This is a genomic window from Enterobacter sp. V89_11 (assembly GCF_029967775.1).
Taxonomy (GTDB): Bacteria; Pseudomonadota; Gammaproteobacteria; order Enterobacterales; family Enterobacteriaceae; genus Enterobacter; species Enterobacter ludwigii.
This window is the reverse complement of record NZ_JASCAN010000008.1, coordinates 1-57,671: the sequence shown is the minus strand read 5'-3', so window position 1 is coordinate 57,671 and position 57,671 is coordinate 1. Positions and strand designations below refer to the sequence as shown.

52 protein-coding genes and 1 other RNA gene (1 of these 53 running past the window's edge) are annotated in these 57,671 nt (G+C 55.3%); 23 read left to right on the top strand and 30 right to left on the bottom strand.

What is annotated here, in order from left to right; genetic code table 11:
* A protein-coding gene (locus tag QLG09_RS08230) for a DUF805 domain-containing protein (RefSeq protein WP_014171733.1) crosses the window boundary here: on the top strand, window positions 1-163 show its end. It extends 203 nt beyond the left edge of the window; the window shows 163 of its 366 coding nt (coding positions 204-366); the start codon falls outside the window, past its left edge; its stop codon occupies window positions 161-163.
* Between the two features lie 40 nt (window positions 164-203).
* Here QLG09_RS08230 and QLG09_RS08225 read toward each other — a convergent pair whose 3' ends face one another.
* On the bottom strand, window positions 204-1,106 hold the full coding sequence (locus tag QLG09_RS08225) for a LysR family transcriptional regulator (protein WP_014171734.1): 903 nt from the start codon (window positions 1,104-1,106) through the stop codon (window positions 204-206).
* 103 nt (window positions 1,107-1,209) lie between these two features.
* Between QLG09_RS08225 and QLG09_RS08220 the strand changes: the two genes are divergently transcribed.
* Complete coding sequence (locus tag QLG09_RS08220) at window positions 1,210-1,911, top strand: pirin family protein (RefSeq protein WP_014171735.1); 702 nt, start codon at window positions 1,210-1,212, stop codon at window positions 1,909-1,911.
* A 42-nt stretch (window positions 1,912-1,953) separates the two neighbouring features.
* Here QLG09_RS08220 and QLG09_RS08215 read toward each other — a convergent pair whose 3' ends face one another.
* The 12 genes from QLG09_RS08215 to garL form a co-directional block, all read right to left on the bottom strand.
* Window positions 1,954-3,255: a serine dehydratase subunit alpha family protein gene (locus tag QLG09_RS08215; protein ID WP_282488823.1), complete on the bottom strand. Its 1,302-nt coding sequence runs from the start codon at window positions 3,253-3,255 to the stop codon at window positions 1,954-1,956.
* A gap of 20 nt (window positions 3,256-3,275) precedes the next feature.
* Window positions 3,276-4,607: an amino acid permease gene (locus QLG09_RS08210; protein WP_025202948.1), complete on the bottom strand. Its 1,332-nt coding sequence runs from the start codon at window positions 4,605-4,607 to the stop codon at window positions 3,276-3,278.
* A gap of 262 nt (window positions 4,608-4,869) precedes the next feature.
* Window positions 4,870-5,280: a hypothetical protein gene (locus QLG09_RS08205; protein WP_014171738.1), complete on the bottom strand. Its 411-nt coding sequence runs from the start codon at window positions 5,278-5,280 to the stop codon at window positions 4,870-4,872.
* Between the two features lie 151 nt (window positions 5,281-5,431).
* Window positions 5,432-7,726 (bottom strand): formate C-acetyltransferase, encoded by a 2,295-nt coding sequence (gene pflB / locus QLG09_RS08200; RefSeq protein WP_014171739.1) that lies wholly within the window; start codon window positions 7,724-7,726, stop codon window positions 5,432-5,434.
* Window positions 7,727-7,741: 15 nt separating this feature from the next.
* Window positions 7,742-8,950 carry a propionate kinase gene (gene tdcD, locus QLG09_RS08195; RefSeq protein WP_282488821.1) on the bottom strand — a complete coding sequence of 403 codons (1,209 nt, stop codon included), beginning with the start codon at window positions 8,948-8,950 and terminating at the stop codon, window positions 7,742-7,744.
* 30 nt (window positions 8,951-8,980) lie between these two features.
* Complete coding sequence (gene tdcC, locus QLG09_RS08190; RefSeq protein WP_014171741.1) at window positions 8,981-10,312, bottom strand: threonine/serine transporter TdcC; 1,332 nt, start codon at window positions 10,310-10,312, stop codon at window positions 8,981-8,983.
* Window positions 10,313-10,322: 10 nt separating this feature from the next.
* Window positions 10,323-11,312 carry a bifunctional threonine ammonia-lyase/L-serine ammonia-lyase TdcB gene (gene tdcB, locus QLG09_RS08185; protein ID WP_032679736.1) on the bottom strand — a complete coding sequence of 330 codons (990 nt, stop codon included), beginning with the start codon at window positions 11,310-11,312 and terminating at the stop codon, window positions 10,323-10,325.
* Window positions 11,313-11,428: 116 nt separating this feature from the next.
* Window positions 11,429-12,349 (bottom strand): transcriptional regulator TdcA, encoded by a 921-nt coding sequence (gene tdcA, locus QLG09_RS08180; RefSeq protein ID WP_047355838.1) that lies wholly within the window; start codon window positions 12,347-12,349, stop codon window positions 11,429-11,431.
* A 1,016-nt stretch (window positions 12,350-13,365) separates the two neighbouring features.
* An RNA gene (rnpB, locus tag QLG09_RS08175) (RNase P RNA component class A) lies at window positions 13,366-13,744 on the bottom strand.
* A 32-nt stretch (window positions 13,745-13,776) separates the two neighbouring features.
* Window positions 13,777-14,922: a glycerate 2-kinase gene (gene garK, locus QLG09_RS08170; RefSeq protein ID WP_104440393.1), complete on the bottom strand. Its 1,146-nt coding sequence runs from the start codon at window positions 14,920-14,922 to the stop codon at window positions 13,777-13,779.
* Window positions 14,923-14,982: 60 nt separating this feature from the next.
* Window positions 14,983-15,873, bottom strand: coding sequence for a 2-hydroxy-3-oxopropionate reductase (gene garR, locus QLG09_RS08165; RefSeq protein WP_020883565.1), 891 nt, complete (start codon window positions 15,871-15,873; stop codon window positions 14,983-14,985).
* A 21-nt stretch (window positions 15,874-15,894) separates the two neighbouring features.
* The gene (gene garL, locus QLG09_RS08160) at window positions 15,895-16,665 is read right to left on the bottom strand and encodes a 2-dehydro-3-deoxyglucarate aldolase (protein ID WP_040018767.1); all 771 of its coding nucleotides are present in this window, start codon (window positions 16,663-16,665) and stop codon (window positions 15,895-15,897) included.
* A 408-nt stretch (window positions 16,666-17,073) separates the two neighbouring features.
* On the opposite strand from garL, the gene garD reads away from it, so the two are divergent.
* Window positions 17,074-18,645, top strand: a complete 1,572-nt coding sequence (gene garD / locus QLG09_RS08155; protein WP_014171748.1) for a galactarate dehydratase — start codon at window positions 17,074-17,076, stop codon at window positions 18,643-18,645.
* 34 nt (window positions 18,646-18,679) lie between these two features.
* Here the strand turns inward: garD and QLG09_RS08150 are convergent, their stop codons facing one another.
* Entirely contained in the window at window positions 18,680-19,489 is an 810-nt protein-coding gene (locus tag QLG09_RS08150) for a DeoR family transcriptional regulator (RefSeq protein WP_020883561.1), read from the bottom strand.
* Between the two features lie 251 nt (window positions 19,490-19,740).
* Between QLG09_RS08150 and kbaZ the strand changes: the two genes are divergently transcribed.
* The 11 genes from kbaZ to QLG09_RS08095 all read left to right on the top strand — a co-directional run bounded on the left by kbaZ (window position 19,741) and on the right by QLG09_RS08095 (window position 31,828).
* Window positions 19,741-21,036, top strand: coding sequence for a tagatose-bisphosphate aldolase subunit KbaZ (kbaZ, locus tag QLG09_RS08145; RefSeq protein WP_282488820.1), 1,296 nt, complete (start codon window positions 19,741-19,743; stop codon window positions 21,034-21,036).
* Between the two features lie 19 nt (window positions 21,037-21,055).
* Window positions 21,056-21,529, top strand: a complete 474-nt coding sequence (gene agaV, locus QLG09_RS08140; RefSeq protein WP_014171751.1) for a PTS N-acetylgalactosamine transporter subunit IIB — start codon at window positions 21,056-21,058, stop codon at window positions 21,527-21,529.
* A 10-nt stretch (window positions 21,530-21,539) separates the two neighbouring features.
* Entirely contained in the window at window positions 21,540-22,319 is a 780-nt protein-coding gene (gene agaW / locus QLG09_RS08135; protein WP_020883559.1) for a PTS N-acetylgalactosamine transporter subunit IIC, read from the top strand.
* Complete coding sequence (gene agaE / locus QLG09_RS08130; RefSeq protein WP_025202940.1) at window positions 22,309-23,187, top strand: PTS N-acetylgalactosamine transporter subunit IID; 879 nt, start codon at window positions 22,309-22,311, stop codon at window positions 23,185-23,187. The genes agaW and agaE overlap by 11 nt, the downstream gene beginning before the upstream one ends.
* Before the next feature lie 15 nt (window positions 23,188-23,202).
* Window positions 23,203-23,637 carry a PTS galactosamine/N-acetylgalactosamine transporter subunit IIA gene (agaF, locus tag QLG09_RS08125; protein WP_020883557.1) on the top strand — a complete coding sequence of 145 codons (435 nt, stop codon included), beginning with the start codon at window positions 23,203-23,205 and terminating at the stop codon, window positions 23,635-23,637.
* Entirely contained in the window at window positions 23,634-24,767 is a 1,134-nt protein-coding gene (nagA, locus tag QLG09_RS08120) for an N-acetylglucosamine-6-phosphate deacetylase (RefSeq protein WP_282488819.1), read from the top strand. The genes agaF and nagA overlap by 4 nt, the downstream gene beginning before the upstream one ends.
* 246 nt (window positions 24,768-25,013) lie before the next feature.
* Entirely contained in the window at window positions 25,014-26,162 is a 1,149-nt protein-coding gene (locus tag QLG09_RS08115) for an SIS domain-containing protein (RefSeq protein ID WP_282488818.1), read from the top strand.
* A 12-nt stretch (window positions 26,163-26,174) separates the two neighbouring features.
* Window positions 26,175-27,047 (top strand): tagatose-bisphosphate aldolase subunit KbaY, encoded by an 873-nt coding sequence (kbaY, locus tag QLG09_RS08110; protein WP_282488817.1) that lies wholly within the window; start codon window positions 26,175-26,177, stop codon window positions 27,045-27,047.
* Window positions 27,048-27,165: 118 nt separating this feature from the next.
* Window positions 27,166-28,737, top strand: coding sequence for a maltose/glucose-specific PTS transporter subunit IIBC (gene malX / locus QLG09_RS08105; protein ID WP_282488816.1), 1,572 nt, complete (start codon window positions 27,166-27,168; stop codon window positions 28,735-28,737).
* Between the two features lie 12 nt (window positions 28,738-28,749).
* Window positions 28,750-29,922 carry a PatB family C-S lyase gene (locus QLG09_RS08100; RefSeq protein ID WP_150343661.1) on the top strand — a complete coding sequence of 391 codons (1,173 nt, stop codon included), beginning with the start codon at window positions 28,750-28,752 and terminating at the stop codon, window positions 29,920-29,922.
* A 16-nt stretch (window positions 29,923-29,938) separates the two neighbouring features.
* Window positions 29,939-31,828 (top strand): enterotoxin, encoded by a 1,890-nt coding sequence (locus QLG09_RS08095; protein WP_282488815.1) that lies wholly within the window; start codon window positions 29,939-29,941, stop codon window positions 31,826-31,828.
* Window positions 31,829-31,864: 36 nt separating this feature from the next.
* Here the strand turns inward: QLG09_RS08095 and rsmI are convergent, their stop codons facing one another.
* Window positions 31,865-32,725, bottom strand: coding sequence for a 16S rRNA (cytidine(1402)-2'-O)-methyltransferase (gene rsmI, locus QLG09_RS08090; RefSeq protein ID WP_282488814.1), 861 nt, complete (start codon window positions 32,723-32,725; stop codon window positions 31,865-31,867).
* 62 nt (window positions 32,726-32,787) lie between these two features.
* Here rsmI and QLG09_RS08085 point away from each other — a divergent pair, with 62 nt between their 5' ends.
* The 4 genes from QLG09_RS08085 to dolP are packed head-to-tail and all read left to right on the top strand — an operon-like array spanning window position 32,788 to window position 36,575.
* Window positions 32,788-35,025, top strand: a complete 2,238-nt coding sequence (locus QLG09_RS08085; protein WP_282488813.1) for a penicillin-binding protein activator — start codon at window positions 32,788-32,790, stop codon at window positions 35,023-35,025.
* Entirely contained in the window at window positions 34,983-35,378 is a 396-nt protein-coding gene (locus QLG09_RS08080; RefSeq protein ID WP_040018755.1) for a YraN family protein, read from the top strand. Before QLG09_RS08085 ends, QLG09_RS08080 begins: the two co-directional genes overlap by 43 nt.
* A 21-nt stretch (window positions 35,379-35,399) precedes the next feature.
* The gene (gene diaA, locus QLG09_RS08075) at window positions 35,400-35,990 is read left to right on the top strand and encodes a DnaA initiator-associating protein DiaA (protein WP_003861754.1); all 591 of its coding nucleotides are present in this window, start codon (window positions 35,400-35,402) and stop codon (window positions 35,988-35,990) included.
* A gap of 9 nt (window positions 35,991-35,999) precedes the next feature.
* Window positions 36,000-36,575 (top strand): division/outer membrane stress-associated lipid-binding lipoprotein, encoded by a 576-nt coding sequence (dolP, locus tag QLG09_RS08070; RefSeq protein ID WP_014171764.1) that lies wholly within the window; start codon window positions 36,000-36,002, stop codon window positions 36,573-36,575.
* A gap of 51 nt (window positions 36,576-36,626) precedes the next feature.
* Here dolP and QLG09_RS08065 read toward each other — a convergent pair whose 3' ends face one another.
* Window positions 36,627-37,664 (bottom strand): permease, encoded by a 1,038-nt coding sequence (locus QLG09_RS08065; RefSeq protein WP_041162874.1) that lies wholly within the window; start codon window positions 37,662-37,664, stop codon window positions 36,627-36,629.
* A gap of 40 nt (window positions 37,665-37,704) precedes the next feature.
* On the bottom strand, window positions 37,705-38,349 hold the full coding sequence (locus tag QLG09_RS08060) for an NAD(P)H-binding protein (protein ID WP_282488812.1): 645 nt from the start codon (window positions 38,347-38,349) through the stop codon (window positions 37,705-37,707).
* 130 nt (window positions 38,350-38,479) lie between these two features.
* Between QLG09_RS08060 and QLG09_RS08055 the strand changes: the two genes are divergently transcribed.
* Window positions 38,480-38,998 (top strand): type 1 glutamine amidotransferase domain-containing protein, encoded by a 519-nt coding sequence (locus QLG09_RS08055; protein ID WP_014171767.1) that lies wholly within the window; start codon window positions 38,480-38,482, stop codon window positions 38,996-38,998.
* On the opposite strand, the gene QLG09_RS08050 is transcribed toward QLG09_RS08055, so the two are convergent.
* Window positions 38,978-39,412: a YhbP family protein gene (locus QLG09_RS08050; RefSeq protein ID WP_020883546.1), complete on the bottom strand. Its 435-nt coding sequence runs from the start codon at window positions 39,410-39,412 to the stop codon at window positions 38,978-38,980. The two genes, QLG09_RS08055 and QLG09_RS08050, sit on opposite strands and share 21 nt — an antisense overlap.
* Before the next feature lie 14 nt (window positions 39,413-39,426).
* Between QLG09_RS08050 and QLG09_RS08045 the strand changes: the two genes are divergently transcribed.
* The gene (locus QLG09_RS08045; RefSeq protein WP_014171769.1) at window positions 39,427-39,756 is read left to right on the top strand and encodes a GIY-YIG nuclease family protein; all 330 of its coding nucleotides are present in this window, start codon (window positions 39,427-39,429) and stop codon (window positions 39,754-39,756) included.
* Here the strand turns inward: QLG09_RS08045 and QLG09_RS08040 are convergent.
* The gene (locus tag QLG09_RS08040) at window positions 39,743-40,246 is read right to left on the bottom strand and encodes an N-acetyltransferase (RefSeq protein WP_282488811.1); all 504 of its coding nucleotides are present in this window, start codon (window positions 40,244-40,246) and stop codon (window positions 39,743-39,745) included. The genes QLG09_RS08045 and QLG09_RS08040 overlap by 14 nt on opposite strands.
* Window positions 40,240-40,764, bottom strand: coding sequence for an SCP2 domain-containing protein (locus QLG09_RS08035; RefSeq protein WP_014171771.1), 525 nt, complete (start codon window positions 40,762-40,764; stop codon window positions 40,240-40,242). Before QLG09_RS08035 ends, QLG09_RS08040 begins: the two co-directional genes overlap by 7 nt.
* Before the next feature lie 211 nt (window positions 40,765-40,975).
* Between QLG09_RS08035 and QLG09_RS08030 the strand changes: the two genes are divergently transcribed.
* From QLG09_RS08030 to QLG09_RS08020, 3 genes are all read left to right on the top strand, one after another.
* Window positions 40,976-41,971, top strand: coding sequence for a peptidase U32 family protein (locus QLG09_RS08030; RefSeq protein ID WP_020883543.1), 996 nt, complete (start codon window positions 40,976-40,978; stop codon window positions 41,969-41,971).
* A 7-nt stretch (window positions 41,972-41,978) separates the two neighbouring features.
* The gene (locus tag QLG09_RS08025; RefSeq protein ID WP_020883542.1) at window positions 41,979-42,857 is read left to right on the top strand and encodes a U32 family peptidase; all 879 of its coding nucleotides are present in this window, start codon (window positions 41,979-41,981) and stop codon (window positions 42,855-42,857) included.
* A gap of 89 nt (window positions 42,858-42,946) precedes the next feature.
* Entirely contained in the window at window positions 42,947-43,954 is a 1,008-nt protein-coding gene (locus QLG09_RS08020) for an LLM class flavin-dependent oxidoreductase (RefSeq protein ID WP_059306060.1), read from the top strand.
* Window positions 43,955-43,999: 45 nt separating this feature from the next.
* On the opposite strand, the gene mtr is transcribed toward QLG09_RS08020, so the two are convergent.
* The 10 genes from mtr to rimP all read right to left on the bottom strand — a co-directional run bounded on the left by mtr (window position 44,000) and on the right by rimP (window position 57,409).
* Window positions 44,000-45,244, bottom strand: coding sequence for a tryptophan permease (gene mtr / locus QLG09_RS08015; protein ID WP_025202927.1), 1,245 nt, complete (start codon window positions 45,242-45,244; stop codon window positions 44,000-44,002).
* 142 nt (window positions 45,245-45,386) lie between these two features.
* On the bottom strand, window positions 45,387-47,291 hold the full coding sequence (locus tag QLG09_RS08010; protein WP_020883539.1) for a DEAD/DEAH family ATP-dependent RNA helicase: 1,905 nt from the start codon (window positions 47,289-47,291) through the stop codon (window positions 45,387-45,389).
* A 180-nt stretch (window positions 47,292-47,471) separates the two neighbouring features.
* Window positions 47,472-48,356 carry a lipoprotein NlpI gene (gene nlpI, locus QLG09_RS08005; protein WP_013098912.1) on the bottom strand — a complete coding sequence of 295 codons (885 nt, stop codon included), beginning with the start codon at window positions 48,354-48,356 and terminating at the stop codon, window positions 47,472-47,474.
* Between the two features lie 108 nt (window positions 48,357-48,464).
* Window positions 48,465-50,603 carry a polyribonucleotide nucleotidyltransferase gene (gene pnp, locus QLG09_RS08000; protein WP_014171780.1) on the bottom strand — a complete coding sequence of 713 codons (2,139 nt, stop codon included), beginning with the start codon at window positions 50,601-50,603 and terminating at the stop codon, window positions 48,465-48,467.
* Between the two features lie 242 nt (window positions 50,604-50,845).
* Complete coding sequence (gene rpsO, locus QLG09_RS07995) at window positions 50,846-51,115, bottom strand: 30S ribosomal protein S15 (protein ID WP_013098914.1); 270 nt, start codon at window positions 51,113-51,115, stop codon at window positions 50,846-50,848.
* A 155-nt stretch (window positions 51,116-51,270) separates the two neighbouring features.
* Complete coding sequence (truB, locus tag QLG09_RS07990; RefSeq protein ID WP_149375981.1) at window positions 51,271-52,221, bottom strand: tRNA pseudouridine(55) synthase TruB; 951 nt, start codon at window positions 52,219-52,221, stop codon at window positions 51,271-51,273.
* Window positions 52,221-52,625, bottom strand: a complete 405-nt coding sequence (rbfA, locus tag QLG09_RS07985) for a 30S ribosome-binding factor RbfA (RefSeq protein WP_014171783.1) — start codon at window positions 52,623-52,625, stop codon at window positions 52,221-52,223. Before rbfA ends, truB begins: the two co-directional genes overlap by 1 nt.
* An 88-nt stretch (window positions 52,626-52,713) precedes the next feature.
* Window positions 52,714-55,401: a translation initiation factor IF-2 gene (gene infB / locus QLG09_RS07980; RefSeq protein ID WP_014171784.1), complete on the bottom strand. Its 2,688-nt coding sequence runs from the start codon at window positions 55,399-55,401 to the stop codon at window positions 52,714-52,716.
* A gap of 24 nt (window positions 55,402-55,425) precedes the next feature.
* Window positions 55,426-56,928, bottom strand: coding sequence for a transcription termination factor NusA (nusA, locus tag QLG09_RS07975; RefSeq protein WP_014171785.1), 1,503 nt, complete (start codon window positions 56,926-56,928; stop codon window positions 55,426-55,428).
* A 28-nt stretch (window positions 56,929-56,956) separates the two neighbouring features.
* Window positions 56,957-57,409, bottom strand: a complete 453-nt coding sequence (gene rimP, locus QLG09_RS07970) for a ribosome maturation factor RimP (protein WP_014833432.1) — start codon at window positions 57,407-57,409, stop codon at window positions 56,957-56,959.
* Window positions 57,410-57,671: the final 262 nt, after the last annotated feature.

Genomic DNA, 57,671 nt, shown 5'->3' with positions numbered 1-57,671 from the left:
GGCCGTGCTGTTCCGACGGCTACACGATACCGATCGTTCAGCCTGGTGGTTACTGCTGCTGCTGATCCCGATTGTGGGCTGGCTGGTCATTCTGGTCTTCAACTGTCAGGCCGGCACGCCGGGCGAAAACCGCTTCGGGCCCGATCCAAAACTCAACGCATAAAACAAAGCCCGGTGGCGTTTCGCGTACCGGGCTCGATTTTTTATTTGTTGTGATGGGCAAAGAGCTTGGGTATTTCGCGCAGGCACCACGATTTGGCCTCACCCATGCTGTCGCGCCGCCACGCCATAATGATGTCCACTTCGCTGGTGTACTCCGGGCTGACCACGCGTAGCCGCCCTTCTGCAATATCTTTTTCGACAAACGGATACGGCATCGTTGCCACGCCCAGGCCCGCCAGCAACGCCTGGCGTTTGTCTTCAAGCGACGTGACGGTCAGACGCGGTTGTTTATCCAGCAACTGCACCGTTAACACCGGACGCTCGCGTGCGGTATCTGCGACCGCGACCCCGCGGTATTTCACCCGCGTCACTTCCGAGAGCGGCTCCGGCTCCTGGTGAATCGGGTGATCGGGTGCGGCGACATAGACGTTCATCACGCTGTAGAGCTTGCGGGAGTTGATTTCAGATGAGGAACGGAAGTGCATGTCCGGGGCAATGACGATATCCGCCCTACCCGTCTCCAGTCGCTCCCAGGCCCCGGCCAGCACCTCGGTGATGATCGATAACTGGGTGTTTGCTTTGTCGGCCAGCCGGTTCACCAGCGGGAACAGCGCCTCGGTGGGCACCAGCGCTTCCGTCACCAGCGTCAGATGAGTTTCCCAGCCGCGCGCCAGCGCTTCGGCGTCCGTCGTCAGCTTGTCCGCCGCTTCCAGCAGGACGCGACCACGCTCAAGCAGCATCCGTCCGACGTTAGTGAATTTTGTTCGATGACCGGAGCGGTCAAAGAGCACCACGTCCAGCTCTTCCTCCAGCTTCTGCATGGTATAGCTGAGCGCAGACGGAACGCGCCCCAGTTCATCTGCCGCCGCGGCAAAACTGCCACGCCGGTCAATTGCGTCCATGACGCGAAGCGCCTCAAGCGTCAATGCTCTCTCTTTAGCCATCTCGTTCTCATTCAGGAAATTTGAACATACCGGGCAGAATATCTGGCTAACAATGAAGCGTCCATACCTTTACCATTGTTTAGTGTAAAGAGAGGTCAAGTTTATGATTACGACAAGAACAGCTAAACAGTGCGGACAAGCCGATTTCGGTTGGCTGCAGGCCCGCTACACCTTTTCCTTTGGACACTACTTTGACCCTAAACTGCTCGGTTACGCTTCATTGCGCGTATTGAATCAGGAAGTGCTCGCCCCAGGCGCGTCCTTCCAGCCGCGTACGTACCCGAAAGTCGATATCCTGAACCTGATCCTGGAAGGCGAAGCAGAATACCGCGACAGCGAGGGCAATCATGTCCAGGCGAAGGCCGGCGAAGCATTATTAATCTCCACGCAGCCGGGCATCAGTTACAGCGAGCATAACCTCAGCAAAGATAAAACGCTGACCCGTATGCAGTTGTGGCTGGATGCCTGCCCTGAGCGGGAAAACCCGCTGGTACAGAAGTTAGATTTGACGGGCGACAGGCAGCAGCTGATAGCCTCCCCGGACGGCAGTCAAGGCAGCCTGCAGTTGCGCCAGCAGGTGTGGCTGCACCATATCGAACTGAAGAAAGGGGAACAGGCGAGCTTCCAGCTTCATGGTCCGCGCGCCTATCTGCAATCGATTCACGGTACGGTGCATGCGGTGACGCATACGGAAGAGAAAGAAGCGCTCACCTGCGGTGACGGGGCGTTTATTCGCGACGAAGCGAATATCACGCTGGTTGCTGATTCGCCGCTGCGCGCGCTGTTAATTGATTTACCGGTTTAACACCCGATGATCCTCTCTCCCCGGCGGGGAGAGAGGAAACCGTTACACTTTACGTGCCATAATCTCAATAATCTGCCGGTCCGTCGCCTGCATGGCGCGGCACGCCAGCGAACACAGGTTCGCGATCGACTGCTCCACATCGTGCGCCACAATCCCTTCATTGCCCGTTACAGCCGAATCATCCAGCGCCATCATCACCGCTTTCCAGGCACTGCCGACGCTGGTTGAGACCTTCATGGCACAGCTGTTGGACGCGCCATCGCAGATCATCCCGCTGACATCGCCAATCATGCTGCTGATTGCCATTGAGAGCGTCTGATAGCTTCCGCCCATCAGCCAGGCCATGCCTGCCGTCGCCCCCATCGCCGCCGTGGTAGCCGCACACAGCGCCGACAGGCGCGGAAGCTGGGCGTGGATATAAATAGCCGAAAGGTGTGAAAGCATCAGCGCCCGGGCAAGGCGTTCATCATCCGCCTGGACATGTTCCGCCACCACCACAACCGGCATGGTGGCCGTGATCCCCTGGTTGCCCGATCCGGAATTGCTCATTGCTGGCAGCGTCGCCCCGCCCATTCGGGCGTCCGAGGCCGCGCTGGTGCGAATGACAATATCCGAGCCCAGGTCCTGCGCTATCCATCCGCGAGCGCGCTGCTTATTGAGCGTCGCGCCAATGTGCAGCCCCCATTTTCCGCTTAAACCTTCACGGGAGAGCGCATCATTTAATTGTCCGGCAGCCAGGATAAAGCGGATCGCGTCAAACGGCACCTGCTCCACAAACTCAAGGATCTGCGATAGCGTGGCGTTTGAAAGTACCGCCAGCGGGTCGTCATTCCTCTCGTCGGGTTGAGAATCAAGCGTAAAGCGGGTTTCGCCCTGACAGACAATCTCCACCACCCGCGTATGCCCACCGGCGATGGTCACCATCGCCGAGGCCTGTCCGGCGTGAACGCAGGCGCGGGAGTAGAGGATGTCATCGCACGGCTCCTGCAGCTTGACCTGTACCTGGCCGGCGTCCAGCAGCGCTTTGGCACGCACCAGCGCATCGGCAGTGGCATCTTTCAGTACCTCCAGTCCGGCGTGCGCGTTGCCGCCAATAGCCCCCAGCGCCGCCGCAATCGGCAACCCGACCATCCCGGTGCCAGGTACCGTCACGCCAAGGCCATTTTTCATCAGATTCGGTGAAACCCACGCCTCAATCTGTGTGACGTCACCCGGCAGAAGCTCCGCGGCCATCGCACAAGCCAGCGCCAGAGAGATCGGCTCGGTACACCCCAGTGCAGGTTTAACTTCCTCCTGCACCGCCCGAATAAATTGATTCCATAAAGATTGAGTTTGCTCTGACATCGTTACGACCTTGTTTGCCCTTAAGAAAACGCGAGGAAAGGAGAAACACACAGCAGCAGACCGGTGATGATAATGATCACCAGCGACACGCCTTTATATTTGTGCAGCGCCGGCACTTTGTAGACCAGCCACGCCGGAATCAAACACCCCACCATGCCGAAGATGGGGCTGCAAATAGAGGTGAAGCTCAGTACCGGCGCGTTTAACACAATCGCGCTCCATGCCAGCAGAATGGCAAACAGCATGATGCCGCGCTGTACGGTGTTTTCGTTGATTTTCTCTGCCGGCATTTTGCGGCGCAGAATGTTCATCACAATGCCCTGCGTCGCTTCACGAAAGCCCAGGTACACGCCGAAGAACGCGGTCATGACGGCAAAAATATTCAGGATAACGCTGACAATTTTGACCCAGCCGGCACCGTCGCCACTGATAAACTGCGCGGCAATTGCCAGTGCGGAAATATTCTGTTCGTAGGCTTTGACCGCCTCATCATGCCCCATTGCCAGGGTGAACGAGACCGCGTAGAAAAAGACCGTCACGAAGAGGATCGCGAAGGCGATGTTCATCGCCCGCAGCGCTTTATGGCGCGCCACTTCAACCGATTTTTCACGTGAACGATAGGAGATCACCATCGGGCTTAATGTCTGAATAAACAGAATCGACGTTAAGGTAAACGGCAACGTGATAATCGCGTTTTTAATGAGTAGCCCCACGGGTGGCAGCATGCCCACGTTGGCTAAATGCCAGAGGCCAATCATCGACAACCCGAGCGCCGCCACCACAAATAACTTGGTCAGCACCATCAGGCTAGAGACTTTAAACAGCAGTTTCTCGCCACGGGAGGAGATCGCCACCAGGATGCAGATCAGGAACAGACCGTAGAACGGATTTTCAGAGAGCAGCCCCTCCGTCACGCCGAAGGTGTGTAAATAGGAGGCGCTGTCGTTGGTGATGGCGGTGGAGTAGACGAACATCCAGATAACCAGCATCACGAAATAGAGCGCACCTAATAAAATGCCCCAGTTCTTACCGAGGTAGCCGCTGATGACGCTTGGATAATCTTTGCACTCCGGCGATTCTGCCAGCGTGTTAATAAACAGCCGCTGAAACAGGTACATGGCCGGATAGCCAATCACTGACGAAAGCAGAAACACCCACAGTCCCATCAGCCCCACCTGTACCGGGAGAAAAACAATCCCCGCGCCGATGGCCATTCCGATACTCATGATGACCCAACCCGTATCGGTGCTGTCGAATTTAATGGCCTCCTGCCACTCGCTTTCACTCATCCCTGCCCGCTTTGCCGCGGGTGAATCGTTCACAATCACACTGCTGTTTGTTGCCGTATCCATAAGGCACTCGCTTATTTTGTAGGGTAACCAGTTGTTTTTATGGGATTCTGACCACCAGCGATAATGAGCCAGACTGCTGCAGGTGTGTGTTATTGGAATGGACAAATCATACGTGGAGAGCGGGAGAAAAAAGTCACAATATTTATAAGGCTTTTCGCAAGCGAGAGAAAAAAACACTCTTAGATGAGGAATAATGGAGGTGATTTTCTAAAAGTGACGCCGATCAAGAAATAAAAAACCCGCGACATGCGCGGGTGTGTCATCAGTTAGCCAGCGCGTTCGCCATATCGGTTTTCACCTGTTTACGCTGCTCCGCTGTCAGAACCTGGCTGACATCAAAGTAGTATTTGACGCGGTAATAGCGGGTCTGCTCTTCAATTTTACTGAACGCGGCAAGCTGGTTTTTCACCGTGCTTTCATCCCATTTCCCGGTCTGGAACATCTCGATCAGCGCACCGTCTTTCACGCCGGTCATCGGGATCTTGCTGACATTTTGTTCCAGCGTCTGGTGCAGCGCGTCGATCTTCTTAATCTGATCGTTGCTCAGCTTGAGGTGTTGCACCAGCGGATCCTGCGCCGGAGAGGGGGCAGCTTCAACGTCAGCGGCCTGTGCGGCAAAACTGCACGCTACCAGCGAGGCAGCAACCAGGGTGATACGGGTCATTTTCATCATCTTACTGTCCTTACATACTGTTTCAGGGAAAAAGCAGGCGCATTGTTTTTCAGAAGCGGATGAAGATGTGTGAGTAATTATATAAACATTTTTGTATGTTCCGCGGACAAAAAAGCCCCCTTATCCAAAGGGGGCCTGTTTCAGACGACGATCACAGTGCCTGGGTAAACGTCCTTGAGATCACGTCCTGCTGCTGCTCGCGCGTCAGCGCATTAAAGCGCACCGCATACCCTGAGACACGAATGGTCAGGTTGGGATAGTTCTCCGGGTGCTCAATCGCCTCCATCAGCATCTCCCGGTTCATGACGTTAACGTTGAGGTGCTGTCCCCCCTCAATGGCCGCTTCGTGGTGGAAATACCCGTCCAGCAGCCCTACAAGGTTGGTTTTGCGCACCCTCTCATCCTTGCCCAGCGCCTGAGGCACAATGGAGAAGGTGTAAGAGATCCCGTCTTTCGCATAGGTGAACGGCAGCTTAGCGACGGAGGTTAACGAGGCCACCGCCCCTTTCCTGTCTCGTCCGTGCATCGGGTTCGCGCCCGGTGCGAATGGCGTACCGCCGCGGCGTCCGTCCGGCGTATTGCCGGTTTTCTGGCCGTAGACCACATTCGACGTAATGGTCAGGATCGACTGGGTCGGCACCGCGTTGCGGTAGGTCGGCAGCGCCTGAATTTTCTTCATAAAGCGTTCCACCAGGTCACAGGCAATGCTGTCCACGCGGTCATCATTGTTACCGTACTGCGGGTAGTCCCCTTCAATCACAAAATCGACCGCCAGGCCGGTATGGTCGCGTACGGGTTTTACCGTGGCATATTTGATGGCGGACAGCGAGTCCGCCGCCACCGACAGCCCGGCGATACCGCAGGCCATGGTGCGGTAAACGTCCCGGTCGTGCAGCGCCATCAGCGAGGCTTCGTAGCTGTACTTATCGTGCATGTAATGAATGAGATTCAGCGCGCTAATGTACTGCACCGCCAGCCAGTCCATAAAGTGATCCAGACTCGCCATCACGGTGTCGTAATCCAGCACCTCATCCAGCAGCGGCGCGGTTTTCGGCCCGACCTGGATCTTCAGCTTCTCATCCACCCCGCCGTTGATCGCATACAGCAGCGTTTTCGCCAGGTTAGCGCGGGCGCCAAAGAACTGCATTTGCTTGCCGATCACCATCGGGCTGACGCAGCAGGCAATGGCGTAGTCGTCGCTGTTGAAATCCACGCGCATCAGGTCGTCGTTCTCATACTGCAGCGACGAGGTGTCGATCGACATCTGTGCAGCGTACTTCTTGAATGCGACGGGCAGTTGTTCGGACCACAGGATCGTCAGGTTTGGCTCCGGTGCAGGTCCCATCGTGTGCAGGGTATGCAGGTAACGGAAGCTGTTTTTGGTGACCAGCGTGCGGCCATCCAGCCCCATTCCGCCAATCACTTCGGTGGCCCAGACAGGATCGCCGGAGAAGAGCGTGTCGAACTCCGGAGTACGCAGGAAGCGCACCATGCGGATCTTCATGATGAAATGATCGATCAGTTCCTGCGCCTGGATCTCACTCAGGCGACCCGCCTGCATATCGCGTTCGATATAAATATCCAGGAACGAGGCCGTGCGTCCCAGCGACATCGCCCCGCCGTTCTGGGATTTCACCGCGGCCAGATAGGCAAAGTAAACCCACTGTACCGCTTCCTGCGCATTCATCGCCGGGCGAGAAATATCGAAGCCATAGTTCGCTGCCATCTGCTGGATCTGCAGCAGTGCGCGTTTGTGTTCCGCCAGCTCTTCACGCAGGCGGATCGTCGCCTCCAGATCTTCACCCCGTTCGAGTTTGCCCTGCAGATCCGCGAACTGGCGCTCACGCTCGTGCACCAGATAGCGGATGCCGTACAGCGCCACGCGGCGGTAATCGCCGATGATGCGCCCGCGTCCGTAGCCGTCCGGTAGCCCGGTCAGCACGCCTGATTTACGACAGCGCATCATCTCGGGGGAGTAAACGTCAAAGACACCCTGATTATGGGTTTTGCGCAGTTCGGTAAAAAGATATTCGAACTGCGGATCCATCTCGCGGCCATAGGCTTCGAATGAACTGCGGATCATATTGATCCCGCCGTACGGATGCAGCGCACGTTTGAGCGGCTTATCGGTTTGCAGGCCGACGATCGTCTCCAGCTGCTGGTCAATATAGCCCGGTCCGTGGGCCGTGATGGTAGTGGCAATGTTGGTGTCAAAATCCACCGGCGCATGGGTGGCATTCTCCTGCCGAATGCCCACCATTACCTTCTCCCAGAGCGCCGTCGTTGCTGGCGTCGCCTGCGCGAGGAAAGTTTCGTCGCCTTCATAAGGGGTATAGTTATGCTGAATAAAATCGCGCACGTTGACGGTGTCTTTCCATTCTTCACCGCGAAACCCGGCCCATGCGTCGCTGTAAGGGGCAACGCGCGTATCGATTGCTACTTTCATGAATTTCTCGCTCTGTCAGGCATAAGCCGCAGCCGGAGTGACCTTCCCAAGACGGAGGGCATCCAGCGCGATCATTTTTTCTTCGTTGGTTGGGATCACCGCGCAGGCCACGCGGGACGAATCGGTGGTGATCACGCGCTCACCTGCGCTACCCGGCAGGGCGTTTTTGGCTTCATCGAGGGTGATGCCAAAGACGGCCAGATGTTCCGCCACCAGCGTGCGGATCAGTCTGGAGTTCTCACCAATCCCGCCGGTGAACACCACACCGTCCAGGCGGTGTAACGACGCCGCGTGCCCGGCAATATGCCGTGCGATACGGTGAACAAAGGTCTGGATCGCCAGCTGTGCCCGCTGATGTCCCTCATGCCAGGCCTTTTCGAGGGCTCGCAGATCGGAGGATATTCCCGAGATCCCCAGCAGGCCGGACTCTTTATTGACGACGCGTTCCAGATCCTCAAATGACTGTCCGGTCTGTTGGGCTATCCAGGCCATGGCGCCGAAATCAACGTCGCCACAGCGGGTCCCCATGATCAGCCCTTCCAGCGGCGTCATGCCCATGGAGGTATCCACGCTCTTACCATTGCGTACCGCGCAGATGGATGCCCCGTTGCCGAGATGGGCAATCACCAGCCCGCTGTCCTCAGGCGAAATCCCGAGCAAGGCATGCGCCTGCCCGGCAACGTAGCGGTGGGACGTCCCGTGGAAGCCATAGCGCCGCACGCCAAGCTCTTCAAAATAGCGGTACGGCAGCCCGTACAGATAGGCCTGCGGGGCCAGCGTCTGGTGGAAGCTGGTGTCAAACACCGCCACCTGCTGTATGCCCGGAAACAGGCGTTCGGCTGCCTCGACGCCGCTTAAGTTGGCGTAGTTATGCAGCGGCGCCAGCGAGGAAACCTGACGGATCTGCTCAATAACCTGTTCCGTGATAAGGGTCGACTCGCTGAAGAGGTCGCCGCCGTGCGCAATACGATGGCCAATCAGGGCCACGCTGCTCATCAGATCACGCTTCTCCAGCTCCAGGGCGATGGCTGCCAGCGCCCCTTCGTAGTCATGGTGAGCCAGTCTGGCTGGCTCACCCCCGTTCACGGAAATAAAGGCTTTTTCAGTGTTAATCCCGTCTGCAATGCCCGTCATCAGGGCATCACAGCTGCTGGCATCGAGTACTGAAAACTTAACAGAGGACGATCCGCAGTTAATAACCAATACAACCGGAAACTCAATCATGGTGTTACTCCGCTCTTCCTGAGCCAGGGTTTAGAACAGTTTGTAGACGATGTTCAGGATGGTCAGCAGGCCCACAACCGTGACGAAGATGTTCTCGGGTCTGCCCTTATATTTCGCCATTGCCGGCGCTTTCCGAATGGCATACATCGGCAACAGGCACAGCAGAGAGGCGATGATTGGCGCCCCCATGGCTTCGATAAGGTCGAGAATGTTCGGGTTGGCATAGGCAACGACCCAGGTCGACCCCATGATGAATACCATGCTGATGGTGTTCAGTTTGCCTACGGAGACTTTCTTCTTATCGCCCTTATAACCGAACTTCAGGATCAGGCCGTTCAGCCCTTCCAGCGTGCCCAGATAGTGGCCGAAGAAGGATTTGAAGATAGCGACCAGCGCAATGATGGAGGCACCGTATTCCAGCACCGTAGCAAACGTTGATTTAGTGCCTGACATGGTCGCAAAGTGGTTCGCCAGGTAAGAGAGCACGGGAATATTCTGCGCTTTGGCATCGGCCATGTTCTGCGGCGAGAGCGTGAACAGGCAGCTAAAGGCGAAGAACATCACCACCGCAACCATCAGCAAGCTGGCGCGACCGATGATTTTGGAACATTTCTGCTCGGTAAACGCTTTACCGAACTCGGGTTCGTACTCTTCACGTTTCGAGACCACAAACGAGGAGACGATGGGCGAGAAGTTGAAGGAGAAGACCATGATGGAGATCCCCAGCCAGACCGTCACCAGAATGCCGTCATGCCCGGTAAACGCGATATCACTCAGATTGACCTGGTCAATCACCGACGAGTTCCAGTAAGGGATCAGCGACAGGGAAATCAGCACCAGGCTGGCGATAAACGGGAACACCAGGAAGCTCATCACCTTCACCATCAGGTCTTTACCAAACCAGATAACAAAGGCCATCAGCAGCAGCAGGAACAGCGCCACCACGCCGCGGTTAAGCGCGGGCAGCTGGAGCTGGTTTTCCCAGAAGGTCATAAAGGTGTTCGTAATGGTGACGCCGTAAATCCACAGCAGCGGGCAAATGGCGAAGAAGTAGAGGAACGTAATCACCACCCCACCGGTCTTACCAAAATGCTCTTCCACCGTTTCGGTGATGTTGCCAGACACGTTACTGCCGGACAGACACAGGCGCGCCAGCGCCCGGTGGCAATAAAACGCAATCGGGAAAGCGAGAACCAGCATCAGCAGGATAGGAATCAAGCCGCCGAAGCCTGCGCGAATCGGGAAGAACAGCACACCTGCGCCAATGGCGGTTCCAAACAGGCCAAGCGTCCAGGTGGTATCAGACTTACGCCAGGAGGACGTTTTTGTCTGGCCAACGATAATGCTTTCTGTGTTGCTCATAGGTCATCCTTTATGCGTCAACGAAGCCGGTAATTTGGGATACGCGGGAGAGATCGATATTGCCGCCGGAAATAATGCAGACGGTTTTACGACCCTGAATATAGTGATCAAGCTTGCCGCTTAATAACGCCGCACAGGCCAGTGCGCCAGCACCTTCTGTAACCACTTTATTTCGCTGAATGAGGGCAATCATGCTGTTACGAATATCGTCTTCGCTGACCAGCACAATGTCATCGACTAATTCGCGAACAATCTCGAAGGTTAATTTACCCGGACGAGACACATCACATCCGTCGGCTAGTGTACCGGTAACGCGGTGGTTAATGATTTCTCCTGCCTGATACGATGCGGCCATTCCATGTACGTTTTCAGACTGCACGCCGATAATATTAATGGTCGGGTTGATGGATTTAATGGCCGTTGCAATTCCGGCAATTAAACCGCCACCGCCGATGGGTACAATCACGTTATCCACATCATACAAATCTTCGAGAATTTCCAGACCAATGGTGCCCTGGCCGGCAATCACTTTCGGATCGTCATACGGCGGGATAAAAATGCGCCCTTCCAGCTCCACGATTTCGCTGACTTTGGCGATGGTGTCGTTGAAGTTTTCGCCGTGCAGCACCACTTCAGCCGAGTAGTCACGGGTGGCGGCGACTTTAGATTTCGGCGCGCCCATCGGCATGACCACTTTGCCGTCGATACCGAGCATTGCGCAGGAGAGCGACACGCCCTGCGCATGGTTGCCTGCAGAACAGGCGACCACGCCTTTACGTTTTTCAGCCTCGGTCAGCGAACTTAATTTATTAAACGCACCGCGGATCTTGAAGGAGCCAGTACGCTGCATATTTTCAAACTTCAGGAATATCTCACCTTTACAGCGTTCGCTGAGATAATTTGAGCGCGGCATGCCGGTTTTATATATTTTGCCTGCCAGTCGTTTTCTGGCGTCCTGAATATCTTCAATGGTCACCGGGAGATCGTAGGTAATATGCATAATATCCTCGTTATAATAATTCATTTTCTTCAGGCAAAGTCAGGGTATCAGAGCACGGATAAAATAAGCTCTGGGTGTTTTTAAAAAGGTTAACGCGTTATCAGAGGGTTATTTAATCATCGTCGTCTTTCACTGGTCAGTGACGCGTATTGTTTTGCCAGTTCGACTAATACTGACGCCGATTTCTTAATTCTGTAATTTTTTGACCACACGGCGGCATAACGCGCTATGGGTAATTCATCTTCCACCGGCAGTACAATAAACTGGTTGGAACCGAATGGCGCAATCATGTCGCGGGGAATAACCGTCAGGTAATCGGCATTCAGGACAAGGTTATAAATGGTCACGACGGAATCGGTCTGGACGATGTTTTCAATGCTGATGTGATTGTCTTGCAGGGTGGTCAGAAGTTCTTTGTAGTAGCCCATATCGGTTTGCGGCATCACCCACTGTTCATCCGTGAGTGATGCCAGTGTAGTCGAGCCGGTGCACGTTCGTGATTTGTTGGCTACCAGGACAAACTCAGACTCAAACAGCGGCTCGACATGAAGATCCTGCAGCAGCATTTCATCACTTAAGGTGCCGATGGCAAAATCCAGCCGGCCGTCGCGAATGGCCGGCAGGAAAGAGGACAGCTGAGCTTCGTACATCGAGACGCGCGCTTTCGGGAACACTTCCTTGAATTTTTTGATCATTTCGGACAGGAAGGTGAAGCCAATGAGCGACGGGTAACCAAAGGAGACATCCATGACGGTACTGAAACTGAGGCTGTTAATCTCGCTCACCATGTTTTTCATCTCACGGGTGATCGACTCAGAATACGAGAGTAATACCTGGCCTGCCGCAGTCAGTTTAACGCCGGTGTTTTTGCGCACCATGACTTCAACGCCAAAGTAAGATTCGATATCGCTGATAATTTTGCTGACGGCAGGTTGCGTCAGGCCCAGTTGTCTTGCAGCAGAACCAATGGAGCCACTTTTAATGACTTCCTGAAATACCACGAGGTGCTGTGTTTTCGGTAGAATAATAGTGTTCATAATATTCTGCGCTTATTTCCCTATGACGGGGTGGATTCTACTCAATATGGCTGACGGGGGTATGTGCTGTTACTCACAATTTGCTTTTTCACACCCTTAATCAGCATAACGATAATCCTTTAAAACACCTTATTATCAATAAGTTACATTAAAATAAATACGCCATAACGCTGATATTGATCAACAAAAAGAGCAGTAATAAATTTATTTTATGGCGATAACACAGGTAAATTTTTTGGCGTTAAAAAAATCGATAAAGACTATCTTTCAGGCAATTAAAGATTAATAAATAACCGTAATTCGTTTAAAACATTCTTTCAATTTATCAAATTTGTCTGGGGTGATTTTGCTGACTTTCGGGAAACAGTGGAATGCATCACACATTCATGAGCCAAATGTTTTTGAATTCAATATACATATATCAAATAAGAAAACATTCACGATCAGAAAAGCAACATTCATAACAAATTAACAATATTGCAGAATCAGTATTATTTAGCGCGAAATTTTGCGATTACGATCGCCAGCAGATGCGAAAAAGAGGCTGAAGGGGTGAAAGCAGTGAAATGTGCTTAATGTCGCAAATATGAGAATTGATGTCGTGTGAGCGATGCATCGGGTGGCACTTGCTTGCAATTTCTAAGGCCGATAAAAGAAAAACCCCGCCGAAGCGGGATTTTATAAAAAGTTGAAGCTGGCCGATAAGCCGCGTTCTTTTATAGAAAGCGGAGTGGACAGTCATTCATCTCGTTTTGCGCAGATAGCAAAAACCCTGCCGAAGCGGGGTTTTGTAAGAAGTTGAAGCTGACCGATAAGCCGCGTTCTTTCTTAGAAAGCGGAGTGGACAGTCATTCATCTCGTTTTGCGCAGATAGCAAAAACCCCGCCGAAGCGGGGTTTTGTAAGAAGTTGAAACTGGCCGATAAGCCGCGTTCTTTCATAGAAAGCGGAGTGGACAGTCATTCATCTCGTTTAGCGCAGATAGCAAAAACCCCGCCGAAGCGGGGTTTTGTAAGAAGTTGAAGCTGACCGATAAGCCGGGTTCTGTCGTGGACAGTCATTCATCTAGGCCAGCAATCGCTCACTGGCTCAAGCAGCCTACCCGGGTTCAGTACGGGCCGTACCATGTGAACCCCTATTTGGCCTTGCTCCGGGTGGAGTTTACCGTGCCACGGACTGTTGCCAGCCGCGCGGTGCGCTCTTACCGCACCCTTTCACCCTTACCTGATCCCGCTTGCGCGGGCCATCGGCGGTTTGCTCTCTGTTGCACTGGTCGTGGGTTTCCCCCCCAGGCGTTACCTGGCACCCTGCCCTATGGAGCCCGGACTTTCCTCCCCTCCGCCCGTCTCCCCCCGAAAGGGGACGACGACGAAGCGGCGACTGTCTGGTCAGCTTCGGCGCGCAGTATAGAGGGTTTGTGCCCCGCTGTCACCCTTGGGCGTGCATCCCTATCTGCAAAGTGGCGGCGATATTACGCGAGGCGCGGTAAATATTGTCAAACGCCCCACGGTAAGCCTCTTCCAGCGACTCGACGCGGCTCAGCACGCTGAATACCGCGTCGATGCCATACTGATGCACAACCCCCACATCCCGGGTCAGACTGCCGGCAATGCCGATCACCGGCTTATGGTATTTTTTGGCGATACGGGCGATACCGACGGGCACTTTGCCCTGAATGCTCTGGCTGTCAATGCGCCCTTCGCCCGTCAGTACCAGCGTGCAGTCGTGAATATGTTCTTCGAGGTTAAGTGCCTGGCTGACAATCTCAATACCGCTCTTCAGTTGCGCGCCGAGGAAGGCCATCAGGGCCGCCCCCATGCCCCCCGCGGCACCCGCACCGGGAACCTGCTTCACGTCAATTCGCAGAGATTTTTTTATCACATCGGCATAGTGGCTGAGGTTAGCGTCGAGAGTGAGGATCATCTCCTCTGTCGCCCCTTTTTGCGGGCCAAAGATACGGGAAGCGCCTCTCTCGCCAACCAGCGGATTCGTGACGTCGCACGCGACGTGGATTGTGCAATCTTTTAGCCTGGCGTCGAGGCCGGAGAGATCGACGCTGTTGAGCGCCATCAGGCTGCCGCCGCCATAACCAATTTTAGTGCCGTTGGCGTCGCAGAGCATGGCCCCCAGCGCCTGCATCATTCCGGCGCCGCCGTCGTTGGTGGCACTGCCGCCAATGCCGATAATGATATGTCGGGCACCTTTATCCAGCGCGCTGAGAATAAGCTCCCCGGTACCCCGGGACGTGGTGACGAGCGGGTTACGTTGGGTGGCCGGGACCAGTGCCAGGCCGCTGGCGGCGGCCATCTCAATAAATGCCGTGCTGCCATCGCCGGACATGCCCCAGCGGGCGTTAACCTGTTCACCCAACGGGCCCGTGACCCTGGCATGCTGTTCTGTGCCCTGGGTGGCGGCGATCATCGCGTCAACCGTACCTTCCCCGCCGTCAGCAACCGGCACCGAAACATAAAGTGCGTCGGGGAAAATTTCCCGAAATCCTTTTTCAATCGCCTGAGCAACCCCGGAGGCAGAAAGGCTTTCTTTCCAGGAATCTGGCGCGATTACGATTTTCATAGTTGTCGCCTGTTACCGCACTCGGCAAAAATAGCGGACGCGTTCCCGCGTCCGTTTTTATTAGCGAGAGACTTCCACCTTCGCCAGTTTTTCGTAGTAGCACGCAATCGCGCTGTGGTCGGCAGTGCCCAGACCATCCGCTCGCAGGGCCTGCATCATCTCCATGACGGCGGCGGTCAGCGGCAACTGCGCGCCCACGCCGTGGGAGGTATCCAGGGCATTCGCCAGATCTTTAATGTGCAGGTCGATTCTAAAACCGGGCTTGAAGTTACGATCCATCACCATGGGCGCTTTGGCATCCAGCACGGTGCTGCCCGCCAGGCCGCCACGGATCGCCTGATACACCAGATCAGGGTTAACACCCGCTTTGGTGGCCAGCGTCAGCGCTTCCGACATTGCGGCAATGTTCAGCGCCACAATCACCTGGTTTGCCAGCTTGGTGACGTTACCCGCCCCGATATCGCCGGTATGCACCACGGATCCCGCCATGGCTTTCATCAGGTCGTAGTATTTGTCGAAAACAGCTTTGTCGCCGCCAACCATCACCGACAGGGTGCCGTCGATGGCTTTGGGCTCTCCGCCGCTGACCGGGGCATCCAGCATATCGACGCCCTTCGCGTTTAGCGCCTCACTGATTTCACGGCTTGCCAGCGGCGCGATAGAACTCATGTCAATCACCACCAGGCCGGGTTTGGCACCGTCAATGATGCCGTTCTCCCCCAGGGCCACCTCTTTCACATGCGGGGAGTTTGGCAGCATGGTGATAATGACATCGCACTGCTCAGCAATCGCTTTGGCGTTTGCTGCGGTTTCTGCGCCTGCGGCAATCACCTCGGCCACGGCTTGCGGATTATGGTCTGCAACCACCAGGGAGTAACCTGCTTTGATGAGGTTTTTACTCATGGGTTTACCCATGATCCCAAGGCCAATAAAACCCACTTTCAGCGTCATAATTCGTTTCCTCAATGATGGTTATTTTTTAAAGGCGTCCGCTAACTTCTGCGTGGCCGAGCGGAATACGCCGAGGTCGCTACCGACGGCAACGAAGGTCGCTCCCCACTCCAGATAGCGGCGGGCATCAGCCTCAACCGGCGCCAGAATGCCGCACGGTTTGCCGTGCGCGTTGGCACGGGCAAAGATGTGCTGAATAGCGCGCTGCACCTCCGGATGACCCGCATTGCCCAGATGGCCGAATGCCGCAGCAAGATCGCTTGGGCCAACGAAGATGCCATCCACACCGTCGGTGGCAGCGATAGCGTCGACGTTATCGACCCCCTGCTGGCTCTCAATCTGTACCAGGATGGTGATGTTGCTGTTGGACTGTGTGAAGTAGTCCGGGACGGTGCCAAACATGTTGGCACGATGGGAAACGGAGACCCCGCGGATCCCTTCCGGCGGATAACGCGTTGACGCCACGGCCTGCACCGCCTGCTCTTCCGTTTCCACAAACGGGATCAGGAAGTTGTAAAACCCAATATCCAGCAGACGTTTGATGATTACCGGCTCGTTGGTCGGGACGCGAACCACCGGCGCGCTATGGCTCCCTTTGAGCGCCATTAACTGCGGAATAAAGGTGCTGATATCGTTCGGCGCATGTTCGCCGTCCAGCACCAGCCAGTCGAAACCGGCCAGGCCCAGTACTTCGGTGCTGATGGGGCTTGCCAGCGCGGACCAGCAGCCAATCTGGATCTGGTGCGCCGCGAGGGCCGCTTTAAACTTATTCGGGAAGATATCATTATTCATCACGTTTACCTTTTTAATTCCGCAGTCTTATTCAGGTTCATATTTATATTTTCAGACGCAGCGTCAGCGTTATATTTATTTCCTGACTTAATTTAGGCGATTATAAAATCGTCATTCAGTATAATCCTCACGTCATGGCAGCACATTGTTTTAATGCTCAAGCATTGCGTCGTGTTTTGATAATATTTTGAGCATATGCACAACGCGATGGGCGCTGATGCACAGAATCAGGCATTGCTGGCCGGGTGGCATCTGCGCCGGTTTTAAGGAGCGATCGGGATCACATTTTGATATCTCGTCTCCTGACATTCTTTATTGACTCAAGCCGCGTCTTTATTTCTGCGATAAGAAAATAAACATCCCCTGGCTGCATTTACTATCAGACATTTTGCTGGAGAATATTGAACAATGGCCGACATTGAAATTCGACAAGCGTCGCCGACGGCGTTCTATATCAAAGTTCACGACACGGATAATGTGGCGATAATTGTTAACGACAACGGTCTAAAAGCGGGCACCCGTTTCCCGGATGGGCTGGAGCTGACTGAACATATTCCGCAGGGGCATAAAGTCGCCCTGGTGGATATCCCGGCCCACGGTGAAATCGTGCGGTATGGCGAAGTTATCGGGTATGCGGTTCGCGCTATTCCTCAGGGGAGCTGGATCGAGGAGTCGCTGGTTGAGCTACCCGAAGCGCCGCCGCTGAACACGCTCCCCCTGGCAACCCGGGTTCCTGAGCCACTGCCCCCACTGGAAGGGTACACATTCGAAGGGTACAGGAATGCGGACGGCAGCGTAGGCACCAAGAATCTACTCGGTATCACCACCAGCGTGCACTGTGTGGCAGGCGTGGTGGATTACGTGGTGAAAATCATTGAGCGCGACCTGCTGCCGAAATACCCGAATGTCGACGGCGTGGTAGGTCTGAACCATCTGTACGGCTGCGGCGTGGCCATCAATGCTCCGGCGGCCGTGGTACCGATTCGTACCATCCATAACATCGCCCTGAACCCGAATTTCGGTGGTGAAGTGATGGTCATTGGTCTCGGTTGCGAAAAGCTGCAGCCAGAGCGTCTGTTGCAGGGCACCGAAGATGTGAATGCCATTCCGGTCGACGAGGCCAGCATTGTTCGTTTACAGGATGCGCATCACGTCGGATTCCGTTCAATGGTTGACGATATCCTTCAGGTGGCGGAGCGCCATCTGGAAAAACTGAACCAGCGCCAGCGTGAGACCTGCCCGGCGTCAGAGCTGGTGATAGGCACTCAGTGCGGCGGCAGCGATGCGTTTTCAGGCGTCACGGCGAACCCGGCGGTGGGCTATGCCTCGGATCTGTTTGTCCGCTGTGGCGCCACGGTGATGTTCTCCGAAGTGACCGAAGTGCGTGATGCCATCCATTTGCTCACCCCACGCGCCATCAATGAAGAGGTGGGCAAACGCCTGCTTGAGGAGATGGCCTGGTACGATAACTATCTCGACATGGGACAAACCGATCGCAGCGCCAACCCCTCTCCGGGCAATAAAAAGGGCGGTCTGGCGAACGTGGTGGAAAAAGCCCTCGGCTCGATTGCCAAATCCGGCCAGAGCGCCATTGTTGAAGTGCTCTCCCCGGGCCAGCGCCCCACCAGACGCGGCCTGATTTACGCCGCGACCCCTGCCAGCGACTTCGTCTGTGGCACACAGCAGGTGGCATCCGGCATTACAGTACAGGTCTTTACCACCGGGCGCGGCACGCCGTACGGGCTGATGGCGGTACCGGTGATTAAAATGGCCACCCGTACCGAGCTGGCAAACCGCTGGTATGATCTAATGGACATCAACGCGGGCACCATTGCCACTGGCGAAGAGAGTATTGAGGATGTCGGCTGGAAGCTGTTCCACTTCATTCTGGACGTGGCAAGCGGCCGTAAGAAGACGTTCTCCGATCAATGGGGATTACATAACCAGCTGGCGGTGTTTAACCCGGCACCGGTGACGTGACCGTTCTCCCCCTCTCCCGAAGAGAGGGGGCAACTTATCCCTTCACCAACACCACATCTATTCCGCTCTTACGCAGCCCTTCCAGGCTCTCAGGCGGAATCCCTTCATCGACGATAATCATATCGATTCTCTGGGTATCGATGATTTTATGCAGGCTCGAACGGTTAAATTTGCTGGAGTCAGTGACCACGATAATACGCTCTGCCACCTCGCACATCCGCCGGTTCAGTCGGGCTTCATCTTCATTGTGGGTACTGACGCCGCGATCGAGGTCGATGGCGTCGACCCCCAGAAAAAGCAGATCAAAGTGGTAATTCTGTAAGGACTGCTCAGCCTGATCGCCGTAAAAGGATTGCGACTGGCGGCGCAAGTGCCCACCGGTCATCAGCAGCTCTACCCCTTCCGCTTCCAGTAATGCATTCGCCACGTTCATTCCGTTGGTCATGGCAATCACATCCGTGTGCTGACGCAGCATACGGGCGATTTCAAACGTCGTGGTTCCGGAATCCAGAATAATGCGATGACCCGGCTTCACCAGCGCGGCTGCCGCCTGCGCGATACTGCGCTTAACTGCAGTATTGAGCGAACTTTTGTCCTCCACGGAGGGTTCAGTGCCAGGCGCATTGCCTTCACAAATCAGCGCTCCGCCATAAGCACGAACGGCAATGCCCTGCTTCTCAAGAAACGCCAGGTCGTTACGGATCGTCACCGTGGAAACGCCATATAAATGAGAAAGATCGTTAACCTGCACGCTTCCCTGTGCCCGCAACCGCTGAATGATCTGCTCTCGCCTTTCACTGGTGCCGGTGACGCGCTTCTCCGCGGATGAATCGGTGCTGCTCATGCGAGCTCCTTAATAAATGGTCTTTCGTTTCATTTCGTTTTGTCTATTAACGCCTTTCTTTTATGGGAATGCAAGCCCTGCCTGCTTCCAGTCAGCGCACTCTCTCGTCGCTGAAACCTTTCATTATGTTTCTTTTGTGAAACAGATCGGAAAACTATTATCTTTCGTTTTATTTTTTTACCACCATGATGCAGGATTAAATGAAACAAAACGAAAGATGAAAACCATCACCATCCGAAATGGAGAGGAAAGTGAAACATCTGACAGAAATGGTGGAACAACATAAACGGGGGAATGCGAACGGGATTTATGCCGTTTGTTCCGCACATCCACTGGTACTTGAAGCCGCAATTCGTTACGCCCAACTGCATCACACGCCGCTGCTGATTGAAGCCACCTCTAATCAGGTGGATCAATTTGGCGGTTACACCGGTATGACGCCCGCCGATTTTCACGGGTTCGTCTGTAAGCTCGCGGAATCCCTTGGTTTCCCGACATCGCAACTGATCCTCGGCGGCGATCATTTAGGGCCAAACCGCTGGCAAAACCTGCCTGCCCGGCAGGCGATGGCGAATGCCGAAGATCTGATCAGAAGCTATGTCGCTGCCGGGTTTAAAAAGATCCACCTCGACTGCAGCATGTCCTGTGAAGACGATCCGGTTCCGTTAACCGACGCCATCGTTGCCGAACGCGCGGCACGCCTGGCGAAAATTGCGGAGAAAACCAGCCTGGCGCACGCTGATGTCGCTGACCTGGTCTATGTCATCGGTACGGAAGTGCCGGTTCCGGGCGGCGCGCATGAAACGCTCACCGAGCTTTCCGTCACGACCCCAGAAGCCGCGCGTGCCACCCTTGAAGCTCACCGCCACGCGTTCGAGAAAGAAGGGTTAAGCGACATCTGGCCACGCATTATTGGCCTGGTGGTTCAGCCTGGCGTTGAGTTTGACCACGCACATGTGTGTGACTATCAACCCCAAAACGCCGTCGCCCTGAGCCATATGGTTGAAGCTTACGACACGCTGATATTTGAAGCGCACTCTACCGACTACCAGACACCGCAGGCGCTGCGCCAGCTGGTGAAAGATCACTTCGCCATCCTCAAAGTTGGCCCGGCACTGACCTTTGCCCTGCGTGAAGCGTTGTTCTCGCTGGCCGCCATTGAAGAAGAGTTGCTGCCTGCAAAAGCCTGTTCGGGCCTGCGTCATGTCCTGGAAAACGTGATGCTCGATCGCCCCGAATACTGGCAAAGCCATTATCACGGTGATGGCAATGCGCGACGCCTGGCACGCGGGTATAGCTACTCCGATCGGGTGCGCTATTACTGGCCGGACAGCCAGATCGACGAAGCCTTTGCGCGACTGGTACGCAACCTGGCAGACGAACCGATCCCGCTGCCGCTGATCAGCCAGTACCTGCCGTTGCAGTACAGCAAAGTTCGCGAGGGTGCTCTCAAGTCGACACCACGGGACCTCATCCTCGACCACATTCAGGACATACTCCAGCAGTACCATGCCGCCTGCGAAGGCGTAACGACTCAAAACGCATAATTAAAAAGAGGAAAGCGCTATGCCAAACATTGTCTTATGCCGCATCGATGAACGCCTGATCCACGGTCAGGTAGGTGTGCAATGGGTTGGGTTTGCGGGGGCCAACCTGGTGCTGGTCGCTAATGATGAAGTCGCTGAGGATCCGGTTCAACAAAACCTGATGGAAATGGTGCTCGCAGAAGGGATCGCCGTGCGTTTCTGGTCGCTGCAAAAAGTGATCGACAACATTCATCGCGCTGCCGAGCGCCAGAAAATTCTGCTGGTCTGCAAATCACCCGCGGATTTTCTGACGCTGGTCGAAGGCGGCGTGCCCATCACCCGTATCAACGTAGGAAACCTGCATTACGCCAGTGGCAAAAAACAAATTGCCAAAACGGTCTCTGTCGATGCGAACGATATCGCCGCATTTAACGGCCTGAAAGCCGCCGGAGTGGAATGCTTCGTTCAGGGTGTTCCGACTGAGACTGCTTTGGATCTCTTTAAACTGCTCTGAGGGATTCACAATGGAAATTAGTCTCTTGCAGGCATTCGCGCTGGGCATTCTCGCCTTTATCGCGGGCCTGGATATGTTTAACGGGTTAACACACATGCACCGCCCGGTGGTGCTCGGGCCGCTGGTTGGCCTCATTCTGGGCGATCTGCACACCGGTATTTTAACGGGCGGTACGCTGGAGCTGGTCTGGATGGGGCTGGCTCCGCTGGCCGGCGCGCAACCGCCAAACGTCATTATTGGCACGATTGTCGGCACTACTTTCGCGATCAGCACCGGTGTGAAGCCGGATGTCGCCGTTGGGGTCGCAGTCCCGTTTGCGGTTGCGGTACAGATGGGGATCACTTTCCTGTTCTCCGTCATGTCCGGGGTGATGTCCCGCTGTGACCGCATGGCAGCCAATGCGGACACGAACGGCATCGAAAGGGTCAACTATCTGGCACTGCTGGCGCTCGGTATCTTCTATTTTCTGTGTGCCTTCCTGCCGATCTACTTTGGCGCTGAACACGCGAAAACCGCCATTGATGTGCTGCCGGAACGTCTGATTGACGGCCTCGGCGTCGCCGGCGGCATCATGCCCGCAATTGGCTTCGCCGTATTGCTGAAAATCATGATGAAAAACGTCTATATCCCTTACTTTATCATCGGCTTTGTTGCCGCAGCCTGGTTGAAACTGCCGGTGCTGGCGATTGCCGCGGCCGCGCTGGCAATGGCGCTGATTGACCTGATGCGTAAATCGCCTGAACCGGCGACACCTGCAGCCCAGAAAGAGGAATTCGAAGATGGCATCTAATCAAACTACGCTGCCTGGCGTTTCTGACCACGAAGAGACGCTGCTCACGGGCGTGAATGAAAACGTCTATGAAGATCAACATATTGGTGCCGAGCTGACGAAAAAGGATATTAACCGTGTCGCCTGGCGTTCGATGCTGCTGCAGGCCTCGTTTAACTATGAACGTATGCAGGCTTCCGGCTGGCTGTATGGCCTCCTGCCCGCGCTGAAAAAGATCCATACCAACAAGCGGGATCTGGCCCGCGCCATGAAAGGCCATATGGGCTTCTTCAATACGCATCCATTTCTGGTGACATTTGTCATTGGCATCATCCTGGCGATGGAACGCTCCAAGCAGGATGTCAACAGTATCCAGAGCACCAAGATTGCCGTGGGGGCACCGCTTGGCGGCATTGGCGATGCCATGTTCTGGCTTACGCTATTGCCAATTTGCGGCGGGATCGGCGCAAGCCTTGCCCTGCAAGGCTCCATACTGGGTGCGGTGGTCTTTATTGTGCTGTTTAACGTAGTGCATCTTGGCCTGCGTTTTGGCCTGGCACATTACGCCTACCGGATGGGTGTGGCAGCCATCCCGCTGATTAAAGCCAATACCAAAAAGGTCGGCCATGCGGCTTCCATCGTGGGGATGACGGTCATTGGCGCGCTGGTGGCAACCTACGTACGTCTCAACACCACGCTTGAAATCAAGGCCGGGGATGCGGTGGTCAAGCTGCAAGCCGACGTTATCGACAAACTGATGCCCGCTTTCCTGCCGCTGGTCTATACCCTGACCATGTTCTGGCTGGTTCGTCGCGGCTGGACCCCACTGCGCCTGATCGGTATCACCGTGGTGCTGGGGGTTGTCGGTAAGTTCTGTCACTTCCTGTAAAGCAAAGAGGTCGCAATGTTAGGCATTATTTTGACGGGTCACGGCGGGTTTGCCAGCGGGCTTGAACAGGCGATGAAACAAATCCTCGGCGAGCAGCCGCAGTTTATCGCCATCGATTTTCCTGAAAGCTCCACCACCGCGCGGCTGACTGCGCAGCTTGAACAGGCAGTCAGTGAACTGGACGGGCAGCACGATATTGTGTTTCTCACCGATCTACTCGGGGGGACGCCGTTTCGGGTGGCATCAACGCTCGCCATGAAAAGACCCGGCAGCGAAGTGATTACCGGTACAAACCTGCAGCTGTTGCTTGAGATGGTACTGGAGCGCGACGGGTTAAGCAGCGAAGCCTTTCGCCTGCAGGCCCTGGAATGCGGGCATCGCGGCCTGACCAGCCTGGTGGATGAGCTGGGGCGCTGTCGTGAGGAAGCCCCCGCTGAGGAAGGGATATGAGTCAGGTGCTGCGCGCGCGTCGTCTGCTGACCGAGCAGGGCTGGCTGGACGATCACCAGCTACGCATGGAGAGCGGAATTATCACCGCCATCGAGCCGATCCCAGCTGGCGTGCATGCCCGGGATGCCGACCAGCTTTGCCCGGCGTATATCGATACCCACGTTCACGGTGGCGCGGGTGTGGACGTGATGGATGATGCCCCAGAGGTGCTGGACACGCTGGCGATGCATAAAGCGCGTGAAGGCACAGGGGCTTTTTTACCGACGACCGTCACCGCACCGCTGGAGACTGTCCACCGGGCGCTCGCACGCATCGCCCGGCGCTGTATGTCCGGGGGTCCTGGCGCGCAGATACTGGGCAGCTATCTTGAAGGTCCCTACTTTACGCCACAGAACAAAGGAGCACATCCGCCAGCGCTGTTTCGTGAGCTGGATGTCAGCGAACTGGACTCGCTGATTGAAGTATCGCAACACACCCTCAGGGTTGTCGCTCTGGCACCGGAGAAACCCGGTGCGTTGCAGGCCATTCGCCACCTTAAGCAGCGTGGGATACGGGTCATGCTCGGCCACAGCGCCGCGACGTACGATCAAACGCTTGCCGCTTTCGAGGCGGGCGCTGATGGGCTTGTGCACTGTTATAACGGCATGACCGGGCTCCATCATCGTGAACCCGGTATGGTCGGTGCAGGCTTGACGGACACGCGGGCATGGCTGGAACTGATTGCCGACGGGCATCACGTTCACCCGGGTGCTTTGCGGCTGTGCGCCTGCTGTGCCAAAGAGCGGATCGTTCTGATTACCGATGCCATGCAGGCCGCAGGGATGCCCGACGGACGTTACAGGCTATGTGGCGACGAGGTCAACATGCACGGTGGGGTGGTACGCACCGCTTCCGGTGGGCTTGCAGGCAGCACGCTGTCTCTCGATGCCGCCGTGCGCAATATGGTGGCGCAGGCGGGAATAACGCCAGCGGATGCGATCCATATGGCCTCGCTGCACCCTGCCCGCTTGCTGGGTATTGATCACCAGCTCGGTTCATTAAAACCGGGCAAGCGTGCCAATATGATTGCGCTGGATGAAGGTTTCCACCTTCAGCAGATCTGGATCCAGGGTTTGGCTCTCCCCCTTTAGACCTTTCATTGTCCCGTTATTGGGCCTTGCGGCAAGCGATCGCAAGGTCTTTCTTTTCCTTTCCTTAATCATTGCCTTTTCTTTGCCGATCACACTTTTCGTTTTATTTCTTTTCTTTCATTGAACTTTCGATTTCTTTTCTATAGATTTTATTTAACTGCTTAAGTGAACAAGTGAAACGAAACGAAAGATAGCGACACGTTTGCCAGCGTCTAATGTGGAATTCACACGACTAAGGACTGAGTTATGTCAGAAACCAACACTACCGCCACCACCGGCACATGGACCGAAGAAGAGATCCGCCAGCAACCTGCCAGCTGGATCCGCTCACTCAACAATATCGATAACCTGCGCGCGTCGATCGATAACTTCCTGACGCCGCTGCTGCGCAAGCACGAGCTGCGGATCGTGTTGACAGGGGCAGGCACCTCGGCCTTTATCGGCGACATCATTTCGCCCTGGCTCGCCAGCCACACCGGGAAAAACATTACCGCCGTACCGACGACCGATCTGGTCACGAATCCGATGGACTACCTGAGCGCCGCACACCCGCTGCTGCTGGTGTCGTTTGCCCGTTCCGGCAATAGTCCGGAAAGCGTAGCCGCCGTTGAACTGGCAAACCAGTGTGTGCCGGAGTGCTACCACCTGTCGATCACCTGTAATGAGGCGGGAAGCCTTTATCAGACCGCGGTAAACAGCGATAACGCGTATGCGCTGCTGATGCCTGCCGAAACACACGATCGCGGGTTCGCGATGACCAGCAGCATTACCACCATGATGGCAAGCTGCCTGGCAGTCTTCGCCCCGGAGACGATCAACAGCCATACCTTCCGCGATGTGGCCGATCGCTGCCAGACGATCCTCACGTCACTGGGCGATTTCAGCCAGAGCGTCTTTGGCAACGATCCGTGGAAAAGGATCGTCTATCTGGGAAGCGGGGGTCTGCAGGGGGCCGCTCGTGAATCGGCGCTGAAGGTGCTGGAGCTGACGGCAGGCAAGCTGGCGGCGTTCTACGATTCCCCAACCGGTTTCCGTCATGGCCCCAAATCGCTGGTGGATCGCGAAACGCTGGTGGTGGTGTTTGTCTCCAGCCATCCGTATACGCGGCTGTACGATCTGGATCTGCTTGCTGAGCTGCGCCGCGATCGTCAGGCCATGCGCGTGGTGGCCATTGCCGCCGAAACCGATCCGGTCGTTGAGGCTGGCCCGCATATCCTGCTGCCCCCTGCCCGCACGTTTATCGATATGGAGCAGGCCTTCTGCCTCCTGATGTACGCCCAGGTCTTTGCCCTGTCTCAGTCACTTCGTGTGGGCAATACCCCGGATACACCGTCCGCCAGCGGCACGGTTAACCGTGTCGTGCAGGGCGTCGTTATTCATCCGTGGCAGGCTTAAGAGGATCCGCTCATGAGTATTATTTCGACAAAATATCTTCTGCTGGACGCCCAGGCGAAAGGCTACGCCGTACCGGCGTTTAACATCCATAACGCGGAGACGATCCAGGCGATCCTCGAAGTGTGTAGTGAAATGCGATCGCCGGTGATCCTCGCGGGCACGCCGGGCACCTTTAAGCACATTGCCCTGGAAGAGATCTACGCCCTGTGCAACGCGTACTCCACCACTTACGACATGCCGCTGGCGCTGCATCTCGATCATCACGAATCACTCGACGACATTCGTCGCAAAGTTAACGCGGGCGTGCGCAGCGCGATGATCGACGGCAGCCACTATCCGTTTGAGCACAACGTAAAGCTGGTGAAAGCAGTGGTCGACTTCTGCCACCTCAACGATTGCAGCGTTGAAGCCGAACTGGGCCGCCTGGGCGGCGTGGAAGATGACATGAGCGTGGACGCTGAAAGCGCGTTTCTGACCGACCCGCAGGAAGCGAAACGCTTCGTTGCATTGACCGGCGTCGACAGCCTGGCCGTGGCCATCGGAACCGCTCACGGTCTTTATACCAAACGTCCAAAAATCGACTTCCGGCGGCTGGCTGAAATCCGCGACGTGGTGAGCGTACCGCTGGTGCTGCACGGGGCGAGTGATGTGCCGGATGACGATGTTCGCCGCACCATAGAGCTGGGCGTTTGCAAAGTGAACGTGGCAACCGAGCTAAAAATTGCGTTCTCTGGCGCCGTTAAGGCCTGGTTTGCTGAGAACCCGCAGGGCAACGATCCGCGTTTCTACATGCGGGTTGGCATGGATGCCATGAAAGACGTGGTCAGAAGCAAAATCACCGTGTGCGGCTCGGCGAACCGATTGCTGCTCACGGCGGAAGCCTGATCTCATCGCATAGAACATCAATAACTCAAAAATAACTATAAGCCTCGCAAATATGAAGGCGCGTCCTTAAGCCAGACAGCGCCTTCCATTACGATAAATAATTCCGAGGAGTCCCTACATGACACAGGAAAAGTCGTTTAAATCGAAAGCGTGGGAGTTTTTTCAGAGCCTGGGAAAGACCTTTATGTTCCCGGTCTCCCTTCTGGCCTTTATGGGGTTATTGCTGGGTATCGGTAGTTCTGTTACCAGCCCCTCCACCCTCAAAAGTTTCCCCTTTCTGGGCGGCGAATTAACTCAGCTCACCTTTGGCTTTATTGCCATGGTCGGCGGCTTCGCCTTTACCTATCTTCCCCTCATGTTTGCCATGGCGATCCCAATGGGGCTGGCCAGACGCAACAAAGCAGTGGGCGCTTTTGCCGGGTTTGTTGGCTATATGCTGATGAACATGAGCATCAATTATTACCTGATTGCGACCCACCAGCTTGCCGATGCCGCCTCCATGAGACAAGTCGGGCAATCAATGGTGCTGGGCATTCAAACCCTGGAGATGGGTGTGCTGGGCGGTATCGTAGTTGGGGTCATTACCTTTTTCCTGCACGAACGTTTTCAGGACACCGTTTTACACGACGCGTTCGCCTTCTTTAGCGGCATTCGTTTTGTGCCGATTATCACCGCCCTCACCCTCTCACTGGTGGGGCTGTTTATTCCCCTGCTGTGGGAGTATGTTGCGCTGGGCATTACCGGGATTGGCCATATTATCCAGAGCACCAGCGTGTTCGGTCCGTTCCTCTACGGCGTAGGGGTACTACTGCTCAAACCCTTTGGCCTGCACCATATTTTGCTGGCGATGGTGCGCTTCACGCCCGCGGGCGGTATTGAGATGGTCAATGGTCATGAAGTCGCCGGGGCGCTGAACATTTTCTACGCCGAACTGAAAGCGGGTCTGCCGTTCAGCCCGCACGTTACCGCGTTTCTGTCGCAGGGCTTTATGCCGACCTTTATCTTCGGCTTACCGGCGGTGGCATACGCCATCTATTGCACGGCCCGCCCGGAAAACCGCCCGGTGATTAAAGGCCTGCTGCTCTCCGGCGTGCTGGTCTCCGTCGTCACCGGGATCTCCGAGCCAATTGAATTCCTGTTCCTGTTTATCGCTCCTGCCCTTTACGCCTTCCATATTGTGATGTCGGGCCTGGCCCTGATGGTCATGGCTCTGCTGGGAGTGACCATCGGCAACACCGACGGCGGCATTCTGGACCTGCTTATCTTCGGGGTCATGCAAGGAATGTCGACCAAATGGTATCTGGTATTCCCGGTAGGCATTGCCTGGTTTGCCCTCTACTTCTTCGTCTTCCGCTGGTACATCCTCAAACACGATATTAAAACGCCGGGCCGTGAAGTGGACACCCAGGGCGCACAGCAGGCCGTCGAGGCCAATACCCGAGCACGCGGAAAATCGAAATACGATCATGGGCTTATCCTGCGTGCGCTCGGCGGTAAAGAGAACATCGAGTCGCTTGATAATTGCATTACCCGGCTGCGTCTGGTGGTGAAAGACATGAGTCTGATCGACCAGCAGGCGTTAAAAGAGGCCGGTGCATTGTCGGTTGTGGTGCTGGATGCGCACAGCGTCCAGGTGATCATCGGCCCGCAGGTGCAAAGCGTAAAAACCGGCATTGAAGCCTTAATTTAACAGGGGGTTGTGGTGTTTAATTTTGACGAAATCATTGAGCGTAAAAGCGACCGGTGTCGAAAATGGGATCACGCCTTTGTCCGCTCGCGCTTTGGTGATGTGCCTGAAGGCTTTATCCCGCTGTGGATTGCCGATATGGATTTCACCTCCCCACCTGCCGTGACAGAAGGTTTCCAGCGCATCGTGGAGCATGGCACCTTCGGCTACACCTGGTGCTTTGACGAATTTTACGATGCGGTTATCGCCTTCCAGCGCGAACGACATCAGGTTGACGTCGATAAATCGTGGATCACGCTGACGTACGGTACCGTCTCCACACTGCATTATACGGTTCAGGCGTTTTGTAAACCTGGCGACGCGGTGATGATGAACACACCGGTGTACGATCCGTTTGCCATGGCCGCCCAGCGTCAGGGGGTAGCGATACTGGCAAACCCGCTGTGCGTGAGGGAAAATCGCTACCAGCTTGATTTTAATCTGGTGGAAGAACAGCTCAGAACGTACCGTCCAAAACTGTGGTTCTTCTGCTCGCCGCATAACCCTTCCGGCAGGATCTGGCACGCCGATGAGATACGCCAGGTTTCAGACCTCTGTCAACGCTACGGCACCCTTCTGGTGGTTGATGAGGTCCACGCCGAACATATTCTGGACGGTCATTTCGTCAGCTGTCTGGCATCCGGCTGCGCGGCACAGGACAATCTGATCCTGCTGACCTCCCCGAATAAAGCGTTCAACCTTGGCGGGCTGAAAACCTCCTACGCCATCATTCCGGATGCCACCCTGCGCCAGCGCTTTCGCCACCAGCTTGAGAAGAACGCCATCACCTCACCCAATATATTCGGGATATGGGGAATTATTCTTGCCTACCAGCATGGTTTGCCGTGGCTCGACGCGCTGAACGGTTATCTGCGCCGTAACGCTGGCTATCTGGCAGAGGCCATCCAGACCCACTTCCCGGCCTGGAAAATGATGAACCCGGAATCATCGTATCTGGCCTGGGTTGACGTCAGCGCAGATGAACGTAGCGCCACTGAATTGACCCGACATTTCGCCCATCAGGCTGGCGTCGTCCTCGAAGATGGCAGCCACTACGTCCAAAACGGCGAACACTACCTGCGCATTAATTTCGGCACCCAGCGCTACTGGCTGGAGCAGTCCATCACCCGAATGCTGAAGCATTACTAATAAGGATCTTACCCTGATGAAAAAAGTGCTCACACTCTCGATGCTTGCCTTGTGTGTTTCTCATGGCGCGGCGGCAGCGCAATACGCACTCGATAACGACTCCATTGCCCTCTCGTTTGATGACGCCAGTTCAACGGTGGTAGTGAAAGACAAAACGGCTAACCATCCGCTTACGCCGCAGGAGCTGTTCTTTCTGACCCTGCCGGATGAGACCAAAATTCATACTGCAGACTTTACAATTAAGCATGTAGAAAAACAGGCCAACGCGATTGTCATTGATTTCACCCGTGCGGATTTTAACGTGACGGTGAAGCTGAATCTGGTGAAGGGAAAATATGCCAGTATTGATTACACCATTGCGGCCGTCGGCCAGCCGCGAGAGGTGGCGAAAATCACCTTCTTCCCGACGAAAAAGCAGTCTCAGGCACCGTACGTTGATGGCGCCATCAACAGCTCGCCCATTATTGCTGATTCGTTCTTTATCCTGCCGGATAAGCCAATCGTTAATACGTATGCCTATGAAGCGACGACCAATCTGAACGTGGAACTGAAAACGCCGGTTCAGCCCGACGCGCCGGTCAGCTTTACCACCTACTTTGGCACGTTCCCGGAAACCAACCAGCTGCGCCGTAGCGTAAACCAGTTTATCGACGCCGTGCGCCCACGGGCGTACAAACCCTATCTGCACTACAACAGCTGGATGGATATCGGCTTCTTTAACCCCTACACCGAACAGGATGTGCTGGGGCGGATGGATGAGTGGAATAAAGAATTTATCACCGGACGCGGCGTGGCGCTGGATGCGTTCCTGCTGGACGATGGCTGGGACGATCGTACCGGACGCTGGCTGTTTGGCCCGGCTTTCAGCCACGGCTTTGGTAAGGTCAGGGAAAAAGCGGACAGTCTGCACAGCTCCGTCGGGCTGTGGCTCTCACCGTGGGGAGGTTATAATAAGCCGCGCGATATTCGCGTCTCCCACGCCAAAGAGTACGGCTTCGAAACGGTAGACGGGAAGCTGGCTCTCTCGGGACCGCGCTACTTCAAAAACTTCAATGAGCAGATCATCAAGCTGATTAAAAACGAACATATCACCTCGTTTAAGCTCGACGGGATGGGTAACGCCAACTCGCATATTACTGGCAGCCAGTTCGCGTCCGATTTTGATGCGTCTATCGCCCTGCTGCATAACATGCGCAGCGCAAACCCCAATCTGTTTATCAACCTGACGACCGGTACCGACGCCAGCCCGTCCTGGCTGTTCTATGCCGACTCCATCTGGCGTCAGGGGGATGACATCAACCTTTACGGCCCCGGCACGCCGGTACAGCAGTGGATGACCTACCGCGATGCTGAAACATATCGCTCTATTGTGCGTAAAGGCCCACTGTTCCCGCTGAACTCGCTGATGTACCACGGGATAGTTAGCGCGGAAAATGCCTATTACGGACTGGAGAAGGTGCAAACGGACAGCGATTTTGCCGATCAGGTCTGGAGCTACTTCGCCACAGGAACGCAACTACAGGAGTTATATATCACGCCATCAATGCTGAATAAGGCGAAATGGGACACCCTGGCGCAGGCAGCAAAATGGGCGCGAAATAACGCCAGCGTGCTGGTGGATACGCATTGGATCGGTGGCGACCCGACGGCGCTTGAGGTTTACGGCTGGGCCTCCTGGAGCAAAGACAAAGCCATTCTGGGCTTGCGAAACCCGTCAGATAAGCCGCAAAGCTATTATCTGGATTTGGCAAAAGACTTTGAAATCCCGACAGGGGACATGGCGCAGTTCAGTCTGAACGCCGTGTACGGCAGTAACACAAGCGTACCAGGGGAGTATCGAAAGGCCGTGGTGATTACGCTGCAGCCGCTGGAAACGCTGGTGTACGAGGCCATTCCCGCGAAGTAAAATTAACTGGCCCGGCGTGATTGCCGGGCCGATATATTACCCCTGCTGCTCCAGCGCATATTTATACAGTGCGTTTTTCTTCACGCCGTGGATCTCTGCCGCCAGCGCAGCCGCTTTCTTGAGCGGCAGTTCAGCCTGCAGCAGCGCAAGTGTACGAAGCGCATCGGCAGGCAATGCGTCCTCCTGCGCCTTATGTCCTTCGACAATCAGCACCATCTCGCCCTTGCGGCGGTTTTCGTCTTCCTTCACCCACGCCAGCAGTTCTCCTACCGGTGCGCCGTGAATGGTTTCCCAGGTTTTGGTCAGCTCGCGCGCCAGCACCACGTAGCGGGCTTCCCCCCAGACGATCACCATATCTTCCAGGCTTTCCAGCAGGCGATGCGTAGATTCGTAGAAAATCAGGGTGCGTGGTTCAGCTTCCAGCGCTTTTAACACGTCGCGGCGGCCTTTGGATTTGGCAGGCAGGAAACCTTCATAGCAGAAGCGGTCGGAAGGCAGACCCGCAGCGCTCAGCGCCGCGATAGCCGCACATGGGCCAGGCAGCGGCACCACGCGGATCCCGGCTTCACGGCAGGTACGCACCAGATGGTAGCCGGGATCGTTAATCAGCGGCGTACCCGCATCGGAGACCAGGGCAATGTTCTGCCCCTCTTTCAGCTTCGCCACCAGAGTTTCGGCTTTTTGTTGCTCATTGTGATCGTGTAACGCGAACAAACGCGCGCTAATGGCGAAGTGCTGGAGCAGTAAGCCTGTGTGTCGGGTATCTTCAGCGGCAATTAAATCAACAGCCTGCAATACGGTAAGCGCACGTTGGGTAATATCAGATAAATTCCCGATAGGAGTAGGTACAATATAGAGCTGGCCTTGAGAATTATCTGCCGTTTCGTGTTGTTTCATTGTTTCGTCCGTATTGCCGATTTAATATTGAGCATTGCGTAAAAAAAATCACTGGATACAGTATGGTACCGTTAACGTTTCTTCGAAAAAAAGCCACGCGCAGCGTGCCGCTCCTGCTGGCAGCCCTGATCTTTGCAGGCTGTGGCACCCAGGCACCCGACCAGAGCACCGCCCATTTGCAGGGTTCTGCTCAGGCTGACTCTGGCTTTTATCTGCAACAAATGTCGCAGAGCTCAAATGATACCAAGACCAACTGGCAATTACTCGCCATTCGTGCACTGCTGAAAGAGGGTAAAACCCAGCAGGCTGCCGAATTGTTCAACCAGTTGCCAAAAGATCTGAATGATATTCAGCGTCGTGAGCAGAGCCTGCTCTCTGCCGAGCTGAAAGTCGCGCTGAAAGATTATGATGCCGCGAAAAAGATACTCGGGGATATCGACGTGAGCGCGCTGGACAAAAATCAGCAGGCTCGCTTCTGGCAGGCGGGCATTACCGCTGAACAGGGCCGCCCTTCCCTGACGCTGCTCCGTGCGCTGATCGCCCAGGAGCCTTTGCTCGGCGGTGCTGATAAGCAGAAAAATATCGATGCCACGTGGCAGGCGCTGGCCTCTATGACGCAGGAACAGGCGCGTGCACTGGTGATTAATGCAGATGAAAACGTCCTGCAGGGCTGGCTGGATCTGCAGCAGATGTGGTTTAACAACCGCAACGATCCGAAGATGCTGAAAGCCGGTATCACTGACTGGCAGACCCGCTACCCGCAGAATCCGGGCGCGAAAATGCTGCCGATGCAGCTGGTAAACGTGCAGAACTTTAAGCCGGCCTCGACCAGCAAGATTGCACTCCTTCTGCCCTTAAACGGTCAGGCGGCGGTATTCGGTCGCACTATTCAACAGGGTTTTGAAGCCGCGAAAAACGGCACGACGCCAGTGACGGGCAGCGCAGTGCCGACCCAGGCGGCACAGGCGGCAAACGTGAACGACGTGGTCAGCCCTTCCGCCGCTGAAACTAGTGACCTGACCACCGCGCAGACGCCGGCACAGGGAACGATGCAGAACCCGGTAACGGCCCCTACGACGGCAACGCCAGCGCCGGCTGAAACTCAAGCAGCTCCGGCGACTGACGCCGCGTCTGAACAACCTCAACCGCAGAACGTTCAGCCTGCACCGCCCGCCACGCCGGCGCCGGCTGAAACTCAAGCAGCCCCGGCGACTGACACCGCGTCTGAACAACCTCAACCGCAGAATGTTCAGCCTGCACCGCCCGCAGAACAAACGGCACAACCTGTCGCGCAAACACCGTCGGTGGCCACCACCAGCGCGAACCCGGGTGCTGAGCTGAAAATCTACGACACCAGTTCGAAGCCGCTTGACCAGGTACTGGCGCAGGTTCAACAGGATGGTGCGAGCATCGTTGTCGGCCCGCTGCTGAAAAACAATGTCGAAGAGTTGATGAAGAGCAATACCACGCTGAACGTGCTGGCACTCAATCAGCCAGAGCAGGTTCAGAACCGTGCCAATATTTGCTACTTCGCGCTGTCGCCGGAAGATGAAGCCCGCGATGCGGCGCGTCATATTCACGAGCAGGGTAAACAGGCTCCGCTGTTGCTCATCCCACGCAGTACGCTGGGGGATCGGGTTGCTAATGCTTTTGCCGATGAGTGGCAGAAGTTAGGCGGCGGTATTGTGCTGCAGCAGAAATTCGGCTCCGCGTCTGAACTGCGCGCGGGCGTCAATGGTGGAGCGGGCATTGCCCTCAACGGCAGCCCGGTCAGCGCAAGCCTGCCGCAGCAGCAGAGTGTGACCATTGGCGGTCTGTCGATCCCTGCGCCACCTACCGACGCGCAGATCAGCGGTGGCGGTAAAGTGGATGCAGCGTATATCGTTGCCACCCCGCAGGAAATCGCCTTCATCAAACCGATGATTGCAATGCGTAACGGCAGCCAGAGCGGCGCAACGCTGTACGCCAGTTCACGCAGCGCGCAAGGTACCGCCGGCCCGGATTTCCGTCTGGAGATGGACGGCCTGCAGTACAGCGAAATTCCCATGCTCGCAGGCAGCAACCCGGCACTGATGCAGCAGGCGCTGAGCACCGTCCGCAACGACTACTCTCTGGCACGTCTGTATGCCATGGGTGTCGATGCCTGGGCGCTGGCGAACCACTTTACCCAGATGCGTCAGGTGCCGGGCTTTGAGCTTAACGGCAATACCGGCGATCTGACGGCCACTCAGGATTGTGTGATTAACAGGAAGTTATCATGGCTCAAATACCAGCAGGGGCAAATCGTCCCGGCCAGTTAAGCCGTAAAGAGACCGGTGACGCGTGGGAATTAAAAGCGCGTCGCTGGCTTGAAGGCAAAGGACTGCACTTTATCGCCGCTAACGTTCGCGGACGTGGCGGCGAAATCGACCTCATCATGAAAGACGGTGAGGTCATCGTGTTTGTAGAAGTTCGCTACCGACAGTCTTCCCGTTTTGGCGGCGCTGCCGCCAGCGTGACGCTCGCCAAACAACATAAATTATTACAGACTGCCCACTTGTGGCTTGCCCGCCATAATGGGAGTTTTGATACTGTGGATTGCCGGTTCGATGTGGTAGCCTTCACCGGCAATGCGATCGAATGGCTGAAAAACGCTTTTGGCGAAGACGCATAATTAAGATTTAAAAGGGATAACGTGCTCGAAAGAATTAAAGTGTGCTTCACTGAAAGCATCCAGACTCAGATTGCAGCGGCGGAAGCCCTTCCGGACGCTATCTCTCGTGCCGCCATGACGCTGGTGCAATCCCTGCTCAACGGCAACAAAATCCTCTGTTGTGGCAATGGCACTTCAGCCGCCAACGCACAGCATTTTGCTGCCAGCATGATCAATCGTTTTGAAACAGAACGACCGAGTTTACCCGCCATTGCACTTAATACCGATAATGTGGTCTTAACAGCGATTGCTAACGATCGTCTGCATGATGAGATTTACGCAAAGCAGGTGCGAGCCCTGGGTCATGCCGGAGATGTTCTGCTGGCAATCTCCACGCGCGGCAACAGCCGGGACATTGTCAAAGCCGTTGAAGCCGCCGTCACCCGCGACATGACTATCGTTGCCTTAACAGGCTATGACGGTGGTGAGCTGGCGGGTTTGCTTGGGCCGCAGGATGTGGAAATCCGCATTCCCTCTCACCGTAGCGCGCGCATTCAGGAGATGCATATGCTCACGGTGAACTGCTTATGCGATTTGATCGATAACACGCTTTTCCCTCACCAGGATGATTAAGGAGTTCTTATGAAGGCTTTATCGACCCTCGCAGTCCTTATGTCTGCATTACTGCTTCAGGGATGTATCGCTGCGGCTGTCGTGGGTACCGCCGCGGTTGGTACTAAAGCGGCAACCGACCCGCGTTCCGTAGGGACACAGGTCGATGACGGTACGCTGGAGCTGCGCGTCAACAGTGCGCTGTCGAAAGACGAACAAATCAAGAAAGAAGCGCGTATCAACGTCACGGCCTATCAGGGCAAAGTGTTGCTGACGGGCCAGTCGCCGAATACCGAACTCTCCAGCCGCGCAAAACAGATCGCAATGGGCGTTGAGGGCACCACGGAAGTCTTCAATGAAATCCGTCAGGGGCAGCCAATCAGCCTGGGTACCGCGTCGTCTGATACCTGGATAACCACCAAAGTTCGCTCCCAGCTGCTGGGCTCGGACCAGGTGAAATCCTCAAACGTGAAAGTGACAACGGAAAACGGCGAAGTGTTCCTGCTGGGTCTGGTCACCGACCGTGAAGGGAAAGCGGCGGCCGATATCGCCAGCCGGGTGAGCGGCGTGAAACACGTCACCACCGCCTTCACCTACATCAAGTAACCAGAACGTCTGACAGAAAGCCCGGTAAGCGGTAACGCTACCGGGCTTTTTTTATACCAGTGCAATACTTCCTACTATCACCCCGCTCAGCGCCACCAGCCCCGCGGTCAGCCACAGCGCTTTCGCCGGGAATGACTTACGCAACATGACAAGCGACGGCAGGCTGATTGCAGGCAAGGTAATCAGCAGCGCCAGTGCAGGCGCGGTGCCCATCCCGGCCAGCATCATGGTCTGAACAATGGGAATTTCAGCGGCCGTTGGGATCACGAACAGGCAACCGGCAACGGCCATTGCAACGACCCACAGCAGCGTGTTGTCGATAGCCCCGTCCGCATGCGGGAACAGCCAGACGCGCGCCGCGCCCAGCACCAGAACCGCCAGGATATAGACCGGAATGGTGCTCCAGAAAAGTTGCCACAGCGCCCTGCCCCAGCGCGCGAAGAAGCCGCCCTGCGGTTCACTGATATCCACGTCAACTGACGCAGGCGCTACGGTTTTGTCTTTCACCAGATGTTGCACCAGTGTCGCCACGACCAGCACCGTCAGCAGCCCGGCCACCAGACGAATAAAGGCGAAATGCCAGCCCAGCACAAAGCCCATAAACACCAGCGTCGCCGGGTTTAACAACGGGTTCCCCATCCAGAAAGCAAGCGCACCGCCCATCGAAACGCGCTGACGACGCATCCCGGCGGCCACAGGCGCTGCACAGCACGAGCACATCATGCCCGGCAGGGAGAAAATCGTCCCCAGCAGCGTACCCTGAAAGCGGGGCTGACCGAGGGTTTTCACCAGCCAGTGACGCGGGATAAGCACCTGAATCAGCGAGCCCAGCAGGACGCCCAGTACCGCGGCTTTCCAGACGGCAAGGAAATAGATCATGGCGTAATCCCACGCCGCCTGAAGCGGGCTGGAATCAGCCTGAGCGAGAATAGATTTTCCGATACTGTGCGTTTCGGCGGCCGTGAAGGCTTTACCGTAGTACGGCTGCCATTTCACATACCAGAGGCCGATGATGACCACGAGAAAGAAGAGCGCGGGCTTCCACCATTGAACAGGTGAAGCCGCCTGAGATGAAGACTGACCAGTCATAGCATTCCCCGGAGAGTAGTAGGTTATTAGCCGGGGGAGTTTACGCCTCGCCCTGTGCGATTTCACGCAGTTTTGCCGACGGGATGATATTCACGTCCTCCTGCGATGGCGAGAGCCCTTCTTTTAGCATCGCACGCGCCACGTCCGCTGCCTCAATGGATTTCCAGTTACCCGGCAGGATGCGGAACAGAGGCGCGAAAAACGATTCGTTAAAACGGCGTTCATCCCGATGCCCGAGCAGCATGGAGGGGCGAACAATGGTCAGTTGCTCCCACTTCTGGGCAATCAGCGCCTCTTCCATTTTGCCCTTCACCTTGTTGTAGAAAAAAGGTGACCCGGCATTGGCACCGAGCGAACTGATCACCACAAAATGTGTTGCCCCCAGCTTTTTAGCCGTCAGCGCCGTATCGACCACCAGCGTGTAGTCCGCATGCACAAACGCCTCTTTACTGCCCGCTTCACGCAGCGTTGTACCGAGGCAGCAAAAGGCGATATCCACAGGATCCTGCACCTGCGCCAGTGCATCGGTAAGCTGCGGGTCGTGGGGGTTAAAGACGCCGGAGATATCCGCGAGAGGCCGACGCGTCGGGGCGGCAATATAGTTAACCCGGTGCTCCTGAAGCAGCAGCCGCAGCAGATGCCCGCCCACCAGCCCGGTCGCGCCGGTAATCAGTACCTGACTCATTTCATCTCCCCTTTACAGAATTGTCCGTTTGCGAACTCAGCGTCGTCGACCACACTTAGAAGTCTGTTACAGGTAAGTATTTACCACAAGCGGAGAAAAATCTGTCTGAAGCCAAAACAACGGAGGAAGCATGGGCAAGAAAATCGCAGTCTTGATCACCGACGAGTTTGAAGATTCAGAATTCACCTCGCCAGCCGAGGCATTTCGCAAGGCAGGACATGAGGTCATCACCATTGAGAAAGAGGCGGGTAAAACGGTGAAAGGCCATAAGGGCGAAGCCAGCGTGACCATCGATGAAACCATCGATAACGTCAGCCCGTCAGATTTCGATGCCCTGCTGTTACCCGGCGGTCATTCACCGGATTCCCTGCGTGGGGATGAACGGTTCGTGACCTTCACGCGAGACTTTGTCTCGACGGGCAAACCGGTCTTTGCCATCTGCCACGGTCCGCAGCTGCTCATCAGCGCAGATGTCGTGCGCGGGCGTAAACTCACGGCCGTGAAACCGATCGTTATCGATCTGAAAAATGCGGGGGCTGAGTTTTACGATCAGGAGGTTGTGAACGACAAAGACCAGCTGATCACCAGCAGGACCCCGGACGATCTGCCCGCGTTTAACCGTGAAGCGCTACGCCTGCTCGGCGCGTAGCCAGTGAAGCTTTGTGCCAAAGCCCAGGGTGTTGTCGGTAAATTTCAGCTCATCAAGGCGGATTTCCCACACCGGAGCTTTTAGCGCAATGGCAACCGGAAAGCGGCGCGTGTAGCGTTTTCGCTGCGCGTCGCTCTCTTCTCCGTCCAGGCGGCGGATCTCCCCTTTAAACTGCAGGCCACGAATCAGCGCGACCGTTTTAGGCTGGCCGTTCACCGTGCCCGCCACCTTCGCCTGCGGACCCGACATTTGCGCATGACGGGTTTTATCCTCACTCAGGACATAAAAGGCGACACGCTCGGGATCGTAGTAATAAAACGCGTTTGCACACCACATTTCACCTTCGTCATACACGCACCAGGTGACGACATGCTGTTTTGCCAGCCAGCGGTTAATGGTGGTCAGAGTTTCCATTTTCGCTCTCTCTCATGCTAAGGTGCGTTCACCTTAACATACTGAATCTGTTTACCGTGTGCTGGTTTCTCTATCTTGTTCGTACCGCCGATAACGCCCTGTACACCGGGATCACTACCGATGTGGCGCGGCGTTTTCTACAACATCAAACGGGGAAAGGTGCCAAAGCGCTGCGGGGGAAAGGGGAATTACAGCTCGCCTTTTCAGCGCCCGTTGGCGACAGATCGCTGGCGCTCAGAATGGAATACCGCATTAAGCAACTGACGAAGCGTCAGAAAGAGCGCCTCGTCACCGGAGACGGCTCCTTTGAGGCGCTTCGCGAGAGCCTGATTAAAAGCGATTGAAATGGTCGTGGTACTCAACCAGACCGTTCACGCCGTTAAGCGCGTCATCCGCCAGACGGTGCACCTGGAAGGCGGATTCCGTTCCCGGCCAGCGGCAGCGGAGATCGTAATGCGCTGCCGATTCGAAGCCTAAACGGCCATAGAACGTAGCATCTCCCAGAGTCACCACGGCGGCATAGCCAAATTCGTTGAGCGAGTCCAGCCCTTCGTAAACCAGCTGGCGCGCCAGCCCCTGGCCGCGGTAATGTTCATCAACCGCTAGCGGTGCCATTCCTACCCACTGTAGCTCTTCGCCCTGAACGGTAACCGGGCTGAAGGCAACATAGCCCACCACCTGACCTTCGTCATCGGTGGCAACCAGCCCCAGCGTAATCAGGCCGTCTTCGCGGAGATCGTGGACCAGTTGCGCTTCGTCATCCCGCGCAAAAGAGCGGCGTAACAACGCATCGATACCCGGTGCATCAATCCCAATTTCGACTCGAATCAGCATGGCTCACCTACTGAAGTGTGTTTACTTTCCGGCGGGGTTTTCAGCCCCGCCTCAACGAAATCTGCCATTTGCATCAACATCACACGCAGCGCTTTCGGCATCTGCTCCAGCTCAATGGCATCCATTAAATTCTTTACGTACAGACCAAGTTCCGTATCGCCTTCGATAACCAGTCGGCGCTGGAAGAAGAGTGTGTCCGGATCCTGCTTACGCGCGGCGATCATCAGCAGATCGCTGGCGCTGGCGCTAAAGCTCACATCCGCGTCGGCGGACTCACGGACGATCAGTTGGTCATTCTCAACAGAGGTAAACCAGCGCAGCCCGATATCGTGGACGTCAATGCTTAACCAGCGCCCTTCCAGGAACTCCAGCTCACCGTCCTGCAGTGCCTGGCGGAATTGCCAGCTCAGCACCTGCTCCAGCACCTGGCGTTTAAGCGCGAACGGGGCCAGTTTTACCGGCACGCTCAGCATTGATGGACCAAATTGTACGAGACGTGAACGCAGTTTATCCAGCACGAGCTTTACTCCCTGATAGCTATAGTCCTGCTATTTTGCCATATCCGAAGCACAACATAGCGGCGTAAATCAACAAACTGTCGTCAGGTGTACCTCATTATTGGTGCCATCAATACGCCATTAGCTGCCTTAAATCAAAAATTGTCGCGTATGGGTTAATTAAAATCCCAGCTCGTTAACAAATTTGCGATCGACTACATCAGGATAAATTATGGAGCTGCTCTGCCCAGCCGGAAATCTTCCGGCGCTTAAGGCGGCCATCGAAAATGGGGCCGATGCGGTCTATATCGGGCTGAAAGATGATACCAACGCCCGCCATTTTGCTGGCCTCAACTTTACGGAGAAAAAGCTTCAGGAAGCCGTTACCTTCGTCCACCAGCACCGCCGCAAACTGCATATCGCCATCAATACCTTCGCCCATCCTGATGGCTACGCCCGCTGGCAACGCGCGGTGGATATGGCAGCACAGCTGGGCGCCGATGCGCTGATCCTCGCCGACCTCGCTATGCTTGAGTATGCGGCAGAACGCTATCCCCATATTGAGCGTCACGTCTCCGTTCAGGCATCTGCCACTAACGAAGAGGCGGTGCGTTTTTATCATCGTCACTTTGATGTTGCCCGCGTGGTGCTGCCACGCGTGCTATCTATTCATCAGGTTAAGCAACTCGCGCGCGTCACGCCAGTACCACTGGAAGTTTTTGCCTTTGGCAGCCTGTGTATCATGGCCGAAGGCCGTTGCTATCTCTCCTCCTATTTAACCGGCGAGTCCCCCAATACCGTTGGGGCCTGCTCACCCGCCCGCTTTGTTCGCTGGCAACAGACGCCGCAGGGGCTGGAATCGCGCCTGAACGACGTGCTGATTGACCGCTATCAGGACGGCGAAAATGCCGGTTACCCGACGCTGTGCAAAGGCCGCTATCTGGTAGACGGCGAGCGTTACCACGCGCTGGAAGAGCCAACCAGCCTTAATACGCTGGAACTGCTGCCAGAACTGCTGGCCGCCAATATCGCCTCGGTGAAAATTGAGGGCCGCCAGCGCAGCCCGGCGTACGTAAGCCAGGTGGCGAAAGTCTGGCGCCAGGCTATCGATCGCTGCATGGCAGACCCGCAGAACTACGCACCGCAACCGGCGTGGATGGAGACACTCGGTGCGATGTCCGAGGGTACACAAACCACGCTTGGCGCGTATCACCGTAAATGGCAGTGAGATAATCATGAAATATTCATTAGGGCCGGTGCTCTACTACTGGCCAAAAGAGACGCTGGAAGATTTTTACCACCAGGCCGCGACCAGCAGCGCAGATGTGATTTACCTCGGTGAAGCGGTATGCAGCAAACGCCGCGCCACCAAAGTGGGCGACTGGCTGGATATGGCGAAAAGCCTCGCCGGAAGCGGTAAACAGGTGGTGCTCTCAACGCTCGCCCTCGTCCAGGCCTCCTCCGAACTGGGTGAACTCAAACGCTACGTAGAGAACGGTGAATTCCTGCTGGAAGCCAGCGATCTGGGCGTAGTGAACATGTGCGCCGAACGCAGACTGCCGTTTGTCGCAGGCCATGCGCTGAACTGCTATAACGCCGTGACGCTGCGCCTGCTGCTTAAACAGGGGATGACGCGCTGGTGCATGCCGGTCGAACTCTCGCGCGACTGGCTGGCTAACCTGCTCAACCAGTGCGAAACGCTGGGCATTCGCAATCAGTTCGAGGTGGAAGTGCTGAGTTATGGTCATCTCCCGCTGGCCTATTCTGCCCGCTGTTTCACCGCCCGCTCTGAAGACCGTCCGAAAGACGAGTGTGAAACCTGCTGCATCAAGTACCCGAACGGGCGCAGCATGCTGTCGCAGGAAAATCAGCAGGTGTTCGTCCTGAACGGTATCCAGACCATGAGCGGCTATGTGTATAACCTCGGCAATGAACTGGCGTCGATGAACGGTCTGGTCGACATGGTGCGCCTGTCACCGGTGGATACGGGCGTATTCGCCATGCTGGATGCCTTCCGCGCCAATGAAAACGGTGATGCTCCGCTGCCGTTAACCGCTAACAGCGACTGTAACGGCTACTGGAAACGCCTCCCCGGGCTGGTGTTACAGGGCTGAAGAAGAAATGTAAAAGCTCACTTTGTTAACAACGGTTATTAAATTTTAATGCACTATTAAAAGATTCACCGTCGACAAAGTGAGCTGTTATGACTGATCAAACCATTCCGTTTTCGGTGCTGGATCTGGCGCCGATCCCTCAAGGCTCCTCAGCACGAGAAGCCTTTACCCACTCTCTCGATCTCGCTCGCCTGGCAGAAAAACGCGGTTATCACCGTTACTGGCTGGCTGAGCACCACAATATGGTTGGTATCGCCAGTGCGGCGACCTCCGTGCTGATTGGTTACCTGGCGGCGAATACCACCACGCTGCGCCTTGGCTCCGGTGGCGTGATGTTGCCGAACCACGCCCCGCTGGTGATTGCCGAGCAGTTTGGTACGCTGAATACCCTCTATCCTGGCCGTATCGACCTGGGTCTTGGCCGTGCGCCGGGCAGCGACCAGCCGACCATGCGCGCCCTGCGTCGCCATATGAGCGGCGACATCGATAACTTCCCGCGCGATGTGGCTGAACTGGTGGACTGGTTTGACGCGCGTGACCCTAACCCGCACGTGCGCCCGGTGCCAGGCTACGGTGAGAAGATCCCGGTGTGGCTGCTGGGCTCAAGCCTGTACAGCGCGCAGCTTGCCGCGCAGCTGGGGCTGCCGTTCGCCTTTGCCTCACACTTCGCGCCAGATATGCTCCATCAGGCGCTTCACCTCTATCGCACAAACTTCAAACCTTCAGAGCGTCTGGAAAAACCGTATGCGATGGTGTGCATCAACATCGTTGCCGCCGACAGCAATCGCGATGCGGAATTCCTGTTCACCTCCATGCAACAGGCTTTTGTGAAGTTGCGTCGCGGTGAGACCGGCCAGCTGCCGCCGCCGGTGGAGAATATGCATCAGCTGTGGTCGGCATCCGAACAGTATGGCGTTCAGCAGGCGCTGAGCATGTCGCTGGTGGGGGATAAGGCAAAAGTGCGTCACGGGCTGGAGGCGGTGCTGCGTGAGACGCAGGCGGATGAAATTATGGTTAACGGCCAGATTTTCGATCATCAGGCACGCTTGCATTCGTTTGACCTGGCGATGCAGGTGAAAGAGGAAGTGTCAGGTTAGCGCGGTTTGTCACCCTCTCCCGTCGGGAGAGGGTGACAGGTGGTGTTACTGATACACCGGCAGCAGGTTAAAACTCGACAGGACATGCACCAGCGCGTTGCCAATACCGAACACCAGAATCAGCGCAATCATCGGCTTTCCGCCCCAGACGCGGAATTTCGGGCTGCCGAAGCGTTTACGTGATTTGCGTGCCAGCAGCGCAGGCACAATCGCCGCCCAGATGGTCGCCGCCAGCCCGGCATAGCCGATGGCATAGAGGAAACCATTCGGCCACAGCAGACCGCCAACAATCGGTGGCAGGAAAGTCAGCAGCGCGGTTTTAAAGCGCCCCATGGCAGAATCATCAAAACCAAACAGATCGGCCAGGTAGTCAAACAGGCCCAGCGTCACGCCGAGGAAAGAGCTCGCGACGGCAAAGTTAGAGAATACCACCAGCAACAGATCCAGACTGCGGCTGTTCAGTACGCCGCTCAGCGCCTGTACCAGCACATCAATGTTACCGCCCTTCTGCGCAATGCCGATAAATTCAGGACGCGGGATATTGCCCATCGTCCCCAGCAGCCAAATCACGTACAGCGCCAGCGCCAGCAGCGTGCCGTAGATCAGGCACTTCACAATCGTGCGTGGATCTTTACCGTAATACTTCATCAGGCTCGGCACATTACCGTGGTAACCAAATGATGCGAGACAGAACGGCAGGGTCATCAGCAGGTACGGCGTGTAAGCGGTATTCGTCTCCGCCACGTTGAACAGCGTGGCCGGCGTAACGTGCCCAAGCAGGCTGCCGAAGGTCAGGAAGAAGGTGATCACCTTCGCGCCCAACACAATCGCCGTCATGCGGCTCACCGCTTTGGTGCTCATCCAGACGATAAACGCGACGCCCAGCGCGAAGCACAAGCCCGCCACTCTTGCCGGCACGTTCAGCGACAACTCCGAGAATGTGTGATGCAGAATGGAGCCACTCGCTGAGATGTACGCGTAAGTCAGGATGTAGAGCACAAAGGCAATGGAGAGGCCGTTTATCAGGTTCCAGCCTTTGCCTAACAGGTCTTTAGTGATGGTGTCGAAGCTGGAGCCAATGCGGTAGTTCAGGTTGGCTTCGAGGATCATCAGCCCGGAATGAAGCATACAGAACCAGGTAAACACCAGTGCCGCCAGCGACCAGAAGAACCACGCACCGGACATAACCACAGGCAGAGAGAACATCCCGGCACCAATGATGGTTCCGCCGATGATCACCACGCCGCCAAGCAGCGAAGGTGACGTTTGGGTGGTGGTAAGTGTCGCCATACAGCCTTTTCTCCAGTCAATAATGCGGTTATGCATGTTAATGCGCAGCACTGTACCAGTACAAGAGTACAAAAGGAATAAAAAAAGCCCCGACAGTGTTTATCGGGGCTGTATAGATTACTTTACGTCAGAAACGAAAGTCTTACGCGTCACCGAAACGACGACGAGCGGTACCTTCTTCACGGCGTGGGCCACGGCTTTCACGACGCTCGCCAGAGAAACGACGACCTTCGCCTGCGCCAGCGCGGTTGCCTTCGCTACGACCGCCTTCACGACGTTCGCCACCGAAACCACGACCACCGCCACGACGTTCGCCACCACGGTCAGTACGTGGCTGGGCATCGCCCATCAGCTGCATGTTCATCGGCTTGTTCAGGATGCGGGTGCGAGTAAAGTGCTGCAGTACTTCGCCCGGCATGCCTTTTGGCAGCTCGATGGTAGAGTGAGATGCGAACAGCTTGATGTTACCGATGTAACGGCTGCTGATGTCGCCTTCGTTAGCGATCGCGCCAACGATATGACGAACTTCAACACCATCATCACGGCCCACTTCAATGCGGTACAGTTCCATTTCGCCAGCGTCACGACGCTCACGACGTGGACGCTCTTCGCCACTGCGCTCTGGACGGTCAGCACGTGGACCACGATCGTTACGGTCGCCACGACGTTCGAAACGCTCGTCACGGTCACGGAACTCACGCTTAGGACGCATCGGTGCATCTGGTGGCACGATCAGGGTACGTTCGCCCTGTGCCATTTTCAGCAGTGCTGCGGCCAGCGTTTCCATATCCAGCTCTTCGCCTTCAGCGGTAGGCTGAATCTGTGCCAGCAGTGCACGATACTGGTCCAGGTCGCTGCTTTCCAGCTGCTGCTGTACTTTCGCGGCGAATTTTTCCAGACGGCGTTTGCCCAGCAGTTCTGCATTTGGCAGTTCCGCTTCTGGAATGGTCAGCTTCATGGTGCGTTCAATGTTACGCAGCAGACGACGCTCGCGGTTCTCAACGAACAGCAGCGCACGACCTGCACGACCCGCACGACCGGTACGACCGATACGGTGAACGTAGGATTCGGAGTCCATTGGAATATCGTAGTTAACAACCAGGCTGATACGCTCAACGTCCAGACCACGTGCTGCCACGTCGGTTGCAATCAGGATATCCAGACGACCGTCTTTCAGGCGCTCCAGCGTCTGCTCACGCAGAGCCTGGTTCATGTCACCGTTCAGCGCTGCGCTGTTGTAGCCGCTACGCTCCAGCGCTTCAGCCACTTCCAGGGTCGCGTTTTTGGTACGAACGAAGATAATCGCCGCATCAAAATCTTCCGCTTCCAGGAAACGAACCAGCGCTTCGTTTTTACGCATACCGTATACAGACCAGTAGCTCTGGCTGATGTCCGGGCGAGTGGTCACGCTGGACTGAATGCGCACTTCCTGCGGCTCTTTCATGAAGCGGCGGGTAATGCGACGAATCGCTTCTGGCATGGTTGCAGAGAACAGAGCGGTCTGATGACCTTCCGGGATCTGCGCCATAATCGTTTCTACGTCTTCGATGAAGCCCATACGCAGCATTTCATCTGCTTCATCCAGTACCAGACCGCTCAGTTTAGAGAGGTCAAGAGTACCGCGCTTCAGGTGATCCAGCAGACGGCCCGGCGTACCGACAACAATCTGTGGACCCTGGCGCAGGGCACGTAACTGCACGTCATAACGCTGGCCACCGTACAGGGCCACCACGTTTACGCCGCGCATATGTTTAGAGAAATCAGTCATAGCCTCTGCAACCTGAACAGCCAGTTCACGGGTTGGAGCCAGGACGAGGATCTGCGGTGCACGCAGTTCCGGATCGATGTTGTGCAGCAGCGGCAGCGAGAACGCTGCGGTTTTGCCGCTACCAGTCTGGGCCATGCCCAGCACGTCACGACCAGACAACAGATGTGGGATACATTCTGCCTGGATCGGAGATGGTTTTTCGTAACCCAGATCGGTAAGGGCTTCAAGGATAGGAGCCTTCAGGCCCAGATCTGCAAAAGTGGTTTCGAATTCAGCCATGTAGTACGAGTGCCTCAATGTCAATGGCGGCCAGTCTACTTAGCTCATCGTGAAAATGATTAGCAATTTTCATTGAAAAGTGTGAACCGGCTCAAAGTAGATGTATTGACGAACAACAACGCCCTCACCAGTTAAGGTGATGGCAATCAAAAGATTACGGGCTGATGTTTATGTCGTCAGCTATTGCTGGTCCGATTCTGCCAGGTCGTCTTGCTCCTGGCCCAAGAGCGATAATTCCAACAATGCATAACGGTGCTCAACGAAGTTGTGTACGTTGTTAGCAACCGCTAATTTGAACAGTGCCGTAGCGCTGTCCTTATCCCCCAGACTTAGGTAGTACTTACCTAAATAGAAGTTGGTTTCACTGAGATGCTCAGCGAGCGAGGTGTTATCCGTTGCGTCCGCCTTGAGGCGTTCCATCAGCGTTGCTTCGCTAATGTTGCCCAGGTAGAACTCGACAATGTTCCATCCCCACTGTTCCTTGTCCGATTTATCGAAGCGCTGTTTCAGTGCTTCTTTTGCCTGCTTCTCATCGAGCTTCTGCTCAACGATGTATAACCACAGACTGCGGAAAGGATCATTAGGATCGTCTTGATAAAACGCCAGCAGATCATCTTGCGCTAACTTATCACGACCGCCGTAATACAGGGCGATACCGCGATTCAAGTGCGCGTAGTTGTAAGTTGGATCAAGCTCAAGTACAGAATCAAACGCTTCATAGGCAGCATCAAAATTGCCTGCCTGCGTTAAATAAATGCCTAAGTAATTGAATACTTCAGGCATATCAGGTCGGATTGCCAGCGCTTGTGAGAAATCATTCCGCGCTAATGCCCTCAGACCGAGACTATCATACAACACTCCGCGCTCATATAAAAGCTGTGCGCGTTCGTCATCGGTTAAAGCCCGACTGGCAAGAATTTGTTCCATGCGTGCCAGAATCACTTCCTGCTGCAAAGTCGGTTGCAATGGCACTGCGAGGACTTCGCTCTTACGCCAGGCAGAGTTGCTGCATCCTGCCAGCGTTAAAGCTGTCGCAACGAAACACCAGCGCAAAAAAGGCTTCATTTCCCACTCCCGAAGACAACTATTGGATGAACGTCCTGTCCCCCGGCGGCTTAACAAGGCGTCCTGCCTGATAATAGGCCCTCCGCCGAAGCGGAGGGCAAATGCAACTTACTCGCCTTGCTGTTCTGCTGCCGATGCTTCTGGCGCAGCAGCCGGCTGAGACTGCTCGGTTGCTTCTTTAATGCTCAGACGGATACGGCCCTGGCGGTCAACTTCCAGAACTTTAACCGGGACTTCCTGACCCATCTGCAGGTAATCGGTCACTTTCTCAACGCGCTTGTCAGCGATTTGAGAGATGTGAACCAGACCTTCTTTACCGCCACCGATGGCAACAAACGCGCCAAAGTCAACGATACGGGTCACTTTACCATTGTAGATACGGCCCACTTCGATTTCTGCAGTAATTTCTTCGATGCGACGAATAGCGAATTTCGCTTTCTCGCCGTCGGTCGCTGCAATTTTCACCGTACCGTCATCTTCGATTTCGATAGTGGTGCCAGTCTCTTCGGTCAGAGCACGGATAACGGAACCGCCCTTACCGATAACATCTTTGATCTTGTCTGGATTGATCTTGATGGTGTGGATACGCGGAGCGAACTGAGAAATATCGCCGCGTGGTGCGTTGATCGCCTGTTCCATCACGCCCAGGATGTGCAGACGAGCACCTTTAGCCTGGTTCAGCGCAACCTGCATGATCTCTTTGGTGATGCCTTCAATTTTGATATCCATCTGCAGCGCAGAGATACCGTCGCGGGAACCCGCAACTTTGAAGTCCATATCGCCCAGGTGGTCTTCGTCGCCCAGAATGTCAGACAGAACAACAAAGTTCTCGCCCTCTTTCACCAGGCCCATTGCGATACCCGCAACGGCGGCTTTGATTGGCACGCCTGCATCCATCAGCGCCAGAGATGCGCCACACACGGAAGCCATGGAAGAAGAACCGTTAGATTCGGTGATTTCAGAAACCACACGAACGGTGTACGGGAATTTGTCAGCATCCGGCATCACTGCCAGCACACCACGCTTCGCCAGACGACCGTGACCAATTTCACGACGCTTAGGCGAACCCACCATACCGGTTTCACCTACGGAGTATGGAGGGAAGTTGTAGTGGAACAGGAAGCTGTCAGTACGCTCGCCCATCAGTTCGTCGATGTTCTGCGCGTCACGTGCTGTCCCCAGGGTCGCGGTAACCAGCGCCTGCGTTTCGCCACGGGTGAACAGTGCAGAACCGTGAGTACGTGGCAGAACGCCAGTACGCACGTCCAGACCACGGATCATGTCTTTTTCGCGGCCATCGATACGCGGCTCACCCGCCAGGACGCGGCTACGAACCACGTTTTTCTCGATAGCGTGCAGAATTTCGCTCAGCTCGTTAGCATCCAGCGTTTCGTCTTCAGCAATCAGCGTTGCGATAGTTTCGTCTTTGATCACGTCAACCTGAGCATAACGCTCCTGTTTGTCGGTGATGCGATAAGCATCGCTCAGACGAGATTCAGCCAGCGCAGCAACGCGTGCATTCAGCGCGTCGTTGACGGCTTCAGGCTGCCAGTCCCAACGTGGTTTGCCCGCTTCTTTAACCAGATCGTTGATGTTCTGAATAACGATCTGCTGCTGATCGTGGCCAAAGACCACCGCGCCCAGCATCTGGTCTTCGCTTAGCAGTTCAGCTTCGGATTCAACCATCAGCACAGCCGCTTCAGTACCAGCAACAACCAGGTCCAGCTTACTTTCTTTCAGCTCTTCCTGCGTTGGGTTCAACACGTACTGGTCGTTGATGTAACCAACGCGTGCAGCACCGATTGGGCCATTGAATGGAATACCAGACAGTGACAGAGCCGCGGAAGCACCGATCATCGCAACGATATCCGGGTTAACCTGTGGGTTAACGGAAACAACGGTCGCGATAACCTGCACTTCGTTCACGAAGCCTTCCGGGAACAGCGGACGAACCGGGCGGTCAATCAGACGCGCAATCAGGGTTTCGCCTTCGCTTGGACGGCCTTCACGACGGAAGAAGCCACCCGGGATTTTACCGGCAGCGTAGGTACGCTCCTGGTAGTTAACGGTCAGTGGGAAGAAGTCCTGACCTGGTTTTGCTTTTTTCTGGCCAACTACGGTTACGAATACCGCAGTGTCATCCATGCTTACCATAACGGCAGCAGTAGCCTGACGTGCCATCATGCCGGTTTCCAGCGTGACGGTGTGTTGACCATACTGGAATTTACGAACGATCGGATTCAGCAAAGTTCTGTCCTTTCTTAAATGTATGACAGCACACCACCGGTGTGCTGACGATTTAACCCGACCTTCTTCGCATCCTCGCGACTAATGACAACCAACACCCCCATGGGTGAAGCCTCTCATTAGCCGCGCGAACCTCTGCAATGAAGATCATTTATAGCAACAATACAATAGTTTCCAGTGAATTGCTGCCGTCTGGTTGAAAAAAGGGGCCATCAGGCCCCCTTTTCTGAAACTCGCAAGACTTAGCGACGCAGACCCAGACGCTCGATCAGCGCGGAGTAACGTGCAACATCTTTACGTTTCAGGTAGTCGAGCAGTTTACGACGCTGAGAAACCATACGCAGCAGACCACGACGGCTGTGGTGATCTTTTTTGTGCTCTGCAAAGTGACCCTGCAGGTGGTTAATCTGTGCAGTCAGCAGTGCAACCTGAACTTCGGTAGAACCGCTGTCGTTAGTACCACGACCAAACTCAGAAACGATTTTAGCTTTAGCTTCAACGCTTAGAGACATTTTCAAACTCCAGAATATAAAGAATGTAAGGATGCCGATCTCTAATTCAGCAATCCCAGTATACGTCCCGCAATATGTTAAACAATTTGCCGAACGTTAAGCCGCGATATTCTACTCGTCTCCCCTGCTTATCGCAAGGCGAGCCGTTATCGCTATCAGGCTTCAACCGGATACTCAACGACCAGGCGACGCGGCGCGACGCGCCCTTCGCCATCCATTTCACCCATGCCGATAAACTTACCTTCATCCCCCTCGGTCACGCGTACCAGACCTTCAGAAGGAGCACTGGTGGTACGAACCGGGTTTCCGTTCTTAAAGTAAACGGAGGATGTTAAAGGAAGATTAACAACCGGGAAATCGGCTGCCGGGCTGTCCATTGGCATCAGCAGCGGATCGAGCAAATCGGCCGGCGCAATCTCCTGCGCTTCCGCCTGCTCAACCAACTCGCGCAGATGTTCAAGGGTGACCATTCGCTCAACCGGGTACGTGCTCACGGCCAGGCGACGCAGGTAAATCACGTGCGCACCGCAGCCCAGCTTTTCACCCAGGTCGTCAATGATGGTACGAATATAGGTGCCTTTCGAACAGTGAACTTCCAGCTCCAGCTCATCGTCTTCGTGACGAATAAAGAGCAGTTCGTACACGGTAATCGGACGGGGTTCACGAGGAACGTCAATGCCCTGGCGTGCATATTCGTACAGTTTTTTACCCTGGTACTTCAGCGCCGAATACATTGACGGTACCTGCAGCGTGTCGCCACGGAAACTTTCCAGCGCGGCATCAAGTTGCTCCGCGCTGAAGGTCACCGGACGCTCTTCTACCACCTGACCATCGGCATCGGAGGTGTCCGTGCGCTGGCCTAATCGGGCGATGACCCGATAGCGCTTATCGGAGTCCAGTAGGTACTGGGAAAACTTTGTCGCTTCCCCCAGGCAGATCGGCAGCATGCCGGTCGCCAGCGGATCGAGCGCGCCCGTGTGGCCCGCACGGTTGGCGTTAAAAATACGCTTAACTTTTTGCAGCACGTCGTTGCTGGAAGCGCCCTGGGGTTTATCCAGCAGCAGCACACCATGCACGTCGCGACCGCGACGACGAGGACGACTCATTAGTCCTCCTTGCTGTCGTCCGTTGGGTTAACACGACGTTCGTCGTCATGTTTCACCACGCTGGTCACCAGGTTGGACATGCGCATACCTTCGACCAGAGAGTTGTCGTAGAAGAAGGTCAGCTCAGGCACAATACGCAGACGCATCGCTTTGCCGAGCAGAGAGCGGATGTAGCCAGAGGCTTCCTGCAGCGCTTTAATGCCGTTTTTTACCGCGGCTTCGTCCTGATCGTTCAGGAAGGTCACGAACACTTTGGCATACGCCAGGTCGCGGGACATTTCCACGCCGGACACGGTGGTCATCACACCCACGCGTGGATCTTTAATTTCACGTTGCAGGATGAGGGCGATCTCTTTCTGCATTTCTTGCGCTACGCGCTGCGGGCGACCAAATTCTTTCGCCATAATAAATTCTCCAGACAAAAAAGGGGCAAAAAGCCCCTTTTAAAATTATTACCGGGTGGCGCTTTGCTTACCCGGCCTGCATCGATGATTAAGCAATCGTACGCTGAATTTCGATGATCTCGAACACTTCGATCATGTCGCCAACGCGAACGTCGTTGTAGTTCTTCACGCCGATACCACATTCCATGCCGTTACGGACTTCGTTAACGTCATCTTTGAAGCGGCGCAGGGATTCCAGCTCGCCTTCGTAGATAACCACGTTGTCACGCAGTACGCGGATTGGGTTGTGACGTTTGATGATACCTTCGGTAACCATACAGCCCGCGATCGCACCAAATTTCGGTGATTTGAACACGTCACGCACTTCAGCCAGACCGATGATCTGCTGTTTCAGCTCTGGAGACAGCATGCCGCTCATCGCTGCTTTCACTTCGTCGATCAGGTTATAGATGACGGAGTAGTAACGCAGATCCAGACTTTCAGCATCAATCACTTTACGTGCAGACGCGTCAGCACGTACGTTGAAGCCGACCAGGATTGCATTGGATGCAGCAGCCAGGGTGGCGTCGGTTTCGGTGATACCCCCTACGCCAGAACCGATAATCTTCACTTTAACTTCGTCAGTAGACAGTTTCAGCAAGGAGTCGGAGATCGCTTCCACAGAACCCTGAACGTCGGCTTTCAGAACGATGTTCACTTCGTGAACTTCGCCTTCGGTCATGTTCGCAAACATGTTCTCGAGTTTAGATTTCTGCTGACGAGCCAGTTTAACTTCACGGAATTTGCCCTGACGATACAGTGCAACTTCGCGCGCTTTCTTCTCGTCACGTACGACGGTCACTTCATCGCCCGCAGCCGGCACACCGGACAGGCCCAGAATTTCCACTGGAATGGACGGACCTGCTTCCAGAACTTCCTGACCCAGTTCGTTACGCATCGCACGAACACGACCGTATTCGAAACCACACAGGACGATATCGCCTTTATGCAGCGTACCTTCACGAACCAGAACGGTTGCAACCGGACCACGACCTTTATCCAGGAAGGATTCGATAACCGCGCCGCTCGCCATACCTTTACGAACCGCTTTCAGCTCCAGAACTTCAGCCTGCAGCAGGATAGCGTTCAGCAAGTCGTCGATACCGGTACCGGCTTTCGCAGATACTGGGATGAACTGCGCTTCACCGCCCCACTCTTCCGGCATAACACCGTACTGGGAGAGTTCGTTTTTAACGCGATCCATGTCAGCTTCTGGCTTATCGATCTTGTTCACTGCAACCACCAGAGGCACCTGCGCCGCTTTCGCGTGCTGGATAGCTTCAATGGTCTGTGGCATCACGCCGTCGTCTGCAGCAACAACCAGTACAACGATATCCGTTGCCTGAGCACCACGAGCACGCATAGAGGTAAACGCTGCGTGGCCCGGGGTATCCAGGAAGGTGATCATGCCGTTGTCGGTTTCTACGTGGTACGCACCGATGTGCTGGGTAATACCACCCGCTTCACCGGAGGCCACTTTCGTCGAACGAATGTAGTCGAGCAGAGAGGTTTTACCGTGGTCAACGTGACCCATGATGGTCACTACAGGCGCGCGCGGTTCTGCCGCTGCACCGGTGTCACGGTCGCTCATTACTGCTTCTTCCAGCTCGTTTTCACGACGCAGGATAACTTTGTGGCCCATCTCTTCGGCTACCAGTTGCGCAGTTTCCTGGTCGATAACCTGGTTGATGGTGGCCATTGCGCCCAGTTTCATCATCGCTTTGATGACCTGAGAGCCTTTAACCGCCATTTTGTTGGCCAGATCGCCAACGGTGATGGTTTCACCAATCACTACGTCACGGTTAACAGCCTGAGCTGGCTTCTGGAAGCCCTGCTGCAGTGCGGAACCTTTACGCTTGCCGCCTTTACCACCGCGGATCGCTGCACGTGCTTCTTCACGGTCAGCTTTAGATTCAGCGTGCTTGTTGCCTTTTTTGGCTGGGCGAGCAGCTTTGGTGCTGCGAGTACGGCCACGACCACCTTCAACTTCACGGTCGTTATCGTCTTCTGCCTGGCGCGCATGCTGAGAAGTGGTGACGTGATAATCGCTGGTGTCTTCAGACGCTTCAGCAGGGTTCACACCGTTCTTCTCGTTTTCTTCAGCCATACGGCGCGCTTCTTCAGCTACACGGCGAGCTTCTTCTTCAAGCTTGCGGCGGGCTTCTTCTTCCGCTTTACGCTTCAGCTCGGCAGCTTCATTTTCACGGCGGGCTTTTTCAGCCTGGGCGGTTTTTGTCATTTCGTCGGTCTGTTGATTGCTCACTTTGTCTTTTTCCGCAGCTTCACGCTTCACTTTATCACTTGCGTCGCGTTTCGCTTTTTCTGCGGCCTCACGTTCAGCTTTTAATTCTGCTTCACGTTTGGCAGTCGCTTCTGCCTCACGCTGAGCTTGTTCTTCCGCTTCACGCTGTGCCTGCTCTTCCGCAGCAAGGCGTTCTGCCTCTTGCGGATCACGTTTTACAAAGGTGCGTGTCTTGCGGACTTCAATTTGTACCGATTTGCTTTTACCACCGGTACCAGGGATATTCAACGTGCTACGCGTTTTGCGCTGCAGCGTCAGCTTGTCAGGCGTCGAACCGTGTTCACGGTTCAGGTGCGCTAACAAGGTTTGTTTTTCTTGCGCGTTCACCGAGTCATCAGCGGACTTCGGGATCCCTGCATCAGCAAATTGCTGTACCAGGCGGTCCACGGAGGTCTGAATCTCGGCAGCCAGCGATTTTACAGTTACATCAGTCATGCTGTTCCTTCCTGCTACAGTTTATTACGCTTCGTCGCCGAACCAGCAAATATTACGTGCGGCCATGATGAGTTCGCCGGCTTTCTCGTCGGTTAAACCTTCGATATCGGCCAGGTCATCAACGCCTTGCTCAGCGAGATCTTCCAGCGTACAAACACCACGGGCAGCCAGCTTGAACGCAATCGCACGATCAAGACCTTCCAGATTCAGCAGGTCATCAGCCGGCTTCTTATCGCCAAGGCTTTCTTCCTGAGCCAGTGCCAGGGTGGTCAGTGCGTTTTTAGCGCGTTCACGCAGGGCTTCAACGGTGGCTTCATCAAGACCGTCGATTTCCAGCAGCTCTTTCATTGGCACATAGGCCAGTTCTTCAAGGGTAGAGAAACCTTCTTCAACCAGAACAGTGGCGAAATCTTCGTCAATATCCAGGTATTTCGTGAAGGTATCGATCGCCGCATGGGCTTCAGCCTGATGCTTAGCCTGCAGGTCATCAACGGTCATTACGTTGAGTTCCCAGCCGCTCAGCTGTGACGCCAGGCGTACGTTCTGACCGTTACGGCCGATTGCCTGCGCCAGGTTGCCCGCTTCAACAGCGATATCCATGGTGTGTTTGTCTTCGTCAACAACGATAGACGCCACATCCGCCGGAGCCATTGCGTTAATCACGAATTGCGCCGGGTTGTCGTCCCACAGGACGATATCGATACGCTCGCCGCCCAGTTCGGTAGAAACCGCCTGAACACGCGCACCGCGCATACCTACGCAAGCACCGACCGGGTCGATACGTTTGTCGTTGGTTTTCACTGCGATTTTCGCGCGTGAACCCGGATCGCGGGCAGCCGCTTTAATCTCGATAACTTCTTCGCCGATTTCCGGTACTTCGATACGGAACAGTTCAATCAGCATCTCTGGCTTGGAACGGGTCACAAACAGCTGTGCACCACGCGCTTCAGGGCGTACGGCATACAGAACGCCACGAATACGGTCACCCGGGCGGAAGTTTTCACGCGGCAGCATGTCTTCACGCAGGATAACGGCTTCAGCGTTACCTGGCAGCCCTTCAGATTTGATTTCCAGAGAGATGTTGTCGCGGTTTACTTTCTTCACCACGCCGGTAATGATCTCACCTTCCTGATCGCGGAACTGATCGACAACCAGCGCACGCTCAGCTTCACGGACTTTCTGGACGATAACCTGTTTTGCGGTTTGCGTGGTGATACGGTCGAAGGTGACAGATTCAATCTGATCTTCAACATAGTCACCCACGTTCAGGCTTTCGTCTTCAAAACGCGCCGCTTCCAGGGTGATCTCTTTCGTCGGCTGGGTCACCTCTTCAACGATTACCCAACGACGGAATGTATCGAAGTCACCGCTTTTACGATCGATTTCTACGCGAACATCGATCTCTTGTTCGTATTTTTTCTTGGTTGCTGTAGCCAGTGCACTTTCCAGCGCTTCGAAAATCTTCTCACGCGGCAGTGATTTCTCGTTGGAGACGGCTTCAACAACAGCCAAAATTTCTTTGTTCATCGCGGGCTTTTCACCTCAATCCAGACTGTTAAAAGTGGGGAACCAGGTTCGCCTTCTGGATATTACTCAGCGCGAACACTTCATCTTTGCCTTCGACTGTAACCGTGATCATTTCACCATCAACGGCTTTGATAATTCCCTGCCATTTACGGCGGTTCTGTACGGCCATACGCAGAACGAGAGCCACTTCTTCACCGGTAAAGCGCACATAGTGCTCGGCCGTGAACATCGGGCGATCGAGGCCGGGTGAGGAAACTTCCAGGTTGTACGCAACGGTAATCGGGTCTTCAACATCAAGAACCGCACTCACCTGGTGGCTAACATCAGCACAATCATCAACATTGATGCCATCTTCACTATCAATATAGATGCGCAGCGTCGATGTACGGCCGCGAACGAATTCGATGCCGACCAGTTCGTAGCCCAGTGCTTCGACCGGTGCAGTAATCATCTCTGTTAATTTTTGCTCTAATGTGGACAAGCCCACCCCCAAGACATAAAAAAAGGGCGTAAAGCCCAGTTATTCTGTAGTCAGATAACAAAAAACCCCGATAAATCGGGGCTTTAGATAACTGAACCCTATAGCCGCAACTGCGGCCTGGAGCACTCTCCGAAAGAATTTTTTCAAATCCAGCTACGAAGGCTCTAAGTCTTCACAGTATATTTGAAAAAGAACTTTATGGGAAAGTGGTTGCGGGGGCCGGATTTGAACCGACGACCTTCGGGTTATGAGCCCGACGAGC

Coding starts and splice junctions, on each gene's coding strand:
- QLG09_RS08020 (WP_059306060.1), top strand. CDS start 42,947: ATGACTGATCAAACCATTCCGTTTTCGGTGCTGGATCTGGCGCCGATC.
- kbaY (WP_282488817.1), top strand. CDS start 26,175: ATGAGTATTATTTCGACAAAATATCTTCTGCTGGACGCCCAGGCGAAA.
- QLG09_RS08045 (WP_014171769.1), top strand. CDS start 39,427: ATGCTAAGGTGCGTTCACCTTAACATACTGAATCTGTTTACCGTGTGC.
- infB (WP_014171784.1), bottom strand. CDS start 55,401: ATGACTGATGTAACTGTAAAATCGCTGGCTGCCGAGATTCAGACCTCC.
- rsmI (WP_282488814.1), bottom strand. CDS start 32,725: ATGAAACAACACGAAACGGCAGATAATTCTCAAGGCCAGCTCTATATT.
- truB (WP_149375981.1), bottom strand. CDS start 52,221: ATGAGTCGTCCTCGTCGTCGCGGTCGCGACGTGCATGGTGTGCTGCTG.
- tdcC (WP_014171741.1), bottom strand. CDS start 10,312: ATGAGCAACACAGAAAGCATTATCGTTGGCCAGACAAAAACGTCCTCC.
- tdcD (WP_282488821.1), bottom strand. CDS start 8,950: ATGATTGAGTTTCCGGTTGTATTGGTTATTAACTGCGGATCGTCCTCT.
- QLG09_RS08095 (WP_282488815.1), top strand. CDS start 29,939: ATGAAAAAAGTGCTCACACTCTCGATGCTTGCCTTGTGTGTTTCTCAT.
- garL (WP_040018767.1), bottom strand. CDS start 16,665: ATGAATAATGATATCTTCCCGAATAAGTTTAAAGCGGCCCTCGCGGCG.
- QLG09_RS08040 (WP_282488811.1), bottom strand. CDS start 40,246: ATGCTGATTCGAGTCGAAATTGGGATTGATGCACCGGGTATCGATGCG.
- nlpI (WP_013098912.1), bottom strand. CDS start 48,356: ATGAAGCCTTTTTTGCGCTGGTGTTTCGTTGCGACAGCTTTAACGCTG.
- QLG09_RS08065 (WP_041162874.1), bottom strand. CDS start 37,664: ATGACTGGTCAGTCTTCATCTCAGGCGGCTTCACCTGTTCAATGGTGG.
- QLG09_RS08060 (WP_282488812.1), bottom strand. CDS start 38,349: ATGAGTCAGGTACTGATTACCGGCGCGACCGGGCTGGTGGGCGGGCAT.
- QLG09_RS08150 (WP_020883561.1), bottom strand. CDS start 19,489: ATGAGCAGCACCGATTCATCCGCGGAGAAGCGCGTCACCGGCACCAGT.
- dolP (WP_014171764.1), top strand. CDS start 36,000: ATGAAGGCTTTATCGACCCTCGCAGTCCTTATGTCTGCATTACTGCTT.
- tdcA (WP_047355838.1), bottom strand. CDS start 12,349: ATGAACACTATTATTCTACCGAAAACACAGCACCTCGTGGTATTTCAG.
- QLG09_RS08215 (WP_282488823.1), bottom strand. CDS start 3,255: ATGTCAGAGCAAACTCAATCTTTATGGAATCAATTTATTCGGGCGGTG.
- agaF (WP_020883557.1), top strand. CDS start 23,203: ATGTTAGGCATTATTTTGACGGGTCACGGCGGGTTTGCCAGCGGGCTT.
- rbfA (WP_014171783.1), bottom strand. CDS start 52,625: ATGGCGAAAGAATTTGGTCGCCCGCAGCGCGTAGCGCAAGAAATGCAG.
- rpsO (WP_013098914.1), bottom strand. CDS start 51,115: ATGTCTCTAAGCGTTGAAGCTAAAGCTAAAATCGTTTCTGAGTTTGGT.
- QLG09_RS08210 (WP_025202948.1), bottom strand. CDS start 4,607: ATGGATACGGCAACAAACAGCAGTGTGATTGTGAACGATTCACCCGCG.
- QLG09_RS08025 (WP_020883542.1), top strand. CDS start 41,979: ATGAAATATTCATTAGGGCCGGTGCTCTACTACTGGCCAAAAGAGACG.
- garD (WP_014171748.1), top strand. CDS start 17,074: ATGGCCGACATTGAAATTCGACAAGCGTCGCCGACGGCGTTCTATATC.
- QLG09_RS08010 (WP_020883539.1), bottom strand. CDS start 47,291: ATGGCTGAATTCGAAACCACTTTTGCAGATCTGGGCCTGAAGGCTCCT.
- agaV (WP_014171751.1), top strand. CDS start 21,056: ATGCCAAACATTGTCTTATGCCGCATCGATGAACGCCTGATCCACGGT.
- QLG09_RS08055 (WP_014171767.1), top strand. CDS start 38,480: ATGGGCAAGAAAATCGCAGTCTTGATCACCGACGAGTTTGAAGATTCA.
- pflB (WP_014171739.1), bottom strand. CDS start 7,726: ATGAAAGTAGCAATCGATACGCGCGTTGCCCCTTACAGCGACGCATGG.
- QLG09_RS08050 (WP_020883546.1), bottom strand. CDS start 39,412: ATGGAAACTCTGACCACCATTAACCGCTGGCTGGCAAAACAGCATGTC.
- malX (WP_282488816.1), top strand. CDS start 27,166: ATGACACAGGAAAAGTCGTTTAAATCGAAAGCGTGGGAGTTTTTTCAG.
- QLG09_RS08085 (WP_282488813.1), top strand. CDS start 32,788: ATGGTACCGTTAACGTTTCTTCGAAAAAAAGCCACGCGCAGCGTGCCG.
- agaW (WP_020883559.1), top strand. CDS start 21,540: ATGGAAATTAGTCTCTTGCAGGCATTCGCGCTGGGCATTCTCGCCTTT.
- mtr (WP_025202927.1), bottom strand. CDS start 45,244: ATGGCGACACTTACCACCACCCAAACGTCACCTTCGCTGCTTGGCGGC.
- tdcB (WP_032679736.1), bottom strand. CDS start 11,312: ATGCATATTACCTACGATCTCCCGGTGACCATTGAAGATATTCAGGAC.
- nusA (WP_014171785.1), bottom strand. CDS start 56,928: ATGAACAAAGAAATTTTGGCTGTTGTTGAAGCCGTCTCCAACGAGAAA.
- QLG09_RS08080 (WP_040018755.1), top strand. CDS start 34,983: ATGGCTCAAATACCAGCAGGGGCAAATCGTCCCGGCCAGTTAAGCCGT.
- QLG09_RS08115 (WP_282488818.1), top strand. CDS start 25,014: ATGTCAGAAACCAACACTACCGCCACCACCGGCACATGGACCGAAGAA.
- agaE (WP_025202940.1), top strand. CDS start 22,309: ATGGCATCTAATCAAACTACGCTGCCTGGCGTTTCTGACCACGAAGAG.
- QLG09_RS08205 (WP_014171738.1), bottom strand. CDS start 5,280: ATGATGAAAATGACCCGTATCACCCTGGTTGCTGCCTCGCTGGTAGCG.
- garR (WP_020883565.1), bottom strand. CDS start 15,873: ATGACGCTGAAAGTGGGTTTTATTGGCCTTGGGATCATGGGTAAACCC.
- QLG09_RS08225 (WP_014171734.1), bottom strand. CDS start 1,106: ATGGCTAAAGAGAGAGCATTGACGCTTGAGGCGCTTCGCGTCATGGAC.
- garK (WP_104440393.1), bottom strand. CDS start 14,922: ATGAAAATCGTAATCGCGCCAGATTCCTGGAAAGAAAGCCTTTCTGCC.
- nagA (WP_282488819.1), top strand. CDS start 23,634: ATGAGTCAGGTGCTGCGCGCGCGTCGTCTGCTGACCGAGCAGGGCTGG.
- QLG09_RS08220 (WP_014171735.1), top strand. CDS start 1,210: ATGATTACGACAAGAACAGCTAAACAGTGCGGACAAGCCGATTTCGGT.
- QLG09_RS08030 (WP_020883543.1), top strand. CDS start 40,976: ATGGAGCTGCTCTGCCCAGCCGGAAATCTTCCGGCGCTTAAGGCGGCC.